Below are 57,671 nucleotides of genomic sequence, written 5' to 3'. Positions count from 1 at the left end.
TTCGTCCTCATCCTTTGACTCTAGCTCTATTATCTGAAGTGTAAGCGCATTTTCTTCAGCGAATGTGATCATTCTCTCAACTTCATCATCGTTTACTCCCCTTAAAATGACCATGTTAAGCTTGATCGGCGAGAAACCTACTCTCTTTGCCTCCTTAATTCCGGAAAGCACTTTGGTAAGGGCGTTCAAACCTGTGATCTGCGAGTATTTGTCGGGATTAAGTGTATCAAGACTGATATTCACCCTGTCTAATCCCGCCGCCCTCAAATCAAGAGCATACTCTTCCAATAGAACCCCGTTTGTCGTCATCGCAATTTCCCTTATACCTCGCAGACCCCTTATCCTCGACACTACCTCTATAATATCTGCTCTTAAGAGTGGTTCTCCACCAGTGAGTTTCACTTTATTTACGCCGAAACTGGCGGCAATCTTAATGATGTTGCAAATCTCATCAGCCGTCATTTCTGTCAATGCTTTTTCTTCTTCGCCTTCACGATGGCAATAGAAGCATCTGAGATTACATTTACGGGTTACGGAAACTCGTATGCTCCTCACAGGTCTTCCGTATGGATCCCGGAGCAAGGCCTATCCCCAAATTAGGGTTTGTTCCCATTCTTTCATCAAGATTTGATGGAAAGAATAGAGGATGGACATTATTTAAGGAGAACGGTTCGAGGCTGCCTATGATATCATATGGTTAATTTTATAGGACAATGGTGAAACAACAGTTTCTCAGACTTTTTATCCAAAACCTTTTATTGAAAATAAAATAAAGAATTTTGGGGCTATGATATCATATTACGAGATTGTTGCCACAGTCTTACTCTTGATGTGGGTGATTTTCGTAGCAACTATCCTTACACAGAGAACCTATAAACACATGATAAGACGCGGGATGGAACATTACGTTGCAGTCTACTACAACCGTAAGGTCATCCACATTCTAGCCGGAGGATTTTGCGCCCTCATTGTACCCTTCGTATTTAGCACGTATATGTTACCGTTGATTATGGCTTGTATGCTGGCGTTATTCTTATACTTGCCTCATAGGACTGGAAAAATTTTTACTTGGTTCCAGACTGAAGATAACATGTATGAGGTTTCATTCTGTATAATGTGGGGTGCGATAATTTCGCTGGGATGGCTTCTTTCGGGTGGAAATTTCTGGATTGGAATTTTGCCTGTTCTTTTCATGTCAATTGGAGACGCGGTGACTGGAATTGTTAGAAATCTCCTTTATGGAAAGAGAACAAAATCTTGGTGGGGAAATTTAGCTATGGCTTTTTTCTCTGTTACAGTGGGAGCAGTCCTCGGATACGCAGGCATATTGGCAGGTGCAGCGGCTTCCTTTATCGAACATTTCGAGTTTAATCCAATAGACGATAATGTTACGGTACCAATAATATCGTTTATTATTCTTATGCTTGCTAAGACTTATGCTCCGTGGCTTCTGACCATATGAATGGGACGACAACTTGTTCGCTATAGCTAGAAACGGTGAGAAATGTTTTTAAAATAACTAGTTAACCATTAGAAATAGACGGTTTTGGGGTCGTCGGCTAGTTTGGTCTAGGCTAGGAGACTTGGGCTCTCTTGACCCCGGTTCAAATCCGGGCGACCCCACCACTAATGAGGAACTTTTGGAGAAAATTCTTGTGATCAAGGCTGTCTTCTTAATAACCCGGACAATGTGCTGATTGTGCTTCAAAAGGACGGTTTATAGATTTTCATAAGCACCTTTAGACTATGAAAGGTTTCTAGATTAAGAATTCGTTCCTTCTCTTTGAATATCTATTTAGTACAGTCTTAATTTCTTCAAGATCCTTTATTGTGTGATTCAAAATGCTAATGTGGGAATCTATTACTCTGTCGAGCTCGGCTTCCAGATTGGCCTCAAGAATGTCATTGATTATTTCATCCGCTATAAGTTCAGTTAATACGCCGCGTTTTGTGATGTTCTTTATGAGTTTGACTATTTTCTCTCTTTTTTCATCAACCGCCGGATTTGGTAGGATGCCTTTTACGACTTGGTCTGCAATCTCATTTACAACGTTCTCGGAGGATAAGGGCATAAATCTCCGCGCCGCGATTTGTCCCTCCGGTGTAAGAAAGATCATCAATGGAACTGTATTTACGCTATACAATTCAGTTAAGTTTTCATTTTTTGGGTCGTCAACGTTGATTAAATGAATTTGTATGTCGCCGCGTTGCTGTTGAAGTTTTTTTATTAGTCTGGAAAGTTTTCCTCCGCTTTCGTATACATCAGAATAAAAGTATATTATCTCCACTTTTTTGTTCTTCAAAGACTTTCCTCCATAGATTTGAGTGTGAAGATCAGGGCTGAAGAAAAAAGAGAAGCATGTTTAAGAGAATTGACGACAAATTCTTACATTTTCTTGGTAATCTCTCTTACAACGCCTGCGGCGATTGTTGTTCCCATGTCGCGTATTGCGAAGCGGCCTAGTTCTGGAAAATCTGTGTAGACCTCTATTGGCAATGGGCGTAGAGGCTCAAACCTTACTAATGCGCTGTCACCAGTCTTCAAGAATGATGGTTTTTCCTCGATCGTCTGACCTGTTCTAGGATCAATTTTTCTGATTAGCTCTGCAAATCTGCATGCAACCTGCGCTGTATGTGCATGAAGGACAGGTGTATATCCTGCAGCAATTGCAGTGGGGTGATGTATGACTATTATCTGCCCGATAAACTCCTTCGCTACAGTCGGTGGGTTGCTAACATGCCCGCATACATCACCTCTTTTTATCTCGTTCTTCGCAATACCTCTAACGTTGAAACCTATGTTATCTCCAGGCTCTGCCCTCGGTATTCTCACGTAATGGGTCTCAATAGATTTTACTTCACCTGTCTTACCTGACGGCATAAAGATCACTGTATCGCCCTCCTTAAGTACACCAGTCTCCACTCTTCCAACTGGCACCGTTCCTACTCCCTGAATAGAGTAGACGTCTTGGATTGGCAAACGCAATGGCTTGTCAATTGGCTTTGGAGGCATCTGCAGAGTGTCTAACGCCTCATAAAGTGTGGGTCCTTTGTACCAAGGCATTTTATCGCTTGGTTTCGTTAAGTTGTCTCCAGTCCACCCCGAAGTGGGCACAAAATTGATTTTTGACGGATCATAACCTACTAGTCTAAGCATCCGGGATACTTCGTTCTTGACTTCTTCGTACCTCTCTTTGCTCCAGTTGACCGACGGATCATCCATTTTGTTTATCGCTACAACAATCTGCCTCACACCCAGAGTGAATGCTAAGAAGGCATGTTCTCTTGTTTGTCCGCCAGGTCCTATTCCAGCTTCGAACTCGCCTCTTTTCGCCGATATGAAGAGGACTGCTGCGTCAGCTTGGCTGGCGCCAGTTATCATGTTCTTGACGAAGTCTCTATGTCCAGGAGCATCTATAATCGTGAAGAAGTATTTTGGCGTCTCAAATTTTAGGAATCGGAGATCGATGGTTAGTCCCCTTTCTCTCTCCTCCTTTAGGTTGTCTAGTATCCATGCGAACTTGAAGGTTTCCTTACCCATTCTCTTTGCTTCTTCTTCATAGGTCTTTACGGTTCTCTCATCGACTACTCCCGCTTGGTAGAGAAGGTGCCCCATTGTGGTGGATTTGCCATGGTCTACGTGGCCGATGATCACGAGGTTAAGATGTGGCTTTTCTGGTTTGCTCATTCAATCTCCTCCATCTTTCACTTTTCATTGGTTGTGATGAACTGGTTAAGAATCAGCTATTACAGTTATTTTAAGCTTACCCTTCGTCGGCTCTTAACATTTAGTGTGTGAAGTGAAATGTGTACCTTTCTAGAAAGAGATGGTGGCGAAAATTGTTTTATGTGAATACCGCAACGGTGACCTTAATATCTTCTGTATTTTCTTCTCTGCGGTCTTCTTTTGGCCCAGCATTCTCTGCAGTATACTGGCCTGTTTGGGTCAGGCTTAAAGGGTACTTCGCATTCTTGGCTGCATTCTGAGCAGACCGCTTTAAACATTGGCCTTGAAGACATTCTATACTTTTCACTCTCCTCTGTTTTACTGCAAGAATTAAGCGCGAGGTGGGCTTAGAATTCTTGCAGACCCTACTACTTATGCATCCTTCCTTATTAAATGTGTCGTTTAAAACCCATTGTTTTCCTGTATATATGTTGCCGTAAAACTAAAGCCCCCTATCCTTAGTGCCATGTTATTGGATAGGTTTTTTAGAAAGTTGTATATAGTATTCTGCTGCGTGATGAGGGACACCATTCTGAGCACTTGTGATGATGAGATGGAGCGACCCTGACTTAACTCTAGTTCCGGCCAAAGATGGCCTGCAAGAGAATTGATTAATGGTTAGATAAAATTAGGTTGTATTATTTTGGCATTTAGCTTGCTATTCGGCTCCATAAATTTTAAATAATTTCATTTGGATCCTTCACCAGCTCATATCTGAAGACGTACTCATATACCTGCACTGCCAGCATTTATAGAGAAAGATGGGGGCATGGACGAGAAGAAGTAGGAAGGCTGGAGAGATGACATATTTACCTTACTGTAACCATTTCTACTTAGGAGATGATCATTATGACGCTTGAATTTGAAGTTAGAGATAGGGATCTTCTTGGCAGAATTGGGAAACTATACGCTAGGAGTGGAAATATTGAAACACCGGCCTTTCTTCCCGTTATAAATCCGTCAAAATTAACTATAACCCCTAAAGAGATGTGGGAGGATTTTGACTGCAAAATTCTGATAACTAACGCCTATTTGATAAAAAAGTATTTCAGCAGAGAAGCGACTGACCTAGGGATACATGCTTTCCTAGATTTTCCTGGAATCGTGGTGACTGACTCAGGAGCCTATCAAATCCTATCTTATGGGAAGGTAGATGTGACGCCTGAAGAGATTATAAGATTCCAGGAGAAAATAGGCTCTGATATAGCTACGATTCTTGACTTGCCTACTGGGTGGCGGGTATCTCGTGATTACGCCCAATTTACTGTTGACGAGACGGTTCGGAGGGCGGAGAAGTTCTTTGAGCTAAAATCACGTGGGGATATAGGTTGGATTGGTCCAATCCAGGGGGGACGTTATCTTGACGTCCTTGCAATGTCGGCAAGTAAGATGGGCAAATTTGACTTTGATGTTTATGCTTTGGGCAGTCCGACACCTGTTATGGAGCAATATCTCTTCAGTCTGCTTACAGATATGATTGTAACCGCAAAAATGAACCTTCCCATAAACCGTCCATTCCACCTCTTCGGAGCTGGTCATCCATTCATGTTTGGGATCGCTGTGGCCCTCGGCTGCGATCTATTTGACTCGGCTGCCTACTCACTCTTCGCATATGAGAGGAGATACCTAACTGACCGGGGGACGGTTCGGCTTGATAGGCTCGAATATTTGCCCTGTTCCTGCCCTATATGTGTGAAGAGGAGTGCGAGGGAGCTTAATGAGATGCCGGATAAAGAATGTGAAAAAGATTTGGCCAAACATAACCTATATATCTGCTTTTCCGAGATCAAGCGTATCAAGCAGGCAATAGTTGAAGGTAGACTTTGGGAATATGTAGAGATGAGAGCTCATGGGCATCCTTCACTTCTTGATGCGCTTAAGAATCTTAAGAGGTATGAGAGGTATATTGAAAAGTATAGTCCAGTGTCTAAAAGAAGCGGCTTTTTCTTCTTCAGCTCGGTCGGTCTCTCTAGACCGGAGGTCAGTCGCTATCATCTGAGGCTAATGGAAAGATTTGCACCTAATTGTGATAGCAAATTTTTATTCCTTATGCCAAGGGATCTAATTAGAAAGGGCAGAAGTGAAATAGCAAAGGTGATATCAAGCGTATGCGAAAGGTTAAGGCTGAGCATAGATGAGATCCAGCTTTGTATCTATTTCCCACCATTTGGGGTTATACCTATGGAGCTCACGGAAACATATCCTGCGGGACAGACGGAGTCTATCAGTCAGCCAGACCGGGAAACAATCGAGTATATGATCTTTCAAGTAATCGAGTTTGCAAGACATGCTAAAATTGGTAGGGTTATAATGCTTGCAAAGAAGGGGACTTGGCAAGATAAGGTTGCACAATCCTTCGGTCAATCCTGTACAAACGAAGATTTCAGTTTTAAACCTATTTACATTTGATGAATACTTCTATAAAATGATTGAATTGAAAAGATAATTCCGCATGTTCACATACTAAAGGCAAATTATTGTCAAATATTCTTCTTAGAAATAAAAGTTTATTAATCTTCGTGTAATAATCGTTTAGGCTATAATTTGATTTCCATTAACTATAATCTCATGTCTGGACGGTGAAGAGATTACCATTGAAGATTACATTTTTGGGTAGCGCACGAGAGGTTGGAAGAGCCGCAATCTCGGTTAGAACACAAAAAACTCATCTATTATTGGACTATGGTGTCATGTTGAATCATACTCCCGGCTTTCCTATGCATGTTCCGCCTAAGGAAGTCGATGGGATAATAATGACGCATAGCCATCTGGATCATTCTGGCGCTATTCCCATCTTTCATATTCGAGGCAGAACTCCGGTGTATGGAACAAGGCTGAGCTTCGAGTTTGCCAACTTATTGATAAAAGACTTCATACATTTATCGGGCTATTACTTGCCATTTGAGTACTTAGAACTAAGAACAATGCTGAAGTGTAGAAAAGACGTAGATTATAAAAAAGATGTTGCCATTGGGGATATTGGGTTCAAACTCTTAAATTCTGGTCATCTTCCTGGAGGCGCATCCGTTCTCATCGAGGCTGAGGGGAAAAGGCTTCTCTACACAAGCGATTTCAATACTGTTGAGACAAGATTGCTTCCTCCCGCCGACATGGACTATGGAGATGTGGACGCCGTAATAATTGAGAGCACATATGCTGATGAGGATCATACTGACCGAAGGCAGCTTGAGGAAAAGTTCGTGTCTGAGGTTACTGAAACGGTTGAATCAGGCGGCACTGTTCTTGTTCCTGCTTTCAGCATAGGTAGAGCCCAAGAAATCGCATGTATCCTTTCAGCCTACCATTTTGAATATCCAGTGCTCATCGATGGAATGGCACGTGAAGCCTGCAGAATATTGATGGGTCACCTGAATTTTCTTAGGGATCCAAGGCTCTTCATGGATGCCGTTCACATGGTTAATTGGGTTGAGAGCTGGAAAGATAGAACAAATGCGGCGAAAAAACCTGGAGTGATAATTTCTCCTGCTGGTATGCTTAAGGGGGGACCTGTAGGCTCCTATTTACAGACGATTGGGAAGAAGAGTAGAAATGCAATCTTCCTTGTCGGTTACCAAATTCCAGGGACCCCTGGAAGGGAGCTGCTCGATAAGGGAAGATGCGTCATCGATGGGAAGATGCGGAAAGTCAAGGCTAAGATTGGATTTTTCGACTTTTCAAGTCACTGTGGAGCGAAAGAATTGAAAGAGACTGTGAAAAGATTAAAAGGTGCTCCTACGGTGTATGTGGTTCATGGAGCCGAGAACAATTGCCCAAAATTCGCAAAATGGGTTAAGGAGGAGACGGATCTAGAGGCCAAGGCTCCTAAACCAGGTGATGCCTTTACAATCTAAAATTGTCGCGAAGTGGATGGTTTGGGTCAGATCATTATATTGCCCGTAGGAATGGTTGACGAGAAAATCTTGAAGGTTGTTGCAGATGCGTTACCGAAAATTCTGAAAGGCTGCTCAGTAATAATCTCGGATTATCGCATTCTCAACCTATTACCCGCATATAATCCTGTGAGGAGGCAATATCTATCTACGAAGATACTTGCTGAGATTCGAGAATATATCGGAAGAACACGGCTGATTAGTGATGAGGAAGACCGGCTTTTAGGCATCACGGATGTGGACCTGTATGCGGCTGGCTTTAATTATGTTTTCGGAGAGGCTTCATATACTGAAGGAGTTGCAGTAATTTCTATCTATAGGCTTAGACCTGAATTTTACGGCGACATTCCGAATGAGAAGTTATTACATGAAAGGATAATCAAGGAATCCGTTCATGAGCTGGGACATGCTTTCGGGCTTAAGCATTGCTCTATACCTTCATGTGTGATGTATTTCTCTTCACATATCCTAATGACTGATAAGAAAGGTCCAGGCTTCTGCCAAGGGTGCCGCCGGAAACTTAACAGCGTCGTCCTCTAGAATTACAAAGTTGTTTCGTCTTTCTCGAATTTTTTAGCCCTTATTTTTTCGATCAATAAATCTGGTGGTTTTGCTTTATACCGTGGTCATTTTCCTTCTTAGCTTACATAAAGGTGGTACTTCCTTTCTGATAACCGCAAAAGATTATGATCAAAATCAAATCTAAGGCATTCTTGTCGGATTAGATTTAACGTAATTTAGTATCATGTCAAGGTCCTTCTTAATTCCATATCGTTTCGAAAAGAAGTTCAAAACATTTTTTAGATCTCGTCGAAGAAGGAATTCTGCATTGGGATGATCTGTTTTGACAAATTGTGGCCAATCGATAATGAGTACCTTTTCACTTGGTCCAATGATAATGTTGAATTCACTGAGATCTGCATGTATCACTTGCGCTTCAATGTAGGCTTTCTTAATGTTAAAAAGAATCTCTTTTAAAGTTTTCTCTGGTTTCGTAAGATTAACCGTCTCGTTGAGCTCTATTCCCTCAATAAAACTCATTACTACAGCATGTCTATTTTGGCCGATCGGCTTTGGCACGGATATCCCGCATGGATAGAGGAGGGTTAGCGCTTCATATTCTCTTTCAGCCGCCAACCGGGATTGGTAAAGCCAAGAGATGTGCTCCCTGTCGCCGGCATATCCTCGAAGTCTCTTCGTTTTGCGAAAGCTGACTCTCCCTAAACGGTGGAATTTTATAGCTATTCTCTCACCTGACGGAGATAATGCGTCATAGACATCAGCCTCCTTCCCGATTCCTAAGGGTTTTCCAAATGACTCCAATACTCCTGCCTTTACTAGCGCGTTTATGGCTAGGCAGTCGTAGCCAGCATTATTTAGAACATAGCCTGTGTATGGTCCAGTCCAACTGTAGAGTAGACCGAGCTTGTTTAATCTATTTAGTCTATAATCAAGTTCCTTAGCGCTGAGGCCAGTCATGCTTAGGAGATCCGTTTTCGGAACATACTTATGCCTGCTCATATCAAGTTCAATGGCTGATAACACGTGTATGTCCTCAGGTTCGAGATTGCGATAAGTGCTGACTGCAATATCAAGAGAAGACATTATCCTCTTAAAGAAGATGGACGACTAATTTAAAAATTCTGATTTGCCAAACAATCCTATATTTCTAAACCATCAAAAACAAAGATGTTTAAATCTATCTTTTTCATAAGATTCTTTAAATTCCAGGGGAGCCCCAAGTTTTTGCCTATCGATAGGATGATCGTTAAGGCTTACGAGCTAATTCGTAAAAGAAGGGTTGAACCAATAGGCGACATGCTCTACAATGTTGTGGGTGATCATGGAACCTACACGGTCGCACAAAAGATTGATGGGACTGTGAACTGTAACTGTCCAGGCTTTGCTAGAAAGAAGAGATGCTCGCATTCGCTTGCGGTTGTGATGCTTAACCAGCCGTCCCTTCTCAAAGTGGTTGAAAAAGAGATCCTAGTATTCTCGAAGGAATCAAAATATGGAATGAGGATGAGGGCGGGACGCTAAGTAATGCTAAACATTTAATTAGGGTTTCTAGATCTTGTCTATAAAAACTGGTGTTGTAAATGGAAGAAATATGTATCCTCCTCGATTTTAATGGGTAGGGTGTAGATTAAAGGTTGAATGGGAAAAGAACTTCTCTCGAACTTTTCAGGCTGAAAAAGATTCTCAGTGTCTTGGCATCCAAGGAGGGAAGAGGCACCGAGCTGGTCTCGCTCTATGTCCCGCCTGGCAGGCAGATTAGCGAGATTGTTCAAATGCTAAAGGATGAGTGGGGAACAGCCTCTAATATTAAGTCGACTACAACCCGCAAAAATGTTCAAGATGCAATTGTCAGGGTTATCCAACGCCTAAAACTGTTCAAGACCGTGCCCGAGAATGGTTTAGTGATATTCTGTGGTGCCATACCCCAAGATGGGCCTGGAAGCGAAAGGATAGAGACCTATGTCATCATACCGCCAGAACCGATTAATATATACTTGTATAGGTGTGATTCCAAATTCCACATCGACTATCTGATGGACTTTCTTAAAGAGAAAGAAACGTATGGGATTATTTTGTTGGATTCAAGCGGCGCGACGTTTGCAACTCTTAAGGGTCGCCGGCTGGAAATCGTGGAGGATATAACGTCAGGTATTCCGGGAAAGCATCGTGCCGGCGGCCAGTCTGCTAGGAGATTCGAGCGATTGAGAGAGATGCAGCTTATAGAGTTTTTCAAACGCATAGGAGAGCATGCCAACAATATTTTTCTAGGCATACCGGATCTAAAAGCAATAATCATTGGTGGGCCTGGACCGACAAAATATGATTTTCAGGATGGAAAGTTTCTTGATTATAGACTTAAAGAGAAGATTGCCGCAACAGTCGACACCGCCTATACTGGCGAGCAAGGAATTGAGGAAATGTTGGAGAAAGCGCCCGAGATCATCAAGAAGATTAGATACGTTGAGGAGAAGCGGATTGTGCAGAAGTTCTTGTATCATATTGGCCATGAAACTGGGACGGTCACATATGGTGAAGGAGAGGTGAGAAGGGCCCTCGATCTAGGTTTGGTTGACACACTTATAATATCTGAGGCGTTAGAAACGAAGATTGTTAGGGTTGAGTGTTCCTCATGCGGGTATACCTATAACTTGAGTATGAGGGCCAGTGAGGTTTTGGCGTTTGAAGGCACGCTTAACGGCAAGCCGTGCCCTAAGTGCAACGTTCCAACTCTTCAAATTTCGGAGACAAAGGATGTTATTGATGAGCTTGCTGATAAAGCTGAACAGGCTGGTGCGAATGTTGAGGTCATATCGACAGAGACTGAGGAGGGTCAAATGCTGCTAAAATCATTTGGTGGTGTTGGGGCAATACTCAAATATAGAGTGAATGAGTAGGTCGTTTTAGGATGGAATAGGACATGCTTAATTACTTTCCAGCTGAATCTTCAAAGGTTTAGCGGGGGTTCCTTCAAATGTCGGATTGGGAGCTTGAGACTATAAGACGGAAAAAGCTTCTGCAGTTGAAGAAATCTCTCGAAAAAAGATCTGATCTCGAATCTGAAAAAGCTGGGAAGCCGAGCGACCGAGAGGTTCTTAGCGCATACCTTGCTGATAGGGCGTGGGAGGTTCTGAATGCGGCCAAAATTCAATATCCAGAGGCTGGAAGTTGGATGGAGGCAACTCTCGCAAAATTGATTAGGGAAGGTAAGATAAAAACCAAGATAAGCGGCGAAGAATTGTACAGTATCTTTTTAAGATTAGGCGTAAAAGTTCGTCTTCCGACACGTATAAAAGTTTTGGAGCATGGGGAAATAAAGAGTCTTGAACAGAAGATCAAAGAGGAGACTTCAGAGAACTACTGATCTTCGTTACTGAATGATCTTCTTTACTGTCTTCAAAGCTTCGAGAAATTCTCCTCCTCTCCATGCGATCGTGTAAAGTTCTCTGGCTCCGACGTTAAGTGATTTTATGAGTCCGCGAAATAGCAAAAATTCCTACATAGCTTTTGTCCCGTCGACTGGTGGTCCTGCCCCATAAGAGAGTCTTGTTAGTGAACATGTTCCCTTTCTCACAACGGTTTCTAGAACGTCTAGGGATATTTCATATCTTGTTCACAACAATCTACGTTGTGAATACGGTTTATACATTTGCCGATATCCTAATATTCTCATGCTTTAGAGATGAAAACAGTCTGTCTCCATCGTGTCCTAGTTGAGAAGTAATAATCCCAGCCCTTCGCTAGATGAACGCATCTCTCCAGACTCTCAACCTTTAGATGAAAGTGCTGGGTTTCTTGGTGATCGTGAATCTCTTCAAGCTCACCCTCCTTCAGCTCTTTTAAAAATGCGTCTTTTAGTTTGGTGTCTACGGGAATTTCGAAACCGTATCCCTCAACCCCCTCCTTTGAAATCGCAGGCCTGACTGTCCATCTGCTCTCTTTAATGATTAGGATCATATAGAGCGTGAATGGGCCGATCTTCTTCAGCCATATTCCTTTTCCGCCATATTCCCACTGCTTTTCAAGTCTCCTAAGTGATCTGATGAATCCCTCCAGTTTGACCGTCTTAACGAATCCTTCAAACTCTTCTGGGCTTAGGTTCTCGATTACTGCGGCAGATTCTTTCAATTCATCTGGCAGGAACAGGTCTGGATGAAGTCTTTTTAAGAGAAGTAGTTTCTCAACTTGCCTCCGGCGGGTTACATATATGTATATTGCTACGCCTTCTCTCGGGAGATTTCTTCTCGCCATTATCGAGCCGAATGATCTTTTCTCGAAGTTAATGTAAAAGGGAGGAACTTCGAGTGTGAGGTAGCTGCTGCCCAGACGGAATTCTATCTTCTTAATTCTCACGGAATTCAAGTTTGAAACGCATCCGGATGCGAGAACATTTTATCTGATTTGCGTATTCTTAAATCGGGGGGTTTGGAAGTCTATCTTCCTTGATTGGCTCTCTGGCTAGGAGCACGTTATCCTCCCTTCTCAGTTCCTCCGTATAATGTACTTCGCCAAGAATCTTCGAATCTTTTTCTAGATATGCGTTATTGACATATATGTTTCTGGCTTTCGATTTTTCCTCCATTGTTAAGGACTCTGCATAAATGTCTTCCGCCTCTGACCTCTCTCTCAACAGAACTTCTTTAGCAACTACCGGGCCTATTATGCTGCCGCCTCTGCCGATCTCAACCCTTCCTGCTTTCACGCCCTTACTGGTTTCTATTCGACCTCCAACCCTTACCGAATTCATTGCCTCGATGAAATCTGCCTTCAGAGCTCCTCCAACAGTAATCGTTTCAGCCTTCAAAGTCTTCGTCGTCTCAGCTGTTCCTCCAACGTTGAGTTTTCCGGCAAGCATAAGATTTCCATCGACGAAGAGGCTTCCTCCAACCTCTATCTCTTCGCCTTTGGCATCACCTTTGATCTTAACTGCCCCGCCAACATTTATGTCTGTAAATTTGAACGACCCGTTTACGCTAAGTGTTCCGCCTATGTCCACATTCAATCCTTCACTCTCACCTGCGAGTTGTACCTTCCCTCCTACATCGATTGATCTGAAGGTTATTGGCTTCTCAGACTCGAATGAGCCGCCGACGTTAATCTCCTCTCTAATCTCTCCGCCAGCAACTTTTACGGTGCCGCCTACATGCAATTCTTTGCTGATGATTTCCGAGTCTGTAGTGAATGCTCCTCCAGCATCTATCTGTTCCACTTCAACTCTGCCTTTTCCATAGAATGTTCCGCCGACCTTTACCTTAGTGCCGACGGTGGTTCCATCAATCATCATTGAGCCGCCTACCTCTACGTTTTCGACTTCGAGGTTTCCATGTGTCTCTAAGGTTCCTCCAACTTCAACATCCTTTGCCTGGAGGTTCCCCCCAACAGTAACTTTTCCTCCAACTTCAACATTCTCCGCTTTTAGGTCTTTGTTGACGAAAACTTTTCTGTCAACTTCCACAGTCTTCGCAAATAATTTTCCTTTTACGTCTAATCCTCCCTCATAGATTCTTATTGATTTTTTTGTTATCATGTCTCCCTTAACCAGCATTTCACCATGCTTACCCCTGACCGAATCGGCATATAGACTACAATCAAAATGGCAATCACCCTCAAATTGAACTGTTCCTGAAACCTCGACAACTTCGCCGTTTTTCGCTCTAATTTTCACGTTTTCGAATAGTATGAGGTCACCATCAATCTTATTTAGCGTCATTGTTGAGCCTGGCGGAACATTAATTGTAACCATCGCCTCTTCACCTAACGAGATCTACTCATTTAGCATAGCATATTTAAAACTAGTTCACAAATGGACTATATACGTTATGATTAAAATTTGTTCGGCAAGCGTGCTGAAATTTCTCTCTTTGCCGCAGTTCACTTTTTTAAAAATATTGAATGTCAATTTTGGCATGACTCTTGATTTTTCTAGAAAATGGTGCGATTTGAAAATATAATAGAAAGATTTAAAAGCATCAGTTGAAACGGATATTACTTTCGTGACACCTTAAAGGTGTTACAGAGCGCGTAAAATAAGATGGTTGAGGTCTGGAAACAGATCCTTAAAGAGAGTATAACAAGGCCAGAACAAATTCTCAAGAAATTCAATGTTGATGTCGACCTTCTTAAACCTGTTGTCGCCAAATATCCGATGAGGGTCTCGAAATATTATTTTGATCTTATAGAGGAAGTCGGCGACCCTATTTGGAAGCAGTGCATACCAAGCCCTCTTGAGCTTGAGGATCCATATGGCATAGAGGATCCTTTGAACGAGGAAGGCGACAGTCCGACACCAGGCTTAATTCACCGATATCCTGACAGAGTTCTCATGTGTGTCTCAAATAGATGTGCAATGTACTGCAGATTTTGTACCCGTAAGAGGCAGGTTGGAAAGCCTGTTATTGACCTTTCGGATGGGGTTCTGCAAGAGCAGCTGAGATATATCGAGAGGAATTCGCAGGTCAGGGACGTGCTGCTTTCAGGCGGGGATCCATTCCTGCTCCCCGACGAGAAGATTGAACGGATCCTGAAAAGGTTAAGGGCGATACCGCATGTAGAGATTCTGAGAATAGGGTCAAGAGTTCCATGCACGCTTCCCCAGAGGATTACTCCGAAGCTATGTGAAATGCTGAAGAAGTACCATCCATTGTACGTGAATGTACATTTTAATCATCCTAGAGAGATTACCGAGGATAGTGAAAGGGCATGCGGTCTTCTCGCAGATGTTGGAATCCCGCTTGGAAATCAATCAGTCCTCCTAAGAGGTGTCAACGACAATCCAGAAGTCATGAGAGAGCTGGTTCATAGGCTTCTGAAGATACGTGTTAAGCCCTATTATCTCTTTCAGATGGACCTCGTTAAGGGAACATATCATTTCAGGACTAGAATAGAGACTGGTCTCCAAATAATAGAGTCCCTCATAGGGCATACTACGGGATTCGCTGTCCCCCGCTATGTCATTGACGCGCCTGGCGGTGGAGGCAAAATACCTGTTCAGCCCAATTATATAGTGAGCCTTGAGAAAGACCATGTTGTTCTGAGAAACTATGAGGGCAAGATTTTTGTGTACCCGCAAATACCTGAGGGAGAGAAGACATATAGGCTTTTGAAGGTTCCAGTGGAAGCAGCTGAACCGCTATGAGCCTCAAGGTAGGGCTAACATTTAACCTTAAGAGAAAAGTCCGCCCTGATGAAGGGCTGCCGGAAGACTTTTTCGCAGAATTTGACGATGAAACAACGGTTAATGCCATAGCCGAATCATTGAAGAGAGGTGGATGTCGGGTAACAAAGATAGAAGCGGATGAGAATGCTTATTCTAAGATTAGGAGACTGAAGCCTCATATAGTTTTTAACATAGCTGAGGGGCTGAGGGGTGAGAGCAGAGAGTCTCAGGTGCCGGCTATGCTTGAGATGCTTGGCATCCCATATACGGGTTCCGGACCGTTAACCCTGGCGGTTGCATTAGATAAAGCTTTAACTCATAGGGTGCTTGCTGCGAGCGGCGTCCCGTCACCTAACTTTCAGGTGTTTAAAAGTCCATATGAGCGTTTAAGCAGGAGGCTCCGTTTTCCCCTCATCGTTAAACCTTTGGCTGAGGGGTCGAGCAAGGGTGTGAGAAATAGTTCTCTAGTTAAGGATGATAACAGTCTGAGAAATCAGATCGCGTGGGTTATAAAAACATATAATCAACCCGCCATCGTCGAGTCTTTTCTTCCTGGAAGGGAGTTTACAGTTGCCCTCATAGGTAATAAAGATCCGCTGGTGTTGCCGATAGTCGAGATATTATTGGAGAAATTGCCCCCAGATGTGAGCCCAATATACTCATATGAAGTTAAGTGGGTGTGGGATACTCCGGAAAAGCCTCTTGAGATCTTTAAATGCCCTGCAAATATTTCGAAGACGCTTGAGAAAAGGATAAAACAGATTGCAGTTAAGACTTTTAAGGCGCTTAACTGTAGAGATCTATGCCGCATAGACATGAGATTGGATGAGCAGGGTGAGCCTCACGTTCTTGAGGTTAACCCTCTTCCAGGATTAATCCCGGATCCTGATGCGCATTCATGCTTTCCAGAAGCGGCTAGAGCCGCAGGCTTTACTTATGATGAGCTTATCTGCACAATTCTTTGGCAGGCTCTCAAAAGATACGGGCTTCAGTCTCTTTTTGATGGGTTATCGTTAGTAAAACTTCCTTGAGGCGTTCTGGCGCTCAAGTGCAAACGAGATTATCTTCTTGATGAATTCTTCATATGGTATTCCTGCGGCTCTCAGTGATCGTGCGAAACCTGCTTCAATGGATATGTCTGGGTTTGGGTTGACCTCGAGGACGATTGGCGAGTCGTTCTTTAGGCGCATGTCAACCCTCGCGTAGTCCCTGCAGTAAAGGGCCTTGTAGGCTGATAGGGCTGCTTTTTCAACCTTCATTCTGGTCTTCGCTTCTAGATCTGCGGGACAGATAGGCTTCGTCTTCTTATATTCTTCGCTTTCTTTAACCCATTTGGCTCTGTAGTCCACTATCCTCGGCTCCTCCTCGAACTCGAAAATTATCTCGGAAATAGGCAGCACAATTGGCTCCTCATTGCCCAGTATGGATATGTTTAACTCTCTCCCACAAATGTACTCTTCGACCAGAGCTGGCTGCCTATATGTTTTGCATATGTATTCAACTCTCTCTTTTAATTGCTCACTATTCTGCACATAATTTTCCCTAGAAATTCCGAGGCTTGCGTCCTCCTGCAGCGGCTTGACGAAAAGCGGAAACTCAATCTGCCCCCTCCAATCTCGAGGATCATCCAATATGCAGTATCGCGGCGTCAATATCCCGCTTGCGCTCAATATTTTTTTGGCCAATCCCTTATTTTGGCATATTCCAAGAGACAACGGCGGCGAACCAGTATAGGGTATGCCTAAGAGTTCGAATATGCTTGGCACATTCATTTCATGGTGGCTTTCGCCGAATGCGCCTTCGCAAAGATTTATGGCGACGTCTGGATTAAATCTTTTAAGATCACTTATGAAGTCTCCTAGATCCCCGCCAAGAGGAAACATCTCAAATCGGATCCCAAGTTTTTCAAGTGCTTCCCCGACATTTTTAGCCTCCTCCTCAACCTCAACCTCGGATATATAGTCGAGATTCTCGCCCTTATGAAGTTCTGACGTAAGATTATAGGCAACAGCGACTCTAAGATCTGCGTTAATATGCGGTATGTATATGGACTTCATCACATCATCCAAATTCATGCTTTAACATATAAGGTCATTGGCATGAGGAGGAATGTTAATGGATGACAAGTAAACTTTAATAATACGTTGGATAATCAGTCAAATCTGTTGTTGGAGGGATGCGTTGAAATTTGAGATTTTCAACGCAAAAGAAGTAAGATTAACAAACGAAGATATTAGGGACATTGTGGAGATAGAGTGTCACCCTAAAGTTCGTGAATGGCTTTTTGAGTATGTTGGCAGTATCGATAAAGAGTTTCAGGCATATAAGAGGTTTTTCAGAAGGTTGAAGAAGAATAAGAGGGCTGAGATACTTGTAGCGAAGAGTAAGGATCGTGTGGTAGGTTTTCTTGGGCTCTGGAGGCTTGGAAGATTCATGGAGCATGTGGCAACTATAGGTGTTAGCGTCCATCCGGATTATTGGGGTAATGGAATAGCTACTAAACTTGTAGAATCGGCGATAGCGCTCGCTGAGAAAGAGGGTATCGTAAGGCTTGAGATCGAGACGCTGGCTGACAATAAGGCGATGAGGCATGTAGCGGAGAAGCTTGGTTTCAAACTTGAAAGTATAAGGAAATTGAGGGTGCAGAAAGAGGGCAAATATCATGATGAAGCATCCTACTATATGCTCCTAAATAGTTTGAATTCGTAAAATATGGTCAGATGGAAAAAAGATGAGCAATGAAGGGGAAGAGGCTCCCGCCATTATAGAATGCTGCTCAGAATGCGGCAGCAAGAGACTTGTATGGGATTATGAGAGCTCCGAAATAGTGTGTATGGACTGCGGTTTTGTAATGGAAGCAAAAATCGTTGACAGCGGGCCTGAATGGAGGGCATTCGATGAGGAGGAGAGGGAGAAAAAGGCCCGGGCAGGCGCGCCCTCAAGGCTCACAATGCATGATAAGGGTTTGTCGACGGATATTGATCAACGGGATCGAGACGCTTATGGGAGAAGGGTTGCCGCGGAGCAGAGGGACCAGATTTATAGGATAAGGAAGTGGCAGAAAATTGCGCGGGTTGCCGATACCTCAGAGAGGAACCTCCTCTTCGCTCTATCCGAAATTTCGAAGATTGCTGAGAATCTTTCATTGCCCCTAAGCATAATAGAGACCGCTGCCGTGATATATCGGAAATCACTCAAGAAAAACTTGATCCGCGGGAGAACTATGAAGGGAATGGGTGCTGCAGCGTTATACATTGCTTGTAGGCAATGTGGGCAGATAAGAACACTTGATGATCTTGCGTCAGCATCCGGTTTGGACAAGAAGGTGATCAGCCGGAGCTACAGGATCCTACAAAGGGAACTCGACTTCACGGCTCCATCTTCAAAACCAGCCCAATATATCATGAAGCTTTCAAATTGTCTAGAGCTTAATGGAAAGACATCGGAAATAGCCAACCGGGTCCTGAAGGTTGCGAAAGAACTTAAACTCACTGCTGGTAGAAGCCCGACTGGTCTTGCAGCAGCCGCGCTATATGTCGCATCGGTTATATGTGGGGAGAGAATGACCCAGCGAGAAATATCTCAGGCAGCCAGGATAACCGAGGTGACGATCAGAAACAGGTATAAAGAGCTTGTTGATAGGCTTTTTTTCGTTGAGGCGCTCTAAACTTCAAGTTTTCAACATACATCCAAGATTTACGCAGACGGGGAAAAGACGTATATTTTCCGCGAGGATGAAATTGTCAAGGTTCAGGATAATGGTGGAATGTTAAAAGATACCAACATGTCCTACAGAAAACCAGTATTCGTGTTTTAAAACAACCTCTACCACGCTACCTAAACCTTATCCATCATCAGCTAGCCTAAGTCGACTGGTATGAAGCTACCGGTTGATATTACTATCTCTAGTTGAGGTTCTTCTGGTACTCTGTGTTGCAGCTTGGCCAGCTGATGGCGAGACCATCTCCCCTTCTGGCAGCAGAGTATATGGCGACTTTAGGGGGCTCAGCCCTGACGGAAGGCGAGTTTCCGATGGGTAGGTTGGAGCGGAAGTAGTCGCTTGGGACTAGCGAAAAAGAAAAACCGCCCATCCACACAACAAAAAAGCATGTATTTTTTGAAAAAATTTGAAATCAGCTTCCGAGTGAGAATGTCTTCACACCATATTATTAGCTGTACGTTGTTCCTGTTTTTCGCGGAAAACTAATTATTCTAGTTCTTATTTACCCTTTCCTTATTAAATATGCATTGAAGGATGACAGTCCATGAAGCCTCTGCCGAAAGAATTCAACATAAAAGAGATCGAGGTAAAGTGGCAGACCCTGTGGGAGGAGGAGGGGGTCTACCGCTTCGATTGGGAAGCAAGGGATAAGCCTCCCTACACGATAGATACGCCCCCACCGTATCCCTCAGGCGACTTTCATATGGGAAATGTTTTGAATTGGACGTACTTTGACATCGTCGCCAGATACAAGCGTATGAAGGGTTATAATGTTCATTTCCCGCAAGGATGGGATTGCCACGGTTTGCCTACAGAGGTTGAGACAGAAGAAAAGTATGGCATAAGAAAGACTCAGGTGCCTCCGGACGAGTTCAGAAAGTTATGCGAGCAGTTTGTGGAGAAGTATATTCAGGCGATGAAAAAAGCGATTAAGCGGATGGGCTGCTCAATAGACTGGTCGCTGGAATATAAGACTATGGATCCGGATTACTGGCGTAGAACCCAGCTCTCCTTCATCCTCCTTTACCAGAAGGGTTTAATTTACCAGGGAACGCACCCGGTGAATTGGTGTCCGAGATGCGAGACTGCCATAGCAGACGCCGAAGTTGAGTATGAGAGTAGGGATGGATTCTTTCATTACATAAGGTTCCCGCTGGAGGATGGTGGTTTCTTAAGCATAGCCACAACCCGCCCCGAGCTTATACCCGCATGCGTCGCTGTGGCAGTGCATCCGGACGACCAGAGATATAACAGATTTGTTAACAGGACAGTTGTAGTCCCAATTGTTGGAAGTAAAGTCAAAATAATATTTGACGACAATGTTGAGCCGGAGTTTGGAACAGGAGTGGTGATGATCTGCACATTCGGGGATAAGGATGATGTGAGATGCGTCTCAAAGAATAAGCTTCCAGTTATAACAGTCTTGACAGAAGACGGAAAGATGAACGAGAATGCTGGAAAATACGCGGGACTGGGGATAGAGGAGGCTCGAAAAGCCATTGTCCAAGACCTTCAAAATGAAGGCTTTCTTGAGAAGATCGAAAGAATCAGACAGGAAGTAGGAGTCTGCTGGAGATGTAAAACCCCGGTCGAGATCCTAGAGAGAAAGCAGTGGTTCATGAAAACTCGAGCTCTTACAGATCAGGTTGAAAAAGCGGCTTATGAGGTGAAGTGGTACCCAAACCATATGCGGCATAGGCTTATCGACTGGGCTAGAAGCTTGGACTGGGACTGGGTTATATCGAGGCAAAGGGTCTTTGCAACACCGATACCCATATGGTACTGTGAGAAGTGCGGCGAGGTCATATTAGCTAAGCCTGAGTGGCTTCCAATAGATCCAAAGCTAAGCCCGCCTAAGATTGAAATTTGTCCTAAATGCGGATCTAAAAAGTTCCTACCCGAGAAAGACGTGCTTGACACATGGTTTGACTCATCAATAACCTGCGCCGTCCATGCAGGCTGGCCTGACAGACCAGATTGGAGAAGGCTCTTCCCATCAGATCTTCACCCCTCAGGGACTGACATAATAAGGACTTGGGCATACTATCTCATGGTCCGCCATCTAGCACTTTTCGGAGAAAAAGCTTACAAGGCATGTCTAATCAACGGCATGGTCTTGGGCTCAGATGGCAGGAAGATGAGCAAGTCTCTTGGAAATTATGTCACAACACTGGAGGTCATTGAGAAGTACGGTGCAGACGCTATGAGACAGTGGGCTGCGGCCGGAGGGGCAACAGGCTCCGATATACCGTTCCGTTGGCCGGACGTGGAGTATGGTTGGAGGTTCCTGATAAAGCTGTGGAATGCCTCTAGGTTCGCCAGCCTCCACCTTAAAGACTATGATCCCGCATCAAAGGGTAGGCTCCAATTAATAGACAGATGGCTGTTATCGAAGCTTGAGAAAACCGTAGAAAAGGTTGGAGAAGCGCTTGAAAACTATAATTTCAATATTGCAATCGAAGCCGTTCGTGAATTTACTTGGCACATCTTCTGTGATCAGTATATCGAGGCGATTAAGGATAGGCTATACAGAGTAGAAAGCCAAGACGATGAGAGTCGAGCGGCTGCATTATACACGCTTTACCATGCGATCTACAAGATTATCCAGATGCTAGCACCCTTCACACCGCATATAACAGAGGAAATCTACCAGAACATGTACGCGGAACTCAAGGGTTACAGAAGTATTCATCTGACACCCTGGCCGGAGGCGGATAGAGAATTGATTAATGAGGAAGCTGAAAGAAAAGGCGACATAGTAATTCAGATGATAGCCGAGATTAGGAGAGGTAAATCGGAAAGAAGGTTTCCCCTCAACGCCCCCATCAAAAAGCTAACTATTTACAGTGAGGACAAGGTGTTCCTGGAGGCTATTAAGGAAGGTAAAGAGGCAATAATGCAAGCCTGCAAAATTAAAGAGCTGATCATTATTTTCGGCAAGGGAGGAGAAAGTCAAATCAAGAATTATCCGCAAGCAGGATATACGGTGGAATACTGACTGCTAACACACCATTCTAGAAGAAAGGTTTAATCCGAATCCTAAAGAAAGCGGCTTAGGTCTTCCCCTCTTTTTGTCACACTTACAACGATCTCTCTGCCGAAAATTAGGCGCATACCATCCTTCGCAGCTATGGTTGGAATGCCCGTAGATTTCTCTATAATCTTAGCCTCATGATCCGCACCCTTACTTACCATGAGCATCCCAAAATGTGTTATTACAACCTTCTCTGGGAGAATATCTGCAACAGCCTTAACCGCCTCATCGGTTGACATATGTCCCTTCCACGGTTTACCAGACGGTCTCAAGACTGAAAGTATTAGCAGTCTAACCCCTCCGTAGTATTCTCTCATATCGCTGAAGTATTCTGAGTCGGGAATGTATGCGAACCCGCCATAATCTGCCGTCTCAAATCTGAATCCTACAGTGTCAGGATCCGTATGGACTGCCTTGCAGACTTTCACCAAAATGTTACCAACCGGAAACGATGTTCCGACGCGGGTCTCAACAACTTTTTCCGGAAGCGCCCGATGATACGATGTAATCTCCTTGTCGCAGACTTCATTACCCTCAAGCACGCTGCGGGACGCGCAGAGCAATCCCCTCTTCCTAGTCGTCCCTTCAGTCATAGCCTCTATCATGACACATGCATCATTTGTGTGGTCTAAGTGGCAGTGAGATACAAGAACAGCATCAACCTTTTTGGGATCAAGACCAGCCTCCAATGAATATATGAGGGCTCCAGGACCCGGGTCAATATGAACGTTCACTCCTTCTGAGAGAATTCTGATCCCGCCTGTCCTGAATTTCTGGGTTACCATGGCGAAGCGGCCGCCGCCTGTTCCAAGGAAGATGATCTCAAACATAAACCAATCTAGCTCCGAAAAATGAAGAATGTCCATTCATATTTATAGGGATATGGTATCATGCTTGGGGCGGGCTCTATGAAGAGCGATGAGCTATTTATAGTGAGAGTCTAAAATATTTTCTTATGCCCGGTTTGAATGTCGTTGTTCGCATCGGCGGATCTGTCATAGGGTCTCCGCCGAACCCACATCTCATAAGAGAATACGCTAATATCCTACAAAATCTGAGAGGTCAAGGCCACCGTTTAGTCGTGGTCGTAGGAGGAGGTGAACCTGCACGTGAGTTCATAAGGCTGGCTAGGGATGTAGGCTTAGCTGAACCTGAGCAAGATGAGGCCGCAATCACCGTCTCAAGACTTTTCGCTCAGATCTTAGCGATGTGCATAGGCGGTTCTGAATGGAAGAGAATACCGGAGACGATTAGGGATGCGTTAAGAATCCTTAATAAAAGGGGAATTGTTATCATGGGAGGACTGAAACCTGGAATGACAACGGACACTGTTGCAGCATTAATTGCGTCGAAGGTTAACGCCGATCTAATAATAAAGGCCACGAATCAGGATGGAATATATACTAGGGATCCGAAGAGATATGCTGACGCCGTAAAACTTGATTTTGTGAGTTTTGAGGAGTTAGACCGCTTCATGCCTCATGATAAGCATGAGGCAGGTATTCACCAGATTGTTGACCCTCAAGCAGTCCGTTTACTAAAAAAGAAGCGTATAAAGATGGTGGTTGTGAACGGGTTTAAGCCTAGCAATATAGCGTTAGCTATCGAGGGGAGAAATGTGGGGACATCAATCCAATAGGCCGTGCTACACTAGAGAAAGGTCGGGGTTTTCTGGAATAATTCTTTAACGACATTCACAGATAACTTTGGCTCTCTTGTCCTTGTGAAGATTCCCTTCCTGTTTAATGTTGTTCTTCTTGGGCTCTGTCCAACCCTGAAATCCGCGAAGTTCCAAATGTGACCTCCAACGACATAGGGCTTTGAGCGTAGAACCTTCCAGTAAGTCTTTATCAATTCGGCCTGATATTCCTCAGACCACATCTCGGGTGGGTTTCGGTGGACTCCTACAATGGCATCTGCGCCGAACTCGGTGACAATAATAGGTTTATCCGGAAATCTCCTGTGGATCTCATCCAGCGTTTCGCTCAGCATTTTTTCAGCCTTATCAAGTTCTCCGCAGAGGTTATACCACCCATAATAGAAGTTGTGGCAGAGGACATCGACCATGTCAAGCGCCTTATCTTCTAGGTGCCTGTAAGAAACAAACGTTATCGGTCTAGTAGGATCAGCTTTTCTGGCTTCTTCTGCAACCTCCTTCAGCAACGTTCGAAACTCTTCCCTATCGCTGTCCGGTTCATTAAATAGACTGTACATGATTACTGAAGGTCGGTTCCTGTCACGCTCTATAGCCTCCCGAGTCATCCTTTTCATCTTCTCCATCAGCTCAGGGTCATCAAGCCTCTCAATATGCCGACACAGCCCAACCATCGGCATCTCAAGTATGACCATGAAGCCATACTCATCTGCAAGGTCAAGATGCGCCCTAGAGTAGGGATAATGGGATGTCCGGAAGGAATTACATCCGATCTCCTTCATCAGGCCGAAATCTTTTCTTAGTACCGCTCCAGGCAGAGCTTTGCCCATAATGGGGAAATCTTCATGCCGTGCGCATCCCTTCAAAAAGACTGGGCGACCATTAAGCAGGATCCTTCCGCCCTCAACCCTGATTGTTCTTACCCCAAACCTCTCCTCATAGGTGTCGCATATGCCCTCATCATGTGAGACGGTCACTCTAAACCGATAGAGGTGAGGGGACTCCGGGCTCCAAAGCTTCGCCGCTTTAATGACAACCTTCTCATTTACAACCTTCTCAGAGTTTGGACCAATAATGAATCGAACAGGCTTCTGCGCAGCAATCTCAGGGCCATCAAAAACCTCAAGCATCAGCTTGCAGAAGTAGCGTTCAGCCGTCTCATTCACAAAAGAGACATCAGCATCGACTAATCCATCTCCATTCTTAATATCCGTCCTCAGGATGACATCCTTTATGTAAAGCCTCGGAAGGCATGTCAAGTATACCTCACGATGAATACCGCCATAATGGAAAAAGTCGAAGTAGGTCTGATTCATACCCTCCCCAGGAGGAATAGTTCTCTTCGATAGCGTATTATCAACCCTGACGAAAAGGATATTATCCCCCCCAATCCTCAACGCGCCTTCAACCCTGAAACTGAAAGGTGTGAATCCCCCCTCATGCTCCCCGAGAAAGACCCCATTAACCCAGACCTTAGCCTTATAATTTACACCCTCAAAACACAGAGAAACAACTTTGTCCTTCCAATCTCCGGGGACATAGAATTCCCTTGCATACCAAGCCACACCCATGTACCAAGTGTAGGCAGAATCCTGCTCGTTCCAAGACGCTGGAACATAGAGTTTGTCCCAACCCCTGAGATCCCTCTCCTCAAACCACTTCTCCAGCTCACCAGCATCCCTCGGATCAACCCTAAAGTACCAGAAACCGGAAAGATCAATCCGCTCCCTAATAAACCGCTCCTCGTAGCTCATACTAACCACCCAAACACCAACCAAACATGTCTAATAGTGACATCTAAAGGAATTATAAAGTTTATCAGAATAAGAAACCAGAAAGGAATATTAGCGGCGAAAACCTAAAATCTCAAGATGCGGGGGTAGCAGAGCCAGGTCAACCAAAAAAGGACAAGATGCGCGGAGCAAACGGCCAAACGCCGAATGCGCGTAAGACTCAAGATCCCGTCCCATAGGGGTTCGTGGGTTCAAATCCCACCCCCCGCACTTTTGGATGAACCCCCCTCACAGCTTCGGGTTATTTGCGTTTCCTGAAGATTTTGTTGTCGTTGAAGTCGCATACATACTCGAATCCGGCTTCAATGAGTTTGCAGGCTTCCTCCTCGGTGCGGGCTACCTTAGCCACGTATTCATCTCCGCTGAAGTCCACGAGCTGCGTGTAGACGAGTGTATTCTTAATGTCTTTATGCCCCAGTATGCGCATCACATTTAGGATATCTTTCGTTTTAGCGTATTCCATTGTGGCTTTCCAGTGGCGGAATGTGTGGAAGCTTATTTGCCTTATTCTGGGGTTCTTCAGTTTCTCAGACACTTTCTTTCTGGCCTTATAGAATAGTCTCTTTTGGCTCTTAAGCGACTTCTGGAATACTCTTTCGCTTTCGGAGTCTTTCTGTAGGGTTTTCAGCATGCTCATGAGCTTATCAGAAACCCTGAATATTCTAGGTTCACTCCCTTTTTTCAGGTGTTATTCTTATTGTATTATTACCGAAGTCTACATCAACCAATTTCAACCTCCATGCCTCACCTATTCTCATGCCTGTCTCTTTTAGGAGTTGGAGTAAAGCCGCTGTTTTAGGTCCACAGCCAGCGATTAACTAGTCAATCTCGCTTTCCAATGGTATGAATGGTAGCTTCCTAACCCTCTTATATTTTGGCGGATCCCACTTTCCACCGAAAACCTTCAGGAAACCGCTGTACGTCTACACGGCGAGTTCCTTTCTGCCAGCGCTCCACCTCTGTTTGGCGATCACCTCTTTAATGGACTCAGGGTCATAGAGGTTTGCGCCTAATTTTACAAGCCTCTTTAAGAATTTTACGCGTCCATGTATTGTCTGCTCAGCGTAGCCCTCTTTCTTAAGCGCCCAAGCATATTCAAAGATCTTTGCCACGCTCTGATGGAGGGTTAAGGATTCAGATCGTGCTTCCGTGGCTCCCGCAGCCCGGCTTTCGGCGTATGCTTTCTCCTCCATTGGGACCAGCACGGTCCCAGCCGAGTTTATCACTCCGCCTTCCGGAGCGCATAATCGGCAATCAATATTTATAGGCTTATGGGCTCTATAAGAAGATTAAGGATACAGGCAGAGCATACTGTCCCTCTAAATTTTTCCTTTTCTTTTTAACCTTTGAAATAACGCTATTTAATCTAACCATTTTTCGTTAGGTTTTTGAATAGTTTTTCGGTCATGAATCATTGTTCGAGTAGTTTCTTTTCTATCTGCTTATAGTCCGGGGTATCGTTGGCTTACTGTTTGCCAGAATGCTTTATTATGTTTTCTGTGTTTTAGGTAGGTTACTTTATGGTGGACTACGTTTTCTAGTAGGCATATGAGTTTTAGGTTTAGGCTTATGCTTCCGCTGCTTGAGCAGCTTACCCACCTTGTTTTCTGCCGTCTGATCGTTATCTTCTCTGGTTTGAAGCCTGTTTTAGTTGAGTATTCGCCTATTAATGTTTTGACTGAGTTTATTAGTTGTTGTGATTTTCTAATGGCTCTTTCGAGTGGTAGTATTATGCTTAACTCTCTGCCGCTTGGCTCCTTTCTCCTTGCTTGTATCTCGTTTATCTCTATGATTATATGCTGGAGTTCTTTGTAGGCTTCTTCTGTTTTCATTCTTCGGTCTCTGATATCGCCGGGAATAGTTCCTCTATTCTTCCCAGGTCCATGTTGTTCTGAATGATTTCGAGGATTTTTGGGTAGGTAAAGTTTTGCTCAAAGTTTAATTAGGTTTAAGTACTCTTTTACGGTTATTGCTTTGACGCCAACATTTCCAGATTTTTCAGAGAGTTCTTTATCTTCCGTTACCAGCACATAATCCTTGCTCTTCGCCTTTTGGAGATATGACGCATCGTAGAATGTTAGTCTTTGCTCTACGGCGTACTTCATGGTTTCGCCGACATCTTCAGCTGACCTCAACTCCTCCATGCTCATAATTTCCAAGATTTGCGCTGCTTCTTTGGCTCTATTTATTGCTTCTTGAAGATTTATAGAACCCCCTATTGCGCATTGCTTCCAAATCACGTTATTTATCTCATAATAAGCCAAGTTGAGGGTTGCATGCCCATTAAGAGCTTCTACAGATTTCTCCTTCAACCATTTGAGCACTAGAATTATGGCGCTTGAATCCATAAGACACTTCATCTTTCCATCCTGGCCATCTTAACGCTCTTAATAATCTCCTCATCGGGTATCCCTGCGAAGAACTCTCCTAGCTTAGCCGCAGCCTCCTGAAGCCTCTTCATCTTTCTCCTGCGCACCTCCTCCTCAAGGGCCCTCCTAACCACTTCACTAATATTAACTTCATGCTTCTTTAGCTCCTTCTTGAGCTCCCTGGGGACTCTTACACTTATTACTGCATCAGACATTTTCATCTCTTCAGTATTACTAATAAAACATTACTATTTAAGCTTTACATAAATGTAAAACAAAGCAAGCAAAATTTGTATTAAATCATAACTTAAATTAACCTAATAAAAAATTCAGTAAAAACACTATGGGGCATACATCTGTTTCACCTTTTCTTCTGGCATTGTCTAGATTTTGAAGATTAAAAATTTAAAAACAAAAAATGAGATGAGATATTGCGGGGGATATCTCCAGCTAGCGGTGGGATTCGAACCCCCGCAGACTCATCAGCATATTTCTTGCCTATTTCGGTTTTCTAAACATTTTTACTCCGTCTATTTCGCAGATATACTCGAAGCCAGCCTATATTAGTTCTTTAGCCTCGTTTATGTTTCTGGCAATCTTGCTTAACTTCTCCCCAAAAAGAACAGAGAAATGGATAGAAGGCACTTAAGGAGAAAATCAAGAAGAAGGGTAGAATCTCGTTAATTTAAAAATAGAGTACTCCAAGAGCCAAAAAAAGGCAAATATAAGAACAGTCTTTTATTTAGATTGGAAAGTTAAACTAAATATAGTTGTAAAATGTCAGCCATAGAATCTGAGCTTAGAAAAGTCTTGTACGATTTTGTGAACTCCCGTTTTACGAAATCAATGCTAGGGGAAATGCTTAAAAGTAGAGGGATTAAAACCGGGAATAGAAAAGATGTGATGATTAAGGAGATTTTGAAGTTTTATTCTCCTGACGATCTGCTTGAGCATAGTAGGGTTATCAAGCATTTACGTTGGTTTGAAAGGCTCATCCTACATGTTTTACTGTCAGGTCCTAAAACTAAAAGAGAGATAGCGGAGTATGAGTTAGTTCGGAAAGTATTGTCTCATAGAATCCCGGAAGCCGCCTTTGGCATAATAACCTCTAAATTTCTTGATGAGAAGAAAGCACGGCGATACTTACTTAGAAGAGTAGATGGATTGAAAAAGACGCATTTACTTATCGCTGAAAAGAAAGATGGCAGAAGAATTGTTTACTCGATACATCCATGGTTTCTTCCGTACTTTAAAGAAAAGCTATCAGGCGTAAATGGGAAAGAGCTAGTAGAAGAAGCCTATAGATACGCGAAGTCTTCGAAAAGTCTTCTATTAATGGATATGCTTGCCGGAGAATTCTGGCCTGAATGGCGAAACAGCCTAAATAACTTTAGGAAAACAATCAAAGAGTTGGCTAGAGTCTTAAGAAGTGGAGAAAGCCATCTCAGGTTTGGAGTACCTGCCATACGCATCTCCTTAATAGCCAGGCAATACTACTGCGAAAAGAAGGTTGAACTCGTCTGTCCATACGGCGAAGAAGAAACTAAGGAAATGTTGCTCGGACGGGAGATCCACAAAAAACTCTTAGAAGGAACCGAAAAAATTAACATGGAATCTCTATGGGCGAAAATATCTGCAGGAATGCTGGTGAAAGTGAGGGAAATGCCTCTCATAGCGAAATACGGAGACATCTTTTTGATTGGTATGCCTGATATGGTAATCTTTAAGGGTGGGGAAGCAAAAACCCTAATCGAATATAAGTTCACTAAAACCCAACGCCCATGGCGTGACCATCACATCCAAGCAAAATTATACTGTCTACTCCTAAACTTAATTGGATTCAAGACGCGAACCTTGAAGTATGCTTTAGTTCTAGCCCCTCAAACATGCCGTAATCCAGAAAAAATAAAAACAGAAATTGAAAACATGATACTAGAACACAAAAATATAGATACTTTTGAGAAGAAAATCGACGGCCAACCAGTAAGGGTTTTTATAAGCAACTTCGAAATTGAAGAAGCAAGACAAGAGCTAGAATGGGCACTAAAATATTGGAAGAAAGAAAGAAAAGCAATACCGACCAGAAAACCTAGTAAGTGTCAATCTTGCAACTTCAAAGAAAAATGCTATTAAACCTTCCAATTTACTCATAAAAGCAAGCCTTTTAGTCCCGAAGAAAATTTTTAAGTAATAAGTAAGGGCAAAATTTTCGATTCACTATGTTGATCAGAAGAAAGGCTGCTTATGAGGGAGAAATTTCTCTTCTTTGTTGGGGATGGTCCTGCTATTCTTTGGTACATTAGACTTTAATTTATAACGCGGCCATTAATGGATATGTTGATGTTTGATTGGCGCAAACTCTTTAATTCCTTAAAGGTTTTTAGGGATCTTATTCACCATACATTTGCCCAATTAAGAAGCCTTTAACAAACCTATGTTTTAATTCGCGCTCCGATATAAAATAGCTTTCTCTGCGCTTGCTAAGCCAGCACTCGCGACATTTCTTACCATAATCCTTACACACATCAGTATACCTACACTCTACCTGCACCTTATTTCCCATCTCTCCATAACCTCTATCATGAAATATTTTAGACACCTTTCTCCTTCAAAATAACCGAGAGAGGCATAGAGGACGCTGAAGGAGAAAACCAGGAGGAAAGAAGATGATACTTTATGCATGATCATTATTGCATGTCGATTATTTCTTAGCCCTATGTGCTCGTGCGGTTTCGAAGAGGGTCTCTATATTTTCGAGCGGCGCATTCTGCGGCAGATCGCAGCCTGTGCTTAGAATAAAGTTTTGATAGGGCTCCATCTCTCCCAGTAGTTCGAGTACTTCTCGGCGCACATCCTCGGGTCTGCCATAAGTCATCGTTACTGTCGGGCTGATGTTACCCATTATCACCACGTCCTCGGGTACTCTTCTTATCACATGGCCGATCCGTACGCCTGCATACTTGGAGTCCAAGCTTAAACCGTGTGCGCCCGCCTCTACAATGGCATCTATGAGATGCATAGAGTTTCCACAGACATGGTAAACGGTGTCAACATTATTATACTCGCATGATTCTACAATCCGCGACATGAATGGCGCTGCAAACTCTCTAAACATGCTTGGGCTAAGTATAACGGCGGCAGGGTCGAGTATGCATATTAACTGTGCGCCAGCAGCCATAAGCATCTTCGCATACGAGGATATAACCTCAGCCGCAAAGTCGCATACCTTTCGGAATGCTTCTCGACTCCTTAGTATGTAATTAATAGCGTTTTGAGAGGTCATTATAAGTGATGCTAGTGTGAATGGACCCGTAACATACGCGCCCCTGACGATTTTTGGAGGCAGATAGAGCTTCATGAGCTTAACGGTCTCAACATAACCAATAATTCTAGTGTCAAATGAGATGTCAATTTCTCTCAGCCTCTCCAAGTCCTCTAACCTGAAGTCCTTATCATATACTGCTGCAGGCTCATCCTTTGGGAATACTGTGAATCTGCCAAGCGCATTTGCCTCGACAGAAAGATCCATGAGAGGAAATACAATATCGGGGCTGAACCTTTCGACAATCGCCTTTATAACTTTGTAATGCTCACCGAAATTCTGTTGGGCAAGCTTAATGCTGCTTTTAGTCAGCTGAATTCCTGGAAAACCCAGGAGAGGAGCAATTAAGCGCCTACCCTCAGAATAAGCTTGCTTGACCAAGAGCGAAACCCTACTTCTCCTCATTCTCCTATTCTCCCTGCGAGGAGTCCTGAAGGATCCTTAAAAACTTTTTTGAGTAGGCTGTAACAGTGCCGTTGAAGCCTGCCTGGATTCCGCCATCTCGTTCAATGTGGTATCTCTACGCTAACCTGTGATCTGGGGTTTTTGTAAAGAGTTCTTTTACAACCTTCGTCGAGTATTTCGGCTCCCTTGTCCGTGTAAATATCCCCTTTCTATTAAGAATGGTTCTTAAGACCCCTTGGGGAGTCCTGAAGTCCGCGAAGTTCCAGATGTGCCCGCCTGCCACATAGTCGGTGCTCGTTAGGACTTCCCAGTAAGTTCTTATAAATTCTGCTTGATATTCCTCGGTCCACATTTCCGGGGGGTCGGAATGCAGACCGGCTATAGCCTCAGCTCCAAACTCTGTTACAATTATGGGTTTATTTGGCTGCTTTGCATGTAGGGTCTCAAGGGTCTCTTTAAGCAGCCTTCTAGACGTTTCAAGGTCGCCGAAATTGAAGTACCATCCATAGTATATGTTTTGACAGATTACGTCGATCAGATCGAGTACGCCCTCCGCATTTTCAACTCTATTACTCACGAAGGTTACCGGCCTACTGGAATCCAGTCTTCTAGCTTCCTCAACGAGCTCTCTAAGGAATACAAGAAACTCTGGCTTGTCGCTGCTCGGCTCATTGAATAGGCTATACATTATAACGGACGGCCTGTTTTTGTCGCGCTGAATCGCCTCTTTTAGCATCCTCTTAGCTTTCTCTATAAGTTCTGGATCGTCAAGTCTCTCCACACCTTTCGTTTCACTCTTAAATATGCCGACTGTCGGTATTTCAAGAATTACTAGGAATCCATTTTCATCAGCTAAGTCAAGGTGTGTACGTGAGTATGGATAATGGGTCGTCCTAAAAGAATTTGCTCCTAACGCAACCATTAAATCGAAGTCTCTTCGCAGTATTGCACCATTTAACGCCTTACCTAATATTGGAAAGTCTTCATGTCTTCCGAATCCCTTGAGGAAAACAGGTTTACCATTTAGAAGGATCTTAGTGTTCTCAACTTTCACTGTTCTAATCCCGAACCTTTCTGACGCCTCATCTACAATTTCTTCATCCCTAAGAAGGAGTATTCTCAAATTGTATAGGTTGGGAGCCCTAACGTCCCAGAACCGAGCCTCTCTAACCCTGAACTCTAATTTTTCAATTACTTCTGAAAACGGCTGGATAATGAGTGGCTGCGTGTTTTCGCAAACAATTTCATCCTCAAAGATGATTTGAGCTTTTAATGTGCCATCATATGGTCTGTCTAATTCATTTGTGATTTTAGCATCGACGTTAACTATGCCATCCTCGCCCTGAATGTCTGTCTTAATTGTAACGTCACTAACATGTATCTTTGGATAAGTTGATAGAAAAACTTCCCTATAGATTCCGCCATAATGGAAAAAGTCAAAGTAGGTTCTGTTCATGTTCTCTCCTGGCGGAATAGTCTTTCTGGATAGGGTATTGTCAACCATGATAACGGTACGATTCATGCCGCCAAACCTTAAAAATTTCTCAACTCTGAAACTGAAGGATGTGAACCCGCCTTCATGCTCGCCTAAGTAGCTCCCGTTAACCCAAACCTTCGCCTTATAATTTACACCCTCAAAGCATAAAGTGACAGCGCTTTCCACCCAGTCTTTTGGGACAAAGAAATCTTTAGCATACCATACGGTTCCCATATACCATGTGTATTTTGAGCACTGCTCGTTCCAATTGGCTGGAACATAAAGCTTATCCCAGGAACGTAATGATGTTGAACAGTTAAACCATTCCTCTCTTTCTCCAACCCCCTCAGGGTCGATTCTGAATCTCCAGAAGCCGGATAGATCGAGGATTTCCCTGGTCAATCCGAATCTTGCTGTCACCATGGTCTCTCCTCAAATATCGCTAGATACCGATCTCTATCCTAAAAGAGTTTACGGAGCTAAACTGTAAGCATACAGTCCTAAAACCAGCCAGCTGTGAAGTGCGGACCTTATTTGGGTTTACAGATTTTGAGTGAAGAGATTAAAGGATTATATGCTGTGAAGAATTATCCTTTAACTCGTGTACCGCATAATGTGGGATTCGCCGAGCCGAGGCTCTTACGGCTCCATGCCCCTGGGCAACGGGGACATCGGCATCAACCTCTGGGTTGAAGAGGATGGAGACATTCTCTTTTATATTGGAAAGACGGACACATGGAGCGAGATTGGACGTCTTCTCAAGCTCGGTCTTGTACGGTTCAGGATAACGCCGAACCCATTCATTAAGCCCATCATTTTCCGCCAAACTCTTGACATGCACTCAGCAGAGATTAGAATTGAGAGCGGTGGAGAAGATTCGATGGCTAACATAAGGGTTTGGGTTGACGCCCTACATCCAGTAATTCATCTAGAATTTGAGAGCAAGAAGGGTGCTCAGGCAGAGGTTCACTTTGAATCATGGCGCACCCATAAACGTGAATTGGTAGGTGATGAAGTTCACAGCGCCTACGGTTTGATAGATGCCCCACACCCAGTTGTAGAGGGGCCTGACACAGTTCTCTCATTAAGAGACGATCGTATACTTTGGTTCCATAGAAATGAGACGTCAATATGGCCTGAAACCATGAAGCTGCAGGGTCTAGAAAGCCTAATGGATGCCTGTAAGGATCCATTGATAAACAGGACATTTGGCGGCCTAATATGCGGTCCAGGGCTACGGACCAGAGAGGAGAGAATATTGGCGTCAGATTCATTAAACATGCGATATCACATCTATATCCATATACTCACAGCTCAGACGTTATCGGTTGAAGAGTGGCTTCGGCAACTCGAAAAACAGGCGGCAGAGGTTCAAGCTTTAGACTTGGAGATGTCGCGTGCCGCTCATCGGGGATGGTGGAGGGGTTTCTGGGAGCGCAGTTGGATCCATGTTACAGGAGGAGAGGACGCTGAGATCGTAACTCGGGGATATATCTTACAGCGTTTCATGAACGCTTGTGCAGGAAGAGGCTCTTACCCGATAAAACATAACGGATCAATTTTTACCGTGGAGGCTAGGGAGAAAGGTTATAACGCCGATTACCGCAGATGGGGCGGACCTTACTGGTTTCAAAACACCCGCCTCATATATTGGTCAATGCTGGCATCCGGCGACTTCGATCTAATGAGGCCCCTCTTCAACATGTATTTAGACACATTGCCCCTAGCCGAGGCGCGGACAAAAATATACTTTAATCATGAAGGAGCATTTTATCCTGAGACCATGTATTTCTGGGGTGCCTATGCTTCACATAACTATGGGTGGAATAGGGAAGGCAAACCAGTCTCCTATGTCGAAAATCGCTATATAAGGTATTACTGGCAGGGTGGACTTGAACTCGTGGCGATGATGCTTGACTATTTCCTATTCACTCAAGATGAAATGTTCGCGCGTAAGTTTCTACTTCCGATAGCCCTAAGAGTGATCCAATTTTACGATGAGCATTACCCAAGGGATGAGAAAGGCAAGATGCGAATGGAACCATCCCAGTCACTGGAAACATGGTGGGAATGCGTTAATCCACTCCCAGACATAGCAGGGTTGATCTTCGTGATTAATAAGATCCTCTCTCTCCCAGAGAATCTAGTGTCCTCAGATCTTCGGAAAAGTCTAAGCAGAATTCTCCAGGAAATACCCCACATACCCACAAGAATGGAGGATAAAACAACTCTCCTCTCACCTGCAGAGAAGATTTTGGATCCCAAACCGAGGAACGTCGAAAACCCCGAGCTATACGCCATATTTCCATACAGAATATATGGTGTCGGTAAACCTAATTTGGAGACCGGGCTTGAATCTTTCCGCAGACGCCGCATAAAAGGAAACAGATGTTGGCAGCAAGACGATATACAGGCAGCCTACCTAGGCCTCGCAGAAGAGGCCCGTCGAATGGTCGTCGAAAGGTTCTCCTCATGGAATGAAAACTTTAGGTTTCCAGCCTTTTGGGGACCAAATTATGATTGGATACCGGACCAAGATCATGGAAGCGTCGGGCTAATCGCCCTTCAGAGGATGCTCATGCAGTATGATGATGATAAAATAATACTTTTTCCAGCCTGGCCAAGGGACTGGAATGTCGACTTCAAGCTACATGCCCCTTCAAGAACAATTATTAAAGGAGTGTACAGGGATGGCAAACTTCAAGAATTAGAGGTAACACCAAAAGACAGAATAAAAAAGCTAACAGTAATGGAGCCACAGTAGGCTAGTTTTTCTCCGTTCCATTGCCCTAACTAAAGTTTGTTTCGCAACTCTAAGATTCATGTTAGTTTACTGTTGAAATTCTCAAGGTCAAACGGATCGATTTCAAGTTTTAGTAAGGAAATGATGGCTCTCACCAATTTTTTGGCTGCTTCGTAGTCAGGCTGCTCAGGAAACTCATCATTAGTCGTCGTCTTAGTGAGAATGCATATTGCGTCTATATCTCGTATAGCTGCCTCCCCTAACGTGAGACCAGTGAAGCCTAGCAAGGGCCCCTGATATGCTTCTGCCTTTAGCGTTCGGCTGTAATGTTCGACTAGTTCGGGTTTTGTAGCTGCTATGCAGAGGTCGCCTTTGCCCGTCGCATGAGCTGCCAGCCCAATAATTAGACTCGCTCCTAATTGCTCTAACAGTTCAACTGTTTTCTCGGCGGTTTCTCTCTGTCCATAAAAGTTAGCCTGATATCCTCTGACAATCATCAGGTCACCTCCAGCCCTGTATACCTCGACGCTTGGTTCAGTAGCTAAGCCTGAGTCTACAAATACCCCTCCAACTCCTCTTGCGTCTGGTTGGGCATTATAGGTTGGGATTGTCTCATGCTGGATTGGGAAGCTCGTCGAGAATATCTTAGCTATTAGCGATGGTTTGATCTTCTCGATGAGAAAGTTTATGGCAAGCCATCCGGCGGACCTTAATCCCTGTGATGCGATCAGGGCTATACCGCCCTCAATTTCCATTTTCTCAAAAACCTGGATCCAGCACCTTGACATGGCTGACTACCCAATGTATGTTAAGTCCCCGGTGAAGGTCTTCTGTGGCACCTCTTTAATGAATCTTTCTTCTGCCAGTCTACTAAGCCTTCTCAAAATCTCTTCGGATCCTCTCGCCTTCTCCTCTATGTCAGTCATATCTATACTAACGCCTAGTATAGATGTTATAACCTTCAGTAAAGCCTCAGCCGCCTTGGCATCGGCGAATTGCCCGTAATATGTATATGCAGGGGTTTCGCTAAGTAGACAGGCGGCTGGCACTCCGATCGCCTTTGCATAGCTCAGTATGATGCCATTAGCCCCTGATATGCTTCCCTCGGTCATCGGCTTAACACCATGCGTTTTCAATAGGTCCATAGTTGCACTATCAGTCGCGGCTCCATAAATATTAGGCTCTCCAACTCGATTCTCAACTACATAAGCAGCCATAGCGAAAACTCTTGTAACTCTATACCGCCCGGAGATTTCGCTAATGAGAGCGTCTATCAACTCATGCTGCCCCTCAGGGGTTGCTGGTTGCGCATTCCCCGTGATTAGGAGAAAATCTTTGCCATCTAGGCTTGAGTAGAGAAGATCAACCTTAAGCGGCTCTATCACCCCATTCTCCCTTACAATTATGAAGGGTGGAAAAGCATGCGAGTAAACTTCCGCGTAAACGTCCGCTCTTAGCTTTTCAGCTAGGTAGTCTAGGGCGATTTTTGCAACGTAACCGATGCCCGGAAACCCTGCTATGACACAGGGTTTATCAGCCTTTAAATCCTTCAAGAACTTGAACTTGATTGCCATGTTGATCGTTGCTCCGTCCTATCATAATGTTAAAGGATAACATAAAGCATGCGGATAGCGATTAATAACTAATAATTTCGCGGCCCTGATAAAAAGTCTTAATTCAAAACTGTTCGGCTTATCTAAAAACGTGCTGTGGAATTCGTTTTTCATCTTTTCTGATGGAAAATAATCTTTTTATCGGGGTCCTCTTTGTATGCATCTAGGGTATGGCTGAAGTCGACCTCTTCATTGTTCCCAATCTAAGATCTTCAGCCATAGAAGCAGCAGATCGCATAAGAAGACCTGAGTACTCCGCGGTATTTCTTGACTTTCCACGCAGTCTTCAGCCGCTTATTACAGAGTATGTGCAGGGCATTATCTCTCTTCATGAACTACTAAACAGGATAAAAGGCGATGTTCTACTTCCAGACCCAGTGAATTCGTGGCTGTACCTAAATGGGCCTCTACTTGAGGTTTTACCGGAAGTAGGTGAGCATGCAAAACTTTACTGTTATAGGGAAGTCGACCATTGCCACCTGTTGGCAAATGCAGCTGCAAAGATAGCTAGGCTTACATTACGGGTAAACTTGACTGGTAGGGTGGAAGTTGAAGAATGGATCAATGTGCTTAAAGAACCATTTAGCCCAGAATCTACAGAAAAGGAAGCTGAATTCATCAGTGTTAAAGCCGAGGATAGAAGCGCATGTATTACAGACCTATCTGGTTGGCATCTAGCTGAATGCCTAAGAAAATATGGGCATCTTGTCAGCGTCAAGTGTGTGCAGAAGGCATACTACTTCAAACCCTTAGAGACCCTTGAGATCCTGCTTGAAAAGGGAAAATTGACTATTGATGAGGCTGAGAAATTGATTAGGGAGCATACTTACTTCATAAGAGATTTTGTGCTTTGCTCAAGGGATCTTGATGAGGCATATCATCTATGGCTTGAAGAAAAGCGTAAAAAAGCGTAAAAGTTCACCTAATCTGCAAGAGAATAAACCCTTATATAAAACTGTAAAATTGTGCTGTTCACTCGGTCATGATGGACAGGTTCAGTGTTACAGATCAAGTTTTCCCGAGACTTTCATTTTGTCTTATGAATCTTAGATGAGAATTCTATTAGGTCTCTGACGACATGTTCTCCAGTTCTACTGCATGCCCTATCGAGATAGTACGCTTGGATGCCGAACATACGTGGAACGATATAATCATCCTCCCATCGGTCTCCAACATGGGCGATCTCGGCTGGATTAACATTTAGAGCCTCCGCAACCCTGCGGTAGAATTCCACATTCTTTTTTACTATTCCGAAGTCGGAGGTCGCTGAGAATACATACTTGAAGTGTTTTGATATTTTTTCTGTCAGAACATTCAAGAACTCTCTTGAAGTGTTTGTTGCTAAGATCAGGGTGTAGGATTTGCTGAATTGTTCCAGCACTTGGATTGTTTCGGGGTAGAGCGTGACTCTTCGCCTATAATAGTCAAAAACTCTTATATAATCTCCCTTTAGGTTTAAATGTTTGAACCAGTACTTAATGTCATACCATTCAACTCTTTCTTCCCCGACTCTTTCATACTCCTGGAATACTATCTCCATCGCCTCCTTCAGACTTAATCCTCGATCTTGGGCGTAAAGCATAGGAATCCCCTGATGCCACACTGATTCGCTGAAATCCAATGTTACAAGTGTTCCCTCTAGGTCGAATGATATAACCTCAACCAATGCTGACTCCCACCTGAGCTCAAGCTCTTGCATTAGGTGTTGCCGCTTCAATGAATTTGAAGATGGGTTGATAAGAGTGCGTCGGCACCATATACTTTACATCGCATCATTTGAAAAGTATAGTATATGCCTTCTAAATTTATATATTGTCGTCTGCGCCGATTACTGTAATAACACAGCCTGGGGTGACACTATATCCGTAAAGATGTCAAAACATCATCGAGAAGGTTGCTGGTTGCGGCTTTTTTATGTTTCCTTACAGGGATTGCTGCTGGCTTGATAGGGGTTGGAGGCGGCGAATTCAGGATACCAATTCTAATATATGTTTTGGGTCTTCCAGTTTTTAATGCAGTCGCCATAAACCTGTCGGTTGGTTTACTGACTGTTGTTGCTTCTTTCTTTAGACGTCTGCACATAGAACCGCTGGGCATGCATTGTCTTTCATTAGTGTTAATAATGTCATTTGCTTCGGTAGTTGGCGCTATAATTGGCGCTTCATTGACCGGGAGAATCCCTGAAAAGCCATTAAAAAAGTTTCTTATACTTTTCCTCATAAGTGTGGGCTTGAAGATTGGGTTGGAGCCATTCGTTAAGATTGATCCTGTAATAGGCTTCACCTTGAATTTTTTTGAGGAGCTAGCGTTAGCGGGCTTGGTCGGTCTTCTTATAGGGATTATCTCAGGTCTCTTTGGCGTTGCAGGTGGCGAGTTCAGGATACCAGTCTTCATCTACATTTTCGGTTTAGATATTGTGACGGCGGGCACAGCGAGCCTCCTAGTCTCTATACCAACCGTGGCCTCGGGCTTCCTAAGGCATAGAAGATTAGGCAACTTTGATGGTACATCTTTGAGGATCCCAATCATTCTGGGATTGAGCTCTGTATTTGGCGCCCTATGCGGGGCCTCATTTTTAGAAGTAGTTGGTAAGGAGACATTGAAGGTGCTGCTGGCTTTCATCCTCATCCTTGCGACTGTGCGGATGATAACAAAACCTTAAGGTGAACAGGCAACTATAATCTTTGTCTTACGCCAAACTCCTCGTAGCTTGTTATATCCTCAAGTTTCTTCCGCCTTCTGACTAAGTGGAGCAGTCCTCGCTGGATGTCAATCTTATCTGCGGGGTATCCTAAGGCTAAAAGCGCCACTACACGGAATTCCTCCGGTATCCTAAGCAGTTCCTTCACTTCCTTCTCGTTGAAGCTCCCGATCCAGCATGTGCCTAACCCTTCACTCGTCGCCATTATGACCATGTTCTGCATGGCTATTGTCACATCAATTATGAACCATTTCGGTGAGAGCTTCTCGTTTCCGCATCCCACTATGACGACAGGCGCTTCTCTTAGGAACCCTGCATAAGGAGCCTGAGCCAGCTTCTCCCTTTTGCCAGCATCAGTGACTACTATAAAGTGCCAGGGCTGTAGGTTCATGGCTGATGGTGCAAGCCTAGCCGCCTCCAATATCCTCTCAAGCTTTTCTCTCGGGACTGGAGTGGGCTCATAGGATCGGACCGATCTTCTCTTCTGAATGGCTTCGAACACATCCATCTCTGATCTAGTTAAGAATATGGGGTAATAGTAAATAACCCTTCTGCAGACTTGACTGCTTAGTCCTAAAATTCTCCATTTTTCCTTCTCCTCATAGGGGGAGATCGACTACTCTTCCTGTCCTGCTTGAAATGTATATGGCCATTATAGTCTCCAAGGATCTTCTCCCCTCAACACCGTTCACTAGTGGCTCCCTGTCATTAATAATCGCTTCGGCGAAGTCTTTAATGAGGGCTGAATGGTTTGTTACAGGCACAAGTTCAGGTCTAGCCCATGATTGGAGCCCCTCCTTGGTCTGCTCAGATACAACCTCAACTTCGCCCATAACTGACCACTTCTTAATCGCTTCCCCCTCCAATATGACCATGCCCTTAGTCCCATAGATTCCCAGCTTCGCCGGCAGTCCAGGGTATGTGGCGGTACTACCTTGGATTACGCCGAGAGCGCCATTCTCGAATCGGATGGCTGCGACTGCGAGATCTTCGACCTCAATCTTATGCGCATATGTTCCAATCTGGGCCCACAAGCGCCTTGGTTTTCCAATTATCCATAGTAGTAGATCGATTGTGTGGATTGATTGGTTTATGAGTGCTCCGCCGCCCTCGGTTGACCACCTTCCACGCCAACGGCTATCATCATAGTATTTTTGGTCTCGGAACCACTTGACGTCAGCCTCACCGAGGATCAGTCTTCCAAATCCGCCTTCGTCGGCGACTTGTTTCACCCTCCTAAATGTTGGATCGAACCTGGACTGCAGGATAACCCCTAACTTCACGTCGCTCCTTCTAGCAGCCTCAATCATCCTGTCCGCCTCTTCAAGGTTTAATGCGATTGGCTTGTCTACGAGAACATGTCTTCCAAGCCTTATGGCGTCAAGCGCTATTGGACAATGAAGGTAATGCGGAACGCTAATTATCACCGCGTCTATAGGCGCTTTCTCCAACATCTCCATATAACTTGTGTACCAGAGGTTTAGATTCCACTTGGACGCAAATTCTTTGACCCGCTCTTCTCTTTGGCCTGCCGCGGCTATGAGTCTCGCCACACCAGGACCTAACAATGAGAAGGCTTCAGCACATAGATTTGCGCCTACACCAACGCCAATTATCCCAAATCTTACACCTTGCTCCATTCCTGCCACTCTTTCTCATCTAAGAGAGCATTGCTATACATCTATTTTATGTATCAATCTGAACGTTAGAATGATTTTAAGGCTGCTTTACTTCGATTAATGTTTATAGAAATGGAGATTTTATTTAATCTCCTGAAGATTTAGATAAAGGAGTTTGGGAATCGTTGCTGTAAATCTTTGGGATCAGTGTCGGCTTGCCTTGACTTCTTCTACACCTGTCAGCACAAACGTGGGATTGGTAAGATTTGATTTCGGCAGAGAGTTGTTGAAGTGGATTGCGGTTGCCTCGATGACCATTGATCATATAGGAGCGGTCCTCTATCCCGAGGTCATTGTATTCAGGATTATTGGGAGACTTGCCTTTCCCATATTTTCTTATCTACTGGTCCTGGGTGTTAATACAACTAGGAGCGTTAAGCATTACTTCTTAAGGCTTCTCCTGTTCGGCTGCTTATCGCAGGTTCCCTTCCAGTTAGCGCTGAAACTTCAGCCTTTCGAAATGCTGAACATATTCTTCACGCTTGCAATTGGCATTCTGGTAATCCGCTCATTTAGGAAGAACCCTTACCTTATACTGCCTATCCTACTAGCCTCCATTTTCCTTAATATTGATTACGGCGTTTATGGGATCGCGTTAATCGTTACGATGTGCATCTTAAAGGATGATGTTAAGGCTGGCGTTGCCTCTTTCATTCTGCTGAATCTGCTCTTCCTCCCGTCCTGGAATATCCAGATCTTTTCTCTCTTAGCTTTGCCAATTCTTCTTCTACATCGGATGGATTACGTGCATATCTTTAAGGATGCTGGTTTAGGTGCCCATTACTCCGCCTATAGGAAATACTTCTTTTACGCCTACTATCCATTCCACCTTCTTCTACTCTACATGATTCGTCTCAGATGCCTCGGAAACTGAGAGTATTATGCTGTTCATCTTTCAGCGGCCAAGAATTTTGAGTTTGGCATCAGTAGTAATGATTTGCGGTGGTTCTTGCGAATGGATATTATAATTGGCTATTCACTTATGTTAAAAAACGTTTTATGCGGTTCGTATATTCCTTAGATTGCCAGTGGACTGCATAAAGGTTCTTAATATGCCAAGGCAGAAGACGGAGCGGGTCTCGGAGGCTTCTGTTTTGCCAGTTCCATATATCGCTGAGATTGAAAGGTTGGCCTTAGACATTCTCAGAAGGGGGGACGGCAAAGAGCTAAGGGAGATGCTTGAGAGGTATGCGGAGAGATATGCGAGGGAGTATCCGGTTAGAGCTTAAGAATATCGGATGCTTAAGGCGTATTGAACTTGATTTTGAGCCCGGTCTTAACATAATCCGCGCTCCAAATGCTTCAGGTAAGACCAGCCTTGTAAGGGGTTTCGCGTCAATATTTTCTGAGAAGATTCCGCCTGAGCATGTGCTCTCGCTTAATGAGGTTGAGGGGATTGTTAGAGTACGTTTTCGAGGTCGAGTCTACGAGAGAACGTTCAGGAGAACTCCCTCAGGCTCTGTGGTTGCATCTGGAAGCATGCTCCCCTTCTCCGATAATAGGGCCTTCGATGCATGCGTTGCCATGGCCGAGTCCGGCGTAGTCCATAAGATTACTGGAGGAAGCTCAGCTTTTCGCGAATATCTCGAAGAGCTCTCGTATGGCAAGTACTATAGCACTATAATCTCTTCCGCACAGGGGATCGTGAACGAGCTGAGCAGGGAGCTTGCTGGGCCTAGTTTTAGGAAGTTTGAGTCTCTGCCCCTACTTATCGCAGATATCGCGGAGATTCATGCCGAGAAAGAGAGGGTTTCTGAAAGGATTAGGATGCTACGGGCTGGCTTCGGCTCGGATTCTCAGTCTCTGCTGAGGAGCCTAGAGGAGAAGAAGAGTTCGCTGGCAATGGAGGAGATGAGGCTTTCTGATCTTAGAAAGGATCTTGATAGGGAGCGTGAAAGGGAGGACCAGCTAATTAACCTTCTAGGGTTGGCGGACGAGTCATTGAAGGTTGCAGCTCGGATTAAGCAGGACATTAATATTTGCAGGGATAGGCAGATGAGGATAAGGGATGAGGTCGAGAGGCAGAGCCAAGTCGTCCATGGGTTAAGGTCCGAGGTAAAGGCCTTGGAGATGAAGTTTGAAGAGAAGAAGCGCGAAGAAGAGATGGAGCTCGAGTCGTTGGAGAGGGAGATGGAACGTTTAAACAAGGAGCTGATCCTTAAGGAGGAGGAGATTCAGGAGGCTGAGCGGCTGCCCCCAGACGATCCGAAGTATCCAGGCCGCCTTGTTGTTGAGGTTAGAAGGGAGATTATTGGGAAGATTGATTGGCTTAATATGGCGATTGGATACTTTCAGGATAAGTATATGCGCCGCATGACCGCTGCAAGGTTAAGGTTTAACAGGAATGTGAACAGGGCTTTTGAGAGGCTTGGGCTTAGGGGCTTTAAAAGCGTCTTCTTAGATCAGGATTTCGCATTACATATAATGCGTGAGAACGGGGTTCGACAGCCTGTTGATACATTAAGCGCATCTGAGAAGCTTACCATCAGCCTGCTGCTTATGTTGGCTGCTAAGGAGACTTTTCTGCCGGACTTCCCCTTCTTCATCCTTGATGAGCTCACCCTTAGCTATGACCCGGAAAGGTTCAGGCAGATTACGGGTTATATGAGGCAACGTGTTCCCTACGTGATAGTCACCTCATTAACTTCTGACGGCGGAGGGATCGAAGTCATCCATGAAGGATGATCTTAGGCTTCGGCAATGGATTAATGTAAAATATGGGATGCAGGTTAAAGTCTATTTGAAATCTTGTTCCTAAAGTTTGGTGGGGTGATTGTTTGAGTTCGTGGAAGGAGTCGTTTGAGAGGGTGAGGCAGGAGCTGGAGATTGCTCGGAGAAAGAAGCAGGCCCTAGACGATCTCCTCGAAAAGAAGAAGATGTCCCAGCTTACCTATGAGCATCTTGAGAGGACACTCAGGGAGACATTGCTTGATCTTGAGGCGCACCAGAGATCTCTTGTCGAAAAGATGAGGGAGCGGATAGACGAGCTTGCTAATCAGCTTGAGACACTTGACCTGCTGCTTGCGAGTCTAGAGGTTAGCTATGCTGGAGGGGAAGTTGACGAGAAGACTTACATAAAGAATAGAGAGACATTGCAGTCGGGCCTAGAAGCAACAAAAGCCGAGATGAACGAGATAAAAGAGGCGCTGAACATTATATCCGAGGCTATGAAGGCCTGAGGATCCATCAATTAACCGAACTGGTTCACCATTTTTTTAAATTAATAGGCTGGAATCAGAATATTGAACAACAGATAGTCTCCGGATGGCAGCTATCCAAGGATGTTTGCTCGAATGGAACGCTTAGCGATTGAGGGCGGGAAGCCTGTCTCAGAAAGGAAGATCCCTATCGCTAAACCATTATTTACTGAGGAGACTTTGCGGAGGATAAGAGAAGTTCTGGAGTCCGGCATTCTCTGCCATGGCCCATTAACCGAGCAGTTTGAGGAAGAGTTCAGGCGGAGGGTGGGGGCTGAATACGCTTTTGCCGTCAGCTCGGGCACGGCGGCCCTACACGTCGTCTTCATGTCGCTTCTCAAGCCGGGAGACGAGGTCATAGTCCCCGTCTTCACCTTCGTCTCCACAGCTAGCACGGTTGTGCTGAGCGGTGGGAAGCCTGTCTTCGCCGACATTGATGAGGAGACTCTGACGATTGATCCGGTGGATGTTGAGAGGAAGATAACCCGGAGGACTAAGGCGATTGTGCCCGTACACCTCTTCGGGAACGCTGCGAGGATGAAGGAGCTCATAGAAATCGCTGAGGATCACGGCTTATACCTTGTGAATGATGCAGCCCAGGCACATGGAACAAGGATTCATGGAAAGGATGTGGGCGCCTACAGGGATGCAGCCTGCTACAGCTTCTATCCAACCAAAACCCTGACGACTGGTGAAGGAGGCATGGTGACAACGCTAGGCAAGGAGATCTATGAGGCTGGAAGAATGCTGAGGAATCATGGTCAAGAAACGAGATATAGGAGTGTGAGGTTAGGGCTTAACTATCGGATGACGGAGATCGCAGCTGCCATCGGACTAGAACAGCTCAGGATGCTGGACGAATTCCTTCTGAAAAGAAGGAGAAACGCCGAATATCTAATGAAGGGTCTAGAGGAGATTGATGGACTGGAGCCGCAGAAGACAACCGAGGGCGCCGAGCACTCTTACAGTTACTTCACAGTACAGATGGACTTAGAGAAGTTCAGATGCACAAGAGACGAGTTCGTCAGGGCCATGAATGCGGAGAATATAGAATGCATAGTCTACTATCCAACCCCGCTAAGCAAGCAGCCAGCGCTAAGAAGATACGCGAGGACAAGGTGCCCAGTAGCCGAGAAAGTCTGCGGAAGAGTACTCTCCCTACCAGTCCACCCAGGCCTCAGCGGAGAAGACTTAGAAAAGATACTCGAAGGCATAAGAAAAGTCTCAGCCCACTATGCGAGGCATGAGTAAAAGATTAAAATACCTAAATTCACAGAATGGATGTTTGCCGATCCGAGGGCCGGTAGTCTAGCCTGGTTGGGACATCTAACAGACCCAAAGCAGCCCTTACGAGCAGACCAAAGTCTAAGAGAGGCTGAGGTCGCCGGTTCAAGTCCGGCCCGGCCCATCAGCTTTGGAAAACCTCCTCTGTCTGATTGTATTTGCAGTTTGCTGCTAACCCATGTTCTTGCCTCTTCGTTTTTGGTTGTTGCCTGTGAAAGCTAAGAGTTCATGATGGATTTTCGCATTAAAGTCCTCTTGGGATGATGTGTTTAGATTTTATGGGTATTCAAGATTCACATCGGTGGGGGAAAGCAACATTAATTTTATATTATTTTTTGATCAATTTTTTATACTCTTATTAATGGTGCATTCTTAATGTGTCTAGCTGGTTTTCGTTGTGAATTGGGGTTTGCATCATCTCTTAATGGGTTACTGGCATATAGATTGAGAAGATAGGAGAATATTGATGCTTATGCAGCCTAGGCCATATGATTACACAATGGGTTGGTGGACTGGTGAGGAAGCGTAGTTTCAGCCAATTCGTTTGGGTCTCTGCTTATCCGCCTGACTATGGGAGGCTGAGCGAGTATGCTGAAGCTTTAATAGGCGGCTTGGTCAGTGTCTCGAACTCCAGTTTTTTGGTGCTTTCTGACTGTAGACCCTCGGAGCTTATCTCGGGTGTTGATGTTAAACCTGTTTGGAGGCCTGATTCACTACTTGGCATTTTGAACTTGTGGTTTGAGATCATTAGGTCTAAATCGAAGGTTATGCATTTCAATGTCTCCCTCTCCGTCTTTGGTAGATCTAGAATTGTGAACTTTCTCGGCCTGCTATCCGTTACAGTGGCGCGGCTCTCAAGGAAGAGGGTAATTGTAACATTGCATAATATTCCAGAAGGCGTAAGGCTTAACGTTTCAGGCTACAGGGATAATTTAGTTAATAGGATTGGTTTGGAGATCGTGACTAAGATAGTATTGTCATCTGCGCATACAGTAGTCGTCCTTGTTAGACGATACGTTAAACTGCTCATGAGTCGGTATGGTGCTGGTAATGTTGTGTGGATTCCACATGGCGCATGGTTTACTGATCATCATCCCTCTTGGAAATGGCAAGATGGAAGGGTTAGTGTACTTTTTTTGGGATACCTCTCCCAGTATAAAGATTTGAAGTTATTATCAGATGTCGTGAAGGAGATTGGCGGAGAACTATTGGTGTCAGGTCGACCTAATCCTAATTTTGTTGAGGAGGGAAAAAGGGTGATAGAGGGAGTTTTGAGGGAGCGGCATGTCAAGTATCTAGGCTATGTCAGTAATGAGCGGCTGCCTAATCTTGTGTCAAGAGTCGCTGTTGCTGCGTTGCCCTATAGGGCTTGTGCGGGAACCAGCGGCGTTATTCATCTTCTTTGCGGTCTGGGTGTCCCGTTTGTAGCGTTCTCAACATACGAGTTAAAGGAATTGGCTGAGGAGGGGGCTGGCATATTGCTTGTTGATATGTCGAAAGAGGCTTTGAGGTATGGGATAATGAGGGTTGCATCTGATAGACAGTTGGCAGAGTCTCTCTCTAAGAGATCCAGAGACTTTGCACTTTCAAGAAGCTGGCAGAAAGTCGCTGCGATGTACCTTAATGTTTACACAAGACATGCGGGGAGACTATGTTGAAATGATGGTCCGCGATATTAGGTTGGCGTTGAGATCTCGCCTTAATCTTCTTATTGCACTTCTTGTCGCTGGATTCTCAAATACTTTGATCCAAATATTTGGGGTTTATAGATATACATATGACGCTTACACCCATATGTTCTTTGCCGATCATTATAGGCGCGACTGGTTTAGTCTTTGGGATTATAGGTGGTACGGCGGCTTTCCCGTTACCTCCTATCCTCCTCTCACACACCAATTGATGGCGTTATTGAGTTTCCTCTTCGGTGTCGAGTATTCCTATCAGATCTTATCTGTGGCCTCGTCTCTTGTTCTAACATACTCTGTTTACCTTTTTTCTAAAATTTTTCTTGAAGAGGATGAGGCGGAGTACGCCGCGGTTATAGCCTCTCTTTTACCCGCCACCGGGATAATACTTAATGCCTTTGGGCAGCTCCCCACAGTTTTTTCTACCAGCCTGTCATTGATAGCTGCCTACAGCCTCAACAGTTATCTTTCTACACCTTCTCCATCTGTTCTCCTTAGAGCGGTTTTATGGACGGTTCTGTCGGGCTTCGCACACCATTTCACACTCGTATTCTTCTTTCCACTCATCATTCTGCTTATTATTGTCAAGAATATTGGTGTTCGGCGCGCCTTAGTGAAGAGGACGCTAATCTACGGTTTTCTATGCGTCGCATTGTTAGGTGCCGTGTTGAAGCCACTTATAGTGTTTACTCTTAGTAATCCGCCATATGAGGAGATACCCCATGCGACGAGACATAATCTCTTTGAACGCCCAGAGTATGCTTTTCCCTTCTTCTGGGGTATGCATAGCTTTACAGTGTTCCTTTTACCTAACGCCTTCCTCATCGCTTACAGGCGGAAGGGATTGCGGACTCTACTTATTATCTTCATCTTCTTTTTCATCATGGGTTTAGGCGGGACCACTCCTCTCCCATCGATTCTTCTTGGCTATGTCTGGAGGATACTGACTTATGATAGGTTTGCATTCTGGGCTGCTTTGATCTACACTCCTTTTCTCGCTGTCCTAATCTCTGAATTAGGCGTCTTCATACAAAAGTATTATTTCGGTGAAGCAACATCCAAGCCGAATATGCATGCTCGTAGGCTGCTTGCCGCTGCAATGATATGCGGCCTAGCCGCCTCCTTTGTTCTAGCTTCTATGGGGAATTTCTTGATGAAGTTACAGCCTGTTCAGACTTTGAGCAGAGAGCAGTTATGTGAGCTGGCGAAGTTTCTGGACGAGCACCAGGAGTGGAAGTATATTACGCTTGGGTTCGGGAGTCAAAGGCTTCTTCTCAGCGCCATGACTTCAGCTCCAATGTTTGACGGAGGATATAACCAAGCGAAGACTCTGCCTATATTCACAAAGAGCGGGGTCGATAACGTCGATGCGGCGAAATACTTTCCTAACGGGACAAATCTTCTGAAAAGTATTATTGAAAGCGAAGCTGATAATGGTTTAAAGTATGTATTGTCTGCTGACGGGTATTATGGGCCGTATCTCGTAGACTTTGGTTTGACTCTGATCGGCAGTGTTAATGGAAGCTTGAATGTGGAGATCTGGGAAATATCACATGCGCTGAGGGGCAAATATAATATTCAACAAACGACAGATCCTATGGATCAAGTAGTTTGGTCGGTTTTTCCTGTATCATGCCTATTAGGGGTTCTGGTTCTTGAAGGCATGAGGATGAGGGTTTGGAATTGAAGGGTGAGGGTATGGCGTTGCGTTCAAGACTCGTTCAGATTCTGTGGAATGGGATGGCTTATGCGCCGCTCCTAATCATATTATATATGATTCTATCCCTGTTCCTTCAGGCTTTCTCGAAGACTATGTTCCTACCTGGAGGTCGAGCTTCGATTGAGTATCTCCTCATTTTAGGCTATTCTGAAAGATATGGGTATCAGGCTTCCTACACATTCTATCGCTTTCTGGCGATGGTTGCGGGCATGTTCGTTGGTGACATGCTCGTTGCAGTCAGGTCTGCCGTAATATTTCTTCTCTTGGTCTACTTTTTAGGCCTCTACTGGTTTTCGTCTCTTCTCTCGTCAAGGTTTCTGGCGGCTGCGACACTGCTGACCGCTTTCCATCCCATGTTCTATGATACTGTCTTTAAAGGTGATTATGCTCTTCTAGCGGCCATGGCGTTCACGTGTCTCCTCCTAGCAGGCATCTGCGGTTATTTTCAGAAGCCATCGAAAAGGTATTTTGCGGCGATGCTGTCCGCGTTGGTTGTTCTTCCGTTCACGGATCCTCAGCTGCTCACATTTCTCTCGATAGTAGTTTTAGCTTCACTTTCTGCATTCGTTCTCTCTTTGGGTAGGAGGTTTTCGCCGCACTTCCTCTGTTTGTTGAGTGTACATGCGGCGGCGGCGCTTCTTTCCTTTACTGTTTCAGTAGGCTTTGTTGATGGACTGTGGCGGCCTAACCCATTCCTAGAGTTCTCATCAAACATAGTTATCTCTGCATTTTTGGTTGTATCATTTGGTATCGGCCTCTTAGACCTATATGTCCGTGGGCAGGTAAAGTTGCTTTTCGTGCTTTCATCTTGGCTTCTAGCATCCCTAGTATGCGTGGCCATTAAGCCTCTTTCCTTTGCATTTTTGTTGCCGTTAGCCTCGGCCCTAATGCCTCTCTCTCTTAGGCGTCTAAAGGAGACGTTCGCTGTTAGGAGGATTGGCGAGGATGACGGGTCTGGGGTTGAATATGAGGTTGAGATCGATCTTGGGAGGCTTATTGCAGCGCTCCCAGCGATGCTTCTTATCGTGTTGCTGGTCTTAGCCGCACCATCAGCCGTGGTTTTGGGTGATCATGAAATTGTTCCACCATTGAAAGCCCAGGATATAGGTGGTGCTTCAAGCATCCTTTCAGGGGAGGCTGGGCGGCGGCTTATAGTTGCTCATCCGTCCTTGGCGAATTGGTTACTTGTATCCTCCGGCCTTAATGTTCTGCCTGTGATTAATGAGGAGACGTTTAGGGTTGCGGATCTACTGACAACTACCAGTTTTAGGATGATGAATTCTTTCCTAAAGGTTGATGATTGGGAGCCATTTTCAGCTGCTAAGGCGCCGCTGATCCATGCATATGATGGGAGAAACTTTAGACAACTAGTCTATATTGACGATTCATACGCCAGGGTGACCCTTGTCGACTCCTCTGGAAATGTATATGTCGAAAGCCCATATCGGGCGAAGTTCCTTTCACACCATTGGAGCAGGTCTGACAGGTATATTAACTTAACAGTCTCGTTCAGGTCCTCTGGCCTAATAATAAATAAGACTATTACATTAGTGGAGGATAAGCCCCTGGTCTCGGTGGAATATTCTGCTCAAACGGCTCCGATGAAAGATGTCAGCGTAAAGAGATTATCAATTGGCATCTACAGTCTGCCTATGGATGTTCTTCCCGACGTAGAGGTTTGGAGCCGCGGTGCCACTGTGCGGATTGAAGGATTTAAGGTTTCCATATCATTTGTCGGGAATGTTTCAGAAGTTTCTCAGGGTAGGACGAAGGATCAGAGGTATGTGACATGCACTTTTGAGTCGGCGGACGGGTTTACGGTGTATGGTAGGGCTGAATTTGAGGTTCAAGGTTCAGTTGCCTCCGGCGAGCGGTTCTGGTACTCCTCGCTCTTCGATGAGGCTAAGAAACGTGGTGTCGACTATCTCATCGTTCCTAGGGAGCATAGGGTCTTCATGGAGGGGGCTCTGCCGTCTTTGTTGGAGAGCCTCATATTGAAGGATTCATTTGTGAGGTTTATAATAAATTGTGGCGGCAGCCTCTACATAGAGGCGCCTGCATATGCTAAGGTCTTGAAGGAAAGTGTTCATAATAATTCGAGGTTAACACTAATTGAGACGGCTGGTTTACGTATAGAGAAGAAGACATGTTACTCCGATACATGGCTGAATGTAACATATTTGGTTGAACCATATAAGGAGAATACTCGCCTGATCGTGTGCGCATTCTCGCTCTGGGTAGCCTATGGAAGGGAGGTGTTCTCCGAAAAACTCTTTATCTCGATTGATAATGGGAGCGTCAGGCTTCCATTGGATTCAGGCGATTTTCTCATCCTATTCAGTGGTAATGTCTCCGATATTAAGGTTGAGCGGCATCCGGAGTATGGGCAGATTAGAGTTCACGCTACGTTCCAGCTGCAGAGCTCGGGTGATACTATAGGAGTGAGTATAAGATCAATTGGGGATGGCGTAGCCATATATTCGCGGTATGAACCGACATCCAGACCTGATATGCTGGATGAGGATAGGATAATTATCTCGGTTGAGAAGGGCTACTTTGAGCCTGCTGGCGCATTGAGGCTCTACGAGATATATGAGGTGAGGGCGCCGTAAGATGACTAGCCAATTCGGAGGAGTCAGATGTTCATGGGTTGCGGTAGTATGCCTGACCATAGTCTTAGGTTTCCTGCCTTTTATGCAGCCTAGAGGAGAATGGGCTGGGTATGGCAGTTTAGGCTCGCATTTCTATAAAAACGACCATTACGAGGTTCACTATGGCGAGGCGAGTACGGGTGTGGGTAAACCTCAGATATATGTGCTGATTTCGCTTGACAGGGTTCCATTGGTTGAGGTGAGCGACCAGCGGTCTGAGGTGAACTGGCTGAGAATATATCCCAACTTTGCTGAGGTCATTAGGTTGGATGGCGGCGCCTTAGTCGCAACTTATGGCGGCGGGGTTCTTGTCAAGAGGGTTGAGCCATCCGGCGACGTAATAAGAATCCTGTACTCTCTAAGCGTGGACGCTAACCTTACTATAACGCTCTGGAGGTGGTATTATGAGTCAGTTGAGAATGTCACGAAGTTTGATGTGGCATCTTCTGTGCTTCCTGCATCTGGCAAATTGCACTTCACATTCATGCATAATGGTGAGCGGCTGACTGGTGAAATCGGTTTTAGCCCTGTCCCGGATGAGATTGTGGTCTACGGTGATGATGCCGGCTTGAATAAGATTGCAGTTTCATTTATAGATGTCAGCAAGGTCTCCATGTCAATTTGTGCTAATGTCTCTGGGTCGGGTCGAAGCAGCGGTTTATGGTCGCCTCTGCTCCTTTACCCAATCATTGCAGCTGCTGTCACTATGTTCTTTCTCGTCTATTCAGTTTTTCCCCTTAAGTTTAGGTTGAGGATGTCCCGTAGAGGCAGCGCGGTCATCGTGGGGAAGGGGCTTCTAAGCCCGGTGTGCTTAGCGTTGATTGCCTTCGCGGTGAGGTTGATCTTGTCTCCATTCTTTATGCATGTCTGGGATGTAGTCACAGTTCATGAGTCGCTTAATGAGTTTGCCTCCGGTAGGAACGTTTACTGCTCTGTCGTGGAGCGGACGCTTATGCTTAGGGCTGCTAACGGCGTTGAGGCGAATTATGAGGGATACGCATATCTTCCTCACCCGCTTCTGATCTATATGCCCTTCCACCTAGCCTACGTCTGGCTATTCGGAGGGGCGCCCGCAATGTTTGGGGGTCACCTTTCCCCGCTCAAGCTCGCCACGCCAAACATATACGTTTTCCTAACCCTTCTGAAGATGCCAGTGATCTTGGCGGATGCGGCGATAACTTACATTCTTGCCAGGAAGTCGGCTAGGTTAGGCCTATTCTACGCTTTTCTTCCATACTCTATTATGATTACTTCGGTCTGGGGTAACTTCGACTCTCTGGTCGGACTTTTCCTCCTACTTGCTTTTATCTGTAGGTCTGAGAGGCCTCTGCTCTCCGGCCTATTTTATGGTCTATCGCTCATGAAACTTTATATGGCGGTAGTTTTTCCGGCATTCCTATTCTCAACCGTTAGAAGACGTGACACTCTAGTGAGGTTTCTGTTCGGCTTAGTGATATCGCAGGTCCCCACCCTCATCTTCTTCGCTCAGGATCCGGGGTCGATGCTGCAGGTTCTCCTCTTCCATTCGGTCCGATCCCCAGGGGGTGTAAACCTCTACCACCTCGCGCCGAAGCTCTACAGTTACGGTTTCCAATCAATCTTGAATAAGGTTTCGATCGTGGCCTTAGGATTGACAGTTCTCGCCATATTGATGAGAATAGGCTCTCATGAGGAGGGCGTACCACTCTCTCTAGCCGCCTATTTAGCGGTAGGCTCGGTCGTTAATGAGCAGCATCTAGCCGCTCTGCTTCCCCTACTACTATTCTTAGGCTATGAGGGTTTAGCATCATTCCTCTCCGCAGGCTACTTCCTCTATGCGTTGTTTTATTCTGGTCCAGCATACTTCATGGCTCCGCTTGCCACGCTTTCATTGGGCGGCGAGTTCGTTGCCCGTTTAGGCTCTTCATGGGCTGATCTGTTTGGGCAGGTCTCGCCATATATTCTCTATGCATTGGCTGTGACTTGCTCTTTATCCCTGCTCTCCAATATTTGCGGGCGGGTTGCCACGCTTAGGCAGAGCTCCTCTAGAATCGAGCTGCAACCGCAAGAGATAGTGGAGCAGCATATCGAGCATGATGGTGTATTGAGGTCTGCTGAGGGGGAGGATTAGAATGCAGGGTTCTAGGTTGAGCGGTCTACTTGGTAGGGTTAGATTGAGGGTTAAGCCCGAGCCTTACGGGGTCGGCGCCGCTCTGCTCTTGGCCCTTGCTTCTAGAGTTTTCGTGGTCTTAAACGCGGTTTTAGGATCATATTTTCTACCCATTATCAACCCTAACGCTTGGGATACCGGGCTTCCTGTACTAAACCTCTTCGCCAGATGGGATGCTGGACACTATTTCAGAATAGCCCAGTACGGGTATGATGAGACTAATGTGGGCTCCTTCCCGCTTCTACCTTGTCTTCTCTGGCTCTTCTCAGCACCCCTTTCCCCATTTATGCCAAGGTTATGGTCTTTGAATATCATAGGCTTCTTTCTCAGTAATCTCTTCTTCTTTATCTCCGTTCTTGGGCTCTATAGGCTGACCTATAAGGTTTTTGATGGTGATGAGAGGGTAGCGTTCTACTCTGCCCTCTTCCTATCATTTTATCCAACCTCGGTCTTTATGTCCGCCGTCTATGCCGAATCACTCCTGATGGCGTTCGCTCTCTGGTCCTTCATAATGCTTGAGAGAGGAAGATTCGTTGTGGCTTCCGTTCTGGCCTTCCTAGCTGGCTTATCCAGGCCAATCGGATTCCTTGCCTCCCTGCCCATGCTTCTAGCTGGATTAAAGGATAGGTCAATTAAGATTGTAGTCCTCTCAGCCCTCTCCGCCAGCTCAATACTTGTCTTCGATGTTTACAGGTATATGGTGATGGGAAAATTCTATGCAATCACAATGCCCTATGATCTGCTGATGAGCATCCTATCCGGACGTTCGCCTCTAACAACTAGCATCCTTTCAAACAGCATACAGGTTAATGCGGCACTGAAGATCATTTCTGCATTGCTGATAGCCCTAGCGCTCGCCTCCTATGTAAATGCGGCCTCACTGAGGAAGGGTTCGAGATATCTTGTCTACTCTATCATCATCTTTGTCGTATACCTATTCTACTCATCTGCATTAGGTTTCGTCAGATACTCCATTACAATCCTCACTATCTACTGGCTTATGGGCAGTCTTAGCGCGAATAATAGAACTCTCGGAACCATAATGCTCTGCGGAGCCTGTATGCTTCTGGGACTTCTGACAGTTGTCTACACCAACTGGTACGAGCTCTGCTAATTTAGAAATTATCTCAGTATAGGATGGACTCGGAACTTCTTCCTCGCTTTAAATGAGCGGCGATATCGTTATTTCGGGGTTTAGAGAGCAAAGGTTGTCACAATCTTCAATTTTCCCCTTTCAATCGATGTTCAGTAATACTCACGTCACATCAGGTGGAGTTTACGTAAGTCTTATAAATAGTTTGATGATAAAACCTTAAACATTAATGCGCATATGACATTCTGTGCCGTGGTGTGAGAGGAGATATGGCAGTTAGATTCGGCAGAGATTTTCTCATGTCCATAAAGAGGCGGGCTATAAGGTGCGGGGTTTGGTTCCGGGTTCTGGGTTCCGCTGAGAGGGCTATACTGAGCCTGGCTCCGAAGTGTGTCGATACTGTAAAGAGTCCGCTGCTCGTTGACGCCATTGCGAGGATAGTGGTGAAGGTCGCTGAAGCCATGCGAAGTCCATTAGAGCGTTTAAGGAGCCAGATTGCAGCCCCCTTAGCGGATAGGATAAGCCGATTAGCAATAGGATGGGGGAACCCTTCGGCCATAAGCTGGGCGAAGGATAAAGGTTTCATACAGTATCTCGCCGTGTGCAAGCTTAATGATGTAACGATTTATGTTTAAGGCGGCCCTCTTATTGAAGCATATAGGATTTAAGGAAGAGGAAGTTTAAGGGTAAGGTGTAAGCGGTGAGTCAAGTACAATCGTCGTTTAAGGATACAAATAGCATATCCGGGGACGTAAGGGTTAATAATAGACCCTTTATCGTTGCCTGCATACCCGCCTATAACGAGGAGGCCACAATTGCAAAGGTTATCTTGCAGACCAGAAGGCATGTTGATCACGTCATCGTATGTGATGACGGCTCAACCGATGTAACAGGTGAGATTGCTCAAGCGTTAGGCGCCGAAGTCATAAGGCATGAGAGGAACATGGGCTACGGCGCCGCCCTTTCAACCCTTTTTGCGCGGGCTCGCGAGCTAGGAGCGGATGTTATGGTCCTACTTGACGGTGACGGACAGCATGACCCGGCTGAGATCCCAAATGTTATGGAGCCGATCCTGAAGGGTGAGGCTGATGTTGTGACGGGTTCCAGATTCATTGGTGGAAACAATAATTGCATACCTAGGTATAGGAAAAGTGGGATAAAAGCGATTACGAAGCTTGCTAGAGCAATGTCCTATGATGACCTGACCGATGCTCAATGTGGCTTCCGCGCTTTCAACAAGAAAGCAATAATTCTGTTAACTCCGAATGAATCGGGAATGGGAGCTTCAACTGAGCTTCTATTGAAGGCTAAGGAGAATAAGCTAAGGTTAAAGGAGGTCCCCGTAAAAGTGAAATATGAGCTTAGTGAACCTTCTTCCCAAAACGCGCTTATTCATGGCATGGATGTCGTCTTGAGCACGTTGAAATATATATCGACTAAGAGACCTCTTCTTTTTTATGGTCTTCCAGGCATAATCGCCCTCATTATAGGATTGGGCTTCTGGGTTTGGACATTCCAAGAGTTTGCTATTAGGCATCAAGTAATAACGAATATTGCTCTAGTTGCTATAGGCGCGACTATAGTTGGACTGGTGTTGCTTACAACTGCTATCATCATTTGGGTTCTAGTAAGTATTATAAAAGAAAAGTTATGATCTGGACACCGACCTTATGAGGAAAGATGCTGATTAATTCTAATCCCAGATATCTTCTGGAATCGCAGAACAGGTATTCAAATATAGTCACTAGACAATTTAAAACTGGATAATTCTTTTAAAGGCGTATATATTCATCAAGTTTGAGTCAGATTAATTGAAGAATATCCTTACAATTGATATCGAAGAAGTCTTTCATGCCGAATATGCTAGACAATATTACAATTATGATATTAAGTATAGGACTCCGAAAAATATTCAGATAGTGCTCAATTTGCTCTCAGCACATAATGTGGAAGCAACATTTTTTGTCGTAGGCGAAATTGCGGAGAAATTTCCGGAAGTATTAAAAATGATCGACGATCAGGGTCACGAAATAGCGTTTCATGGCTGGTCGCATATCTCTCTTCACAAACTAAGCCCAGAAGAATTCAA

At 44.8% G+C, this 57,671-nt stretch carries 53 protein-coding genes and 3 tRNA genes (1 of these 56 running past the window's edge); 33 read left to right on the top strand and 23 right to left on the bottom strand.

Annotated features, from left to right (window positions below; all coding sequences use genetic code 11):
• Positions 1-582 carry the 5' portion of a GTP 3',8-cyclase MoaA gene (gene moaA, locus NZ952_02390; GenBank protein MCS7120038.1) on the bottom strand. Its footprint begins 333 nt before the window's first position, so only the first 582 of its 915 coding nucleotides appear in the window; its start codon is at positions 580-582; its stop codon lies off the left edge, out of view.
• 205 nt (positions 583-787) lie between these two features.
• Between moaA and NZ952_02385 the strand changes: the two genes are divergently transcribed.
• Together NZ952_02385 and NZ952_02380 are read left to right on the top strand one after the other, a co-directional pair.
• Positions 788-1,462, top strand: coding sequence for a dolichol kinase (locus NZ952_02385; protein MCS7120037.1), 675 nt, complete (start codon positions 788-790; stop codon positions 1,460-1,462).
• An 86-nt stretch (positions 1,463-1,548) separates the two neighbouring features.
• Positions 1,549-1,626, top strand: a tRNA-Pro gene (locus NZ952_02380).
• Positions 1,627-1,757: 131 nt separating this feature from the next.
• Here the strand turns inward: NZ952_02380 and NZ952_02375 are convergent.
• The 3 genes from NZ952_02375 to NZ952_02365 form a co-directional block, all read right to left on the bottom strand.
• Positions 1,758-2,303 carry a hypothetical protein gene (locus tag NZ952_02375; protein MCS7120036.1) on the bottom strand — a complete coding sequence of 182 codons (546 nt, stop codon included), beginning with the start codon at positions 2,301-2,303 and terminating at the stop codon, positions 1,758-1,760.
• A gap of 83 nt (positions 2,304-2,386) precedes the next feature.
• Entirely contained in the window at positions 2,387-3,688 is a 1,302-nt protein-coding gene (tuf, locus tag NZ952_02370) for a translation elongation factor EF-1 subunit alpha (GenBank protein MCS7120035.1), read from the bottom strand.
• Positions 3,689-3,870: 182 nt separating this feature from the next.
• Positions 3,871-4,020 carry a DNA-directed RNA polymerase gene (locus NZ952_02365; GenBank protein ID MCS7120034.1) on the bottom strand — a complete coding sequence of 50 codons (150 nt, stop codon included), beginning with the start codon at positions 4,018-4,020 and terminating at the stop codon, positions 3,871-3,873.
• 556 nt (positions 4,021-4,576) lie between these two features.
• Between NZ952_02365 and tgtA the strand changes: the two genes are divergently transcribed.
• The 3 genes from tgtA to NZ952_02350 all read left to right on the top strand — a co-directional run bounded on the left by tgtA (position 4,577) and on the right by NZ952_02350 (position 8,157).
• Positions 4,577-6,136, top strand: a complete 1,560-nt coding sequence (gene tgtA / locus NZ952_02360; protein ID MCS7120033.1) for a tRNA guanosine(15) transglycosylase TgtA — start codon at positions 4,577-4,579, stop codon at positions 6,134-6,136.
• A gap of 200 nt (positions 6,137-6,336) precedes the next feature.
• Positions 6,337-7,578 (top strand): MBL fold metallo-hydrolase, encoded by a 1,242-nt coding sequence (locus NZ952_02355; GenBank protein ID MCS7120032.1) that lies wholly within the window; start codon positions 6,337-6,339, stop codon positions 7,576-7,578.
• Between the two features lie 21 nt (positions 7,579-7,599).
• Positions 7,600-8,157: an archaemetzincin family Zn-dependent metalloprotease gene (locus tag NZ952_02350; GenBank protein MCS7120031.1), complete on the top strand. Its 558-nt coding sequence runs from the start codon at positions 7,600-7,602 to the stop codon at positions 8,155-8,157.
• A 162-nt stretch (positions 8,158-8,319) separates the two neighbouring features.
• Here NZ952_02350 and NZ952_02345 read toward each other — a convergent pair whose 3' ends face one another.
• Positions 8,320-9,222 carry a serine/threonine-protein kinase RIO2 gene (locus tag NZ952_02345; protein MCS7120030.1) on the bottom strand — a complete coding sequence of 301 codons (903 nt, stop codon included), beginning with the start codon at positions 9,220-9,222 and terminating at the stop codon, positions 8,320-8,322.
• A gap of 141 nt (positions 9,223-9,363) precedes the next feature.
• Here NZ952_02345 and NZ952_02340 point away from each other — a divergent pair, with 141 nt between their 5' ends.
• The 3 genes from NZ952_02340 (at position 9,364) to NZ952_02330 (ending at position 11,500) form a co-directional block, all read left to right on the top strand.
• Positions 9,364-9,660, top strand: a complete 297-nt coding sequence (locus tag NZ952_02340; GenBank protein MCS7120029.1) for a hypothetical protein — start codon at positions 9,364-9,366, stop codon at positions 9,658-9,660.
• Between the two features lie 113 nt (positions 9,661-9,773).
• Entirely contained in the window at positions 9,774-11,033 is a 1,260-nt protein-coding gene (gene prf1, locus NZ952_02335; protein MCS7120028.1) for a peptide chain release factor aRF-1, read from the top strand.
• Positions 11,034-11,110: 77 nt separating this feature from the next.
• Positions 11,111-11,500 carry a hypothetical protein gene (locus NZ952_02330; protein MCS7120027.1) on the top strand — a complete coding sequence of 130 codons (390 nt, stop codon included), beginning with the start codon at positions 11,111-11,113 and terminating at the stop codon, positions 11,498-11,500.
• Between the two features lie 305 nt (positions 11,501-11,805).
• On the opposite strand, the gene NZ952_02325 is transcribed toward NZ952_02330, so the two are convergent.
• A complete protein-coding gene (locus NZ952_02325; protein ID MCS7120026.1) occupies positions 11,806-12,498 on the bottom strand; it encodes a hypothetical protein in 693 nt (230 codons plus the stop codon).
• Between the two features lie 49 nt (positions 12,499-12,547).
• The gene (locus NZ952_02320; GenBank protein ID MCS7120025.1) at positions 12,548-13,879 is read right to left on the bottom strand and encodes a polymer-forming cytoskeletal protein; all 1,332 of its coding nucleotides are present in this window, start codon (positions 13,877-13,879) and stop codon (positions 12,548-12,550) included.
• A 288-nt stretch (positions 13,880-14,167) separates the two neighbouring features.
• Between NZ952_02320 and NZ952_02315 the strand changes: the two genes are divergently transcribed.
• On the top strand, positions 14,168-15,271 hold the full coding sequence (locus NZ952_02315; GenBank protein MCS7120024.1) for a KamA family radical SAM protein: 1,104 nt from the start codon (positions 14,168-14,170) through the stop codon (positions 15,269-15,271).
• The gene (locus NZ952_02310; GenBank protein ID MCS7120023.1) at positions 15,268-16,323 is read left to right on the top strand and encodes an ATP-grasp domain-containing protein; all 1,056 of its coding nucleotides are present in this window, start codon (positions 15,268-15,270) and stop codon (positions 16,321-16,323) included. The genes NZ952_02315 and NZ952_02310 overlap by 4 nt, the downstream gene beginning before the upstream one ends.
• Here the strand turns inward: NZ952_02310 and NZ952_02305 are convergent.
• Positions 16,306-17,349: an ATP-grasp domain-containing protein gene (locus NZ952_02305; GenBank protein ID MCS7120022.1), complete on the bottom strand. Its 1,044-nt coding sequence runs from the start codon at positions 17,347-17,349 to the stop codon at positions 16,306-16,308. The genes NZ952_02310 and NZ952_02305 overlap by 18 nt on opposite strands.
• A gap of 124 nt (positions 17,350-17,473) precedes the next feature.
• Here NZ952_02305 and NZ952_02300 point away from each other — a divergent pair, with 124 nt between their 5' ends.
• On the top strand, positions 17,474-18,001 hold the full coding sequence (locus tag NZ952_02300; protein MCS7120021.1) for a GNAT family N-acetyltransferase: 528 nt from the start codon (positions 17,474-17,476) through the stop codon (positions 17,999-18,001).
• 22 nt (positions 18,002-18,023) lie between these two features.
• Positions 18,024-18,959, top strand: coding sequence for a transcription initiation factor IIB (locus NZ952_02295; protein MCS7120020.1), 936 nt, complete (start codon positions 18,024-18,026; stop codon positions 18,957-18,959).
• Positions 18,960-19,197: 238 nt separating this feature from the next.
• On the opposite strand, the gene NZ952_02290 is transcribed toward NZ952_02295, so the two are convergent.
• Positions 19,198-19,383, bottom strand: a complete 186-nt coding sequence (locus NZ952_02290) for a hypothetical protein (protein MCS7120019.1) — start codon at positions 19,381-19,383, stop codon at positions 19,198-19,200.
• A 174-nt stretch (positions 19,384-19,557) separates the two neighbouring features.
• Here NZ952_02290 and NZ952_02285 point away from each other — a divergent pair, with 174 nt between their 5' ends.
• The gene (locus tag NZ952_02285) at positions 19,558-22,011 is read left to right on the top strand and encodes a valine--tRNA ligase (protein MCS7120018.1); all 2,454 of its coding nucleotides are present in this window, start codon (positions 19,558-19,560) and stop codon (positions 22,009-22,011) included.
• A 41-nt stretch (positions 22,012-22,052) separates the two neighbouring features.
• Here NZ952_02285 and NZ952_02280 read toward each other — a convergent pair whose 3' ends face one another.
• Positions 22,053-22,877 (bottom strand): MBL fold metallo-hydrolase, encoded by an 825-nt coding sequence (locus tag NZ952_02280; protein MCS7120017.1) that lies wholly within the window; start codon positions 22,875-22,877, stop codon positions 22,053-22,055.
• A gap of 134 nt (positions 22,878-23,011) precedes the next feature.
• On the opposite strand from NZ952_02280, the gene pyrH reads away from it, so the two are divergent.
• A complete protein-coding gene (gene pyrH, locus NZ952_02275) occupies positions 23,012-23,686 on the top strand; it encodes a UMP kinase (protein ID MCS7120016.1) in 675 nt (224 codons plus the stop codon).
• Between the two features lie 11 nt (positions 23,687-23,697).
• Here the strand turns inward: pyrH and NZ952_02270 are convergent, their stop codons facing one another.
• Positions 23,698-25,455 (bottom strand): beta galactosidase jelly roll domain-containing protein, encoded by a 1,758-nt coding sequence (locus NZ952_02270; protein ID MCS7120015.1) that lies wholly within the window; start codon positions 25,453-25,455, stop codon positions 23,698-23,700.
• Positions 25,456-25,574: 119 nt separating this feature from the next.
• Between NZ952_02270 and NZ952_02265 the strand changes: the two genes are divergently transcribed.
• Positions 25,575-25,704, top strand: a tRNA-Leu gene (locus tag NZ952_02265).
• Positions 25,705-25,735: 31 nt separating this feature from the next.
• On the opposite strand, the gene NZ952_02260 is transcribed toward NZ952_02265, so the two are convergent.
• The 5 genes from NZ952_02260 to NZ952_02240 all read right to left on the bottom strand — a co-directional run bounded on the left by NZ952_02260 (position 25,736) and on the right by NZ952_02240 (position 28,078).
• Entirely contained in the window at positions 25,736-26,131 is a 396-nt protein-coding gene (locus NZ952_02260; GenBank protein MCS7120014.1) for a site-specific integrase, read from the bottom strand.
• 286 nt (positions 26,132-26,417) lie between these two features.
• Positions 26,418-26,687, bottom strand: coding sequence for a hypothetical protein (locus NZ952_02255; GenBank protein MCS7120013.1), 270 nt, complete (start codon positions 26,685-26,687; stop codon positions 26,418-26,420).
• A 249-nt stretch (positions 26,688-26,936) separates the two neighbouring features.
• On the bottom strand, positions 26,937-27,326 hold the full coding sequence (locus NZ952_02250; GenBank protein MCS7120012.1) for a M48 family metallopeptidase: 390 nt from the start codon (positions 27,324-27,326) through the stop codon (positions 26,937-26,939).
• A 99-nt stretch (positions 27,327-27,425) separates the two neighbouring features.
• Positions 27,426-27,854 (bottom strand): type II toxin-antitoxin system VapC family toxin, encoded by a 429-nt coding sequence (locus NZ952_02245; protein MCS7120011.1) that lies wholly within the window; start codon positions 27,852-27,854, stop codon positions 27,426-27,428.
• The gene (locus NZ952_02240) at positions 27,851-28,078 is read right to left on the bottom strand and encodes a type II toxin-antitoxin system CcdA family antitoxin (protein MCS7120010.1); all 228 of its coding nucleotides are present in this window, start codon (positions 28,076-28,078) and stop codon (positions 27,851-27,853) included. Before NZ952_02240 ends, NZ952_02245 begins: the two co-directional genes overlap by 4 nt.
• A gap of 643 nt (positions 28,079-28,721) precedes the next feature.
• Here NZ952_02240 and NZ952_02235 point away from each other — a divergent pair.
• Positions 28,722-29,996, top strand: coding sequence for a PD-(D/E)XK nuclease family protein (locus tag NZ952_02235; GenBank protein ID MCS7120009.1), 1,275 nt, complete (start codon positions 28,722-28,724; stop codon positions 29,994-29,996).
• A gap of 568 nt (positions 29,997-30,564) precedes the next feature.
• Here the strand turns inward: NZ952_02235 and NZ952_02230 are convergent.
• Both NZ952_02230 and NZ952_02225 read right to left on the bottom strand, forming a co-directional pair.
• Entirely contained in the window at positions 30,565-31,590 is a 1,026-nt protein-coding gene (locus NZ952_02230) for a uroporphyrinogen decarboxylase family protein (protein MCS7120008.1), read from the bottom strand.
• Positions 31,591-31,705: 115 nt separating this feature from the next.
• Positions 31,706-33,490, bottom strand: a complete 1,785-nt coding sequence (locus tag NZ952_02225; GenBank protein MCS7120007.1) for a beta galactosidase jelly roll domain-containing protein — start codon at positions 33,488-33,490, stop codon at positions 31,706-31,708.
• A 190-nt stretch (positions 33,491-33,680) separates the two neighbouring features.
• Here NZ952_02225 and NZ952_02220 point away from each other — a divergent pair, with 190 nt between their 5' ends.
• Positions 33,681-35,831, top strand: coding sequence for a DUF5703 domain-containing protein (locus NZ952_02220; protein MCS7120006.1), 2,151 nt, complete (start codon positions 33,681-33,683; stop codon positions 35,829-35,831).
• 56 nt (positions 35,832-35,887) lie between these two features.
• On the opposite strand, the gene NZ952_02215 is transcribed toward NZ952_02220, so the two are convergent.
• Together NZ952_02215 and NZ952_02210 are read right to left on the bottom strand one after the other, a co-directional pair.
• On the bottom strand, positions 35,888-36,598 hold the full coding sequence (locus tag NZ952_02215) for a PAC2 family protein (GenBank protein ID MCS7120005.1): 711 nt from the start codon (positions 36,596-36,598) through the stop codon (positions 35,888-35,890).
• A 6-nt stretch (positions 36,599-36,604) separates the two neighbouring features.
• A complete protein-coding gene (locus tag NZ952_02210; protein MCS7120004.1) occupies positions 36,605-37,384 on the bottom strand; it encodes a PAC2 family protein in 780 nt (259 codons plus the stop codon).
• A gap of 209 nt (positions 37,385-37,593) precedes the next feature.
• On the opposite strand from NZ952_02210, the gene NZ952_02205 reads away from it, so the two are divergent.
• Positions 37,594-38,337, top strand: coding sequence for a hypothetical protein (locus NZ952_02205; GenBank protein MCS7120003.1), 744 nt, complete (start codon positions 37,594-37,596; stop codon positions 38,335-38,337).
• A 113-nt stretch (positions 38,338-38,450) separates the two neighbouring features.
• On the opposite strand, the gene NZ952_02200 is transcribed toward NZ952_02205, so the two are convergent.
• Positions 38,451-39,089 (bottom strand): HAD family hydrolase, encoded by a 639-nt coding sequence (locus tag NZ952_02200; GenBank protein MCS7120002.1) that lies wholly within the window; start codon positions 39,087-39,089, stop codon positions 38,451-38,453.
• 276 nt (positions 39,090-39,365) lie between these two features.
• Between NZ952_02200 and NZ952_02195 the strand changes: the two genes are divergently transcribed.
• Entirely contained in the window at positions 39,366-40,085 is a 720-nt protein-coding gene (locus tag NZ952_02195; GenBank protein ID MCS7120001.1) for a sulfite exporter TauE/SafE family protein, read from the top strand.
• Positions 40,086-40,098: 13 nt separating this feature from the next.
• Here the strand turns inward: NZ952_02195 and NZ952_02190 are convergent, their stop codons facing one another.
• Positions 40,099-40,632, bottom strand: a complete 534-nt coding sequence (locus tag NZ952_02190; protein MCS7120000.1) for a nitroreductase family protein — start codon at positions 40,630-40,632, stop codon at positions 40,099-40,101.
• Positions 40,633-40,723: 91 nt separating this feature from the next.
• The gene (locus NZ952_02185; protein ID MCS7119999.1) at positions 40,724-41,764 is read right to left on the bottom strand and encodes a Gfo/Idh/MocA family oxidoreductase; all 1,041 of its coding nucleotides are present in this window, start codon (positions 41,762-41,764) and stop codon (positions 40,724-40,726) included.
• A 154-nt stretch (positions 41,765-41,918) separates the two neighbouring features.
• Here NZ952_02185 and NZ952_02180 point away from each other — a divergent pair, with 154 nt between their 5' ends.
• The 14 genes from NZ952_02180 to NZ952_02115 all read left to right on the top strand — a co-directional run.
• Entirely contained in the window at positions 41,919-42,677 is a 759-nt protein-coding gene (locus NZ952_02180) for a conjugal transfer protein TraX (GenBank protein MCS7119998.1), read from the top strand.
• Positions 42,678-42,855: 178 nt separating this feature from the next.
• Positions 42,856-43,032, top strand: coding sequence for a hypothetical protein (locus NZ952_02175; GenBank protein MCS7119997.1), 177 nt, complete (start codon positions 42,856-42,858; stop codon positions 43,030-43,032).
• Complete coding sequence (locus NZ952_02170; GenBank protein MCS7119996.1) at positions 43,004-44,488, top strand: AAA family ATPase; 1,485 nt, start codon at positions 43,004-43,006, stop codon at positions 44,486-44,488. Before NZ952_02175 ends, NZ952_02170 begins: the two co-directional genes overlap by 29 nt.
• Positions 44,489-44,580: 92 nt before the next feature.
• Positions 44,581-44,982, top strand: a complete 402-nt coding sequence (locus NZ952_02165; protein ID MCS7119995.1) for a CdvA-like protein — start codon at positions 44,581-44,583, stop codon at positions 44,980-44,982.
• A 102-nt stretch (positions 44,983-45,084) separates the two neighbouring features.
• Positions 45,085-46,251, top strand: coding sequence for a DegT/DnrJ/EryC1/StrS family aminotransferase (locus tag NZ952_02160; GenBank protein ID MCS7119994.1), 1,167 nt, complete (start codon positions 45,085-45,087; stop codon positions 46,249-46,251).
• A 46-nt stretch (positions 46,252-46,297) separates the two neighbouring features.
• A tRNA-Val gene (locus NZ952_02155) sits at positions 46,298-46,408 on the top strand.
• 391 nt (positions 46,409-46,799) lie between these two features.
• A complete protein-coding gene (locus NZ952_02150; protein MCS7119993.1) occupies positions 46,800-47,942 on the top strand; it encodes a glycosyltransferase in 1,143 nt (380 codons plus the stop codon).
• Positions 47,908-49,656 carry a hypothetical protein gene (locus NZ952_02145; protein MCS7119992.1) on the top strand — a complete coding sequence of 583 codons (1,749 nt, stop codon included), beginning with the start codon at positions 47,908-47,910 and terminating at the stop codon, positions 49,654-49,656. Before NZ952_02150 ends, NZ952_02145 begins: the two co-directional genes overlap by 35 nt.
• Positions 49,653-52,301 carry a hypothetical protein gene (locus NZ952_02140; protein MCS7119991.1) on the top strand — a complete coding sequence of 883 codons (2,649 nt, stop codon included), beginning with the start codon at positions 49,653-49,655 and terminating at the stop codon, positions 52,299-52,301. The genes NZ952_02145 and NZ952_02140 overlap by 4 nt, the downstream gene beginning before the upstream one ends.
• A gap of 1 nt (position 52,302) precedes the next feature.
• The gene (locus NZ952_02135; GenBank protein ID MCS7119990.1) at positions 52,303-54,450 is read left to right on the top strand and encodes a hypothetical protein; all 2,148 of its coding nucleotides are present in this window, start codon (positions 52,303-52,305) and stop codon (positions 54,448-54,450) included.
• Position 54,451: 1 nt separating this feature from the next.
• A complete protein-coding gene (locus tag NZ952_02130) occupies positions 54,452-55,603 on the top strand; it encodes a hypothetical protein (protein MCS7119989.1) in 1,152 nt (383 codons plus the stop codon).
• Between the two features lie 248 nt (positions 55,604-55,851).
• Positions 55,852-56,217, top strand: a complete 366-nt coding sequence (locus tag NZ952_02125) for a hypothetical protein (GenBank protein ID MCS7119988.1) — start codon at positions 55,852-55,854, stop codon at positions 56,215-56,217.
• Between the two features lie 65 nt (positions 56,218-56,282).
• A complete protein-coding gene (locus tag NZ952_02120) occupies positions 56,283-57,236 on the top strand; it encodes a glycosyltransferase family 2 protein (GenBank protein MCS7119987.1) in 954 nt (317 codons plus the stop codon).
• Positions 57,237-57,393: 157 nt separating this feature from the next.
• The coding region (locus NZ952_02115) for a polysaccharide deacetylase family protein (GenBank protein ID MCS7119986.1) at positions 57,394-57,671 on the top strand (278 nt) is incomplete at its 3' end.

The organism is Candidatus Bathyarchaeota archaeon (assembly GCA_025059045.1).
Lineage (GTDB): Archaea > Thermoproteota > Bathyarchaeia > Bathyarchaeales > DTEX01 > JANXEA01.
This window is presented reverse-complemented; position numbering and strand designations above follow the sequence as displayed.

Bases quoted from the DNA above. Each gene is read 5' to 3' on its own strand.
- NZ952_02295 (MCS7120020.1), top strand. From the start codon at position 18,024: ATGAGCAATGAAGGGGAAGAGGCTCCCGCCATTATAGAATGCTGCTCA.
- NZ952_02230 (MCS7120008.1), bottom strand. From the start codon at position 31,590: ATGAGGAGAAGTAGGGTTTCGCTCTTGGTCAAGCAAGCTTATTCTGAG.
- NZ952_02160 (MCS7119994.1), top strand. From the start codon at position 45,085: ATGTTTGCTCGAATGGAACGCTTAGCGATTGAGGGCGGGAAGCCTGTC.
- tuf (MCS7120035.1), bottom strand. From the start codon at position 3,688: ATGAGCAAACCAGAAAAGCCACATCTTAACCTCGTGATCATCGGCCAC.
- NZ952_02250 (MCS7120012.1), bottom strand. From the start codon at position 27,326: ATGAAAACAGAAGAAGCCTACAAAGAACTCCAGCATATAATCATAGAG.
- NZ952_02175 (MCS7119997.1), top strand. From the start codon at position 42,856: ATGCCAAGGCAGAAGACGGAGCGGGTCTCGGAGGCTTCTGTTTTGCCA.
- NZ952_02215 (MCS7120005.1), bottom strand. From the start codon at position 36,598: ATGTCAAGGTGCTGGATCCAGGTTTTTGAGAAAATGGAAATTGAGGGC.
- NZ952_02385 (MCS7120037.1), top strand. From the start codon at position 788: ATGATATCATATTACGAGATTGTTGCCACAGTCTTACTCTTGATGTGG.
- NZ952_02285 (MCS7120018.1), top strand. From the start codon at position 19,558: ATGAAGCCTCTGCCGAAAGAATTCAACATAAAAGAGATCGAGGTAAAG.
- NZ952_02205 (MCS7120003.1), top strand. From the start codon at position 37,594: ATGGCTGAAGTCGACCTCTTCATTGTTCCCAATCTAAGATCTTCAGCC.
- NZ952_02210 (MCS7120004.1), bottom strand. From the start codon at position 37,384: ATGGCAATCAAGTTCAAGTTCTTGAAGGATTTAAAGGCTGATAAACCC.
- NZ952_02245 (MCS7120011.1), bottom strand. From the start codon at position 27,854: ATGAAGTGTCTTATGGATTCAAGCGCCATAATTCTAGTGCTCAAATGG.
- NZ952_02170 (MCS7119996.1), top strand. From the start codon at position 43,004: ATGCGAGGGAGTATCCGGTTAGAGCTTAAGAATATCGGATGCTTAAGG.
- NZ952_02130 (MCS7119989.1), top strand. From the start codon at position 54,452: ATGCAGGGTTCTAGGTTGAGCGGTCTACTTGGTAGGGTTAGATTGAGG.
- NZ952_02365 (MCS7120034.1), bottom strand. From the start codon at position 4,020: ATGTCTTCAAGGCCAATGTTTAAAGCGGTCTGCTCAGAATGCAGCCAA.
- NZ952_02135 (MCS7119990.1), top strand. From the start codon at position 52,303: ATGACTAGCCAATTCGGAGGAGTCAGATGTTCATGGGTTGCGGTAGTA.
- NZ952_02345 (MCS7120030.1), bottom strand. From the start codon at position 9,222: ATGTCTTCTCTTGATATTGCAGTCAGCACTTATCGCAATCTCGAACCT.
- NZ952_02270 (MCS7120015.1), bottom strand. From the start codon at position 25,455: ATGAGCTACGAGGAGCGGTTTATTAGGGAGCGGATTGATCTTTCCGGT.
- NZ952_02305 (MCS7120022.1), bottom strand. From the start codon at position 17,349: ATGAAGTCCATATACATACCGCATATTAACGCAGATCTTAGAGTCGCT.
- NZ952_02240 (MCS7120010.1), bottom strand. From the start codon at position 28,078: ATGTCTGATGCAGTAATAAGTGTAAGAGTCCCCAGGGAGCTCAAGAAG.
- NZ952_02225 (MCS7120007.1), bottom strand. From the start codon at position 33,490: ATGGTGACAGCAAGATTCGGATTGACCAGGGAAATCCTCGATCTATCC.
- NZ952_02255 (MCS7120013.1), bottom strand. From the start codon at position 26,687: ATGGAGGAGAAAGCATACGCCGAAAGCCGGGCTGCGGGAGCCACGGAA.
- NZ952_02310 (MCS7120023.1), top strand. From the start codon at position 15,268: ATGAGCCTCAAGGTAGGGCTAACATTTAACCTTAAGAGAAAAGTCCGC.
- NZ952_02320 (MCS7120025.1), bottom strand. From the start codon at position 13,879: ATGGTTACAATTAATGTTCCGCCAGGCTCAACAATGACGCTAAATAAG.
- NZ952_02220 (MCS7120006.1), top strand. From the start codon at position 33,681: ATGTGGGATTCGCCGAGCCGAGGCTCTTACGGCTCCATGCCCCTGGGC.
- NZ952_02125 (MCS7119988.1), top strand. From the start codon at position 55,852: ATGGCAGTTAGATTCGGCAGAGATTTTCTCATGTCCATAAAGAGGCGG.
- NZ952_02330 (MCS7120027.1), top strand. From the start codon at position 11,111: ATGTCGGATTGGGAGCTTGAGACTATAAGACGGAAAAAGCTTCTGCAG.
- NZ952_02280 (MCS7120017.1), bottom strand. From the start codon at position 22,877: ATGTTTGAGATCATCTTCCTTGGAACAGGCGGCGGCCGCTTCGCCATG.
- NZ952_02315 (MCS7120024.1), top strand. From the start codon at position 14,168: ATGGTTGAGGTCTGGAAACAGATCCTTAAAGAGAGTATAACAAGGCCA.
- NZ952_02260 (MCS7120014.1), bottom strand. From the start codon at position 26,131: ATGAGCATGCTGAAAACCCTACAGAAAGACTCCGAAAGCGAAAGAGTA.
- NZ952_02190 (MCS7120000.1), bottom strand. From the start codon at position 40,632: ATGGATGTGTTCGAAGCCATTCAGAAGAGAAGATCGGTCCGATCCTAT.
- NZ952_02235 (MCS7120009.1), top strand. From the start codon at position 28,722: ATGCTTAAAAGTAGAGGGATTAAAACCGGGAATAGAAAAGATGTGATG.
- NZ952_02145 (MCS7119992.1), top strand. From the start codon at position 47,908: ATGTTTACACAAGACATGCGGGGAGACTATGTTGAAATGATGGTCCGC.
- NZ952_02185 (MCS7119999.1), bottom strand. From the start codon at position 41,764: ATGGAGCAAGGTGTAAGATTTGGGATAATTGGCGTTGGTGTAGGCGCA.
- tgtA (MCS7120033.1), top strand. From the start codon at position 4,577: ATGACGCTTGAATTTGAAGTTAGAGATAGGGATCTTCTTGGCAGAATT.
- NZ952_02290 (MCS7120019.1), bottom strand. From the start codon at position 19,383: ATGGGCGGTTTTTCTTTTTCGCTAGTCCCAAGCGACTACTTCCGCTCC.